Origin of the sequence: Sinorhizobium numidicum, from assembly GCF_029892045.1 — a bacterium.
GTDB classification, from domain to species: domain Bacteria; phylum Pseudomonadota; class Alphaproteobacteria; order Rhizobiales; family Rhizobiaceae; genus Sinorhizobium; species Sinorhizobium numidicum.
On the sequence record NZ_CP120368.1, the window covers coordinates 2,375,355 to 2,431,358 of the forward strand.

The window sequence follows — 56,004 nt, forward strand, 5'->3', positions numbered from 1 at the left end:
CGCACGAAGAAGGGCCGCGCCAATCCGGACGCGGCGGTCGGCCTCGCCCAGCGCACGCGCGAGGGTTTCGCCGCGATTGCGGATGTCTCCGAAGCGGTGAAGATGGCGATGCGGGCGCTGCGCGCCAATCTCTTCCGCACGATCCTGACGCTGCTCGGCATCGTCATCGGCGTCGGCTCGGTCGTCGCCATGCTGGCGATCGGCACCGGTGCGCAGGATTTCGTGCTCAGCCGCATTTCCTCGATGGGCTCAGATCTTCTGCTGGTGCGCCCGAGCATGGCCAATTTCCGCGGCAGCGCGGGAGGAAGCAACGTGACGCTGGTGCCCGCCGATGCCGACGCAATTCTCGGAGTGCCGAATGTCGCCTTCGCCGTGCCGGAAATGACCACGACGGTGACGCTCCGGCGCGGCAATATCGACTATCAGACGACGGCCAACGGCACGGCGCCGCAATTCACCGAGGCGAAATCCTGGAGCATCGGCCGCGGCGAGTTCATTAACCGCAACGACATGGAAGGCTATGCGCCCGTCGCCGTTCTCGGCCAGACCGTGGTCAAAACCCTGTTTGCGGACGGCTCCGATCCGATCGGCCAATACGTCCTCGTCAACAAGATCCCCTTCCAGGTGATCGGCGTTATGAGCGAAAAGGGCGCGACCGCCGGCGGCAACGATCAGGACGACGTCGTGCTCGTGCCGCTCACCACAGGCAGCATGCGCATCTTCGGCCAGCGCAATATCCGCACCATCACCATCAAGGTCGAGGACGCCTCGGCGATCGACCTGACGCAGGAGCGGATACAGGCGTTGCTCAACGAACGCCACAAGAGGGAGGATACGCAGATCACCAACATGTCGTCGGTGCGCGAGGCCTTCACCGACACATCGAACACGTTGAAACTCTTCCTCGGCTCGGTCGCGGCGATTTCGCTGCTGGTCGGCGGCATCGGCGTCATGAACATCATGCTGGTGAGTGTCAGCGAGCGAACCCGCGAGATCGGCGTGCGCATGGCGACAGGAGCCCGCCAGCGCGACATCCTCGTTCAGTTCCTCGTGGAGGCGCTGGTCGTCTCTGCGATCGGCGGCGCGATCGGTGTCATTGCGGGCCTCGGAACCGGCGCTCTCGCAAAGTCCTTCGGCATGCCGGTGAGCTTCACTGGCGGGCCGGTGGCCCTCGCCTTTGCCTGCGCATTCCTCACGGGCTTGCTCTTCGGCTACCTGCCCGCCAGAAACGCGTCGCGGCTGCAGCCGGCGGTGGCGCTGAGCGCCGACTAGAGCGGGATGAGGAAAAGTGCGCGCGGCTTCCCGCCCGCGTCCCGCTCTATTTATTAGAAACGATCACGTGACGTGGGCGCGAACGCACGCTACAGCGCCGTCCGCTCGAGGCGGGACGGCGGCCCTCAGATTTCCAGCGCGCCCTCGATCAGTTCCCAGCGCTTGCCGTTCGACTGCGACTGGCGTGCGAAATAGTTATAGGGCGTGCGGGACCAGTCCCTGACGGAATTGGTCAGATTGTCCAGCACGAGGTCGCCTTCACTGGTGCGGACAGTGAGCACGGTGTGGCCCTCCCCACGATAGCGGGCAACCGTCAGCAACAGTGCGGAAGCCGGCCAGCCGCGCTTCAGGAGCTCGCGCTTTTTGAGAATCGCGAAATCCTCGCAGTCTCCATAGGCCGTCGGTACGCGCCAGTCGTCGTCTCTGCCGACGGTAACCAGGTCGCTGCGCTCCTTGATGCGCGCATTAACGGTGCTGTTGACCTGCTTGAGCTCGCTGATCTTCTCCGGACGCAGGGCGACCGTCTTCTTGCCACCGCCCGTGCTGCACAATGTTGGTTCGCGGACACAGAATGAAGCGAAAGCCGGCGGCGCGAACGCCTTGCCGGCAGTCTTCATGGTTGTACCCGCATGCGCGGCGCCAGGGGCCGCAATAAGCAACAAAAAGACTGTCCGCGCGATGAAGCGTTTCATGAGATTCCCCCGATGGTGGGCTTAAAGTCCCCGATCCGACGTAAAGACTAACTAGTACGGATTAATCCGGGGTTGATTAGCTCTAAATAGGGCATTGTTGTGGCGTTCTACTAATATTTCGTAAATTGACCACCTATAATTTTAAGTAGATCATCGAAATATTTCCTAAGTTTATATTCTTATGGAGTTGATCAATGAAAAGTATTAATAAATCAATCTTCAGAACCTTCTTCATTCTCTCGACGGCATCGATAGCAGCCGTGGTCGTTACGCCGGACGCAAAGGCAGTACAGCGTCAGCGCTTGACTGCGGCTCAATGCAGTCCCTTGACGCAAAACAACTTTGCAGCGTGCTGCGTTGCAATAAATCGTATGACAATTCTCACCCCTGCACAGATCAAAATGTGTCCGCCGCTGACAACGGCGACCATAGGCGTGACCGTTGGCATACGTGATCGCAGTGATTCCACCGCCACTCGAGGCGGCGGTCGCGGCGGCAACAACGGCAACAACAGCAACAACGGCGGCGGTGGCGGCGGTGGCGGCGGCGGCGGTGGTGGTGGCGGCGGTAGTGGCGGCGGCGGTGGCGGTGGCGGTGGCGGCGGCGGTGGCGGTGGTGGTGGCGGCGGCGGCGGTGGCGGCGGCGGTGGCGGCGGCGGCGGCGACAATGGCGGCGGTGGCGGCGGTGGCGGCGGCGGCGGTGACAATGGCGGCGGCGGCGACAATGGTGGTGGCGGCGGTGGCGGCGGCGGTGGCGACAATGGCGGTGGCGGCGGTGGCGGCGGTGACAATGGCGGCGGCGGCGGCGACAATGGTGGTGGCGGCGGTGGCGGCGGCGGTGGCGACAATGGCGGTGGCGGCGGTGGCGGCGGTGGCGGTGGCGGCGGTGGCGGCGGTGGCGGCGGCGACGATGGCAGCAGCGGTGGCGGCGACAGTGGCGGCGGCGGCGACAATGGCGGTGGCGGCGGCGACAGTGGCGGCGGCGGTGACAATGGCGGCGGCGGCGGCGACAGTGGCGGCGGCGGCGACAGTGGCGGCAGCGGTGGCAGCGACAGTGGCGGCAGCGGCGATGGCGATAGCGGCTCCAGGGGCGACGGCGGCAAGGGTGGCGATCGTCGTGATTGAAGCCAAAGCGGAATAGAAACTCAGAAACTACCAAGCTGCTTATTCAAGTCATGCACCGGAGCAGCAATCTGGAGGGCGGTCCCGCAGGCACCGCCCTCTCCTTTGTGGACGTTGCTCCGTAACCCCTCATGATTCCTTCGGAACCGTCTGAAAAGACGCACGGCGCTCGAGGAGCAACTCGGAACTATAGCGCCGTGCGTCTTTTCCGACGCACAAATGGTCGCTGTAGCACTTTGAATTGCTGCATGTTTTTACCCTTAAATCGGTTCCGGTTTAAGGAAGCATGCAGTAACGGCGCCGCTCGTCTCCGCTTCGGCGCCCTCGTTGGCGCGAGCGAAATACCCCGCAACGGACGAGATGGCAACGCTGACAACTTTTCAGCAACTCCTCGCCCCGATAATGCCCTCGCAATCGAGGACCGAATCGGATGGCCAAAGGCAGCACAAAGAGACGAAAGCGCAGCACGAGCCGGAAGGCTAGTCGGGGCGGCATGGCCCCGTGGTATCTGGCCGCCGCCGTCATTGTCGGCGGTATTGTCGCCTATGATCACCGGGGGCAAATCCACCATCTGCCCGGCGCGCCGGAAGTGATGGCGCTGCTTTCTCCGGCAGAGAAAGAGAAGAAGGTAAGAGCCGTGAGTGTGCCCGTCCGTCCGAGGGAACATACGGGCTCAATCGCGAGAAAGCCCGCCTTGGCTCCACCGGCACCCATCGAACGGCCGATGGACCAGCCGGCGGAGCAACCGGCCGCGCGGCTCGCCGACAGCAGCACCTTTTATTTCTGCGGCATTCGTCACGACAATTGCGTGATCGACGGCGACACTTTCCTCTTCAACGGCGAAAGAATCCTCATCGCCGATATCGACGCGCCCGAAACCAAGCGGGCGAAATGCGACGAGGAGCGCTCGCGCGGCTCCTACGCCAAGACCCGGCTTCGGGAACTGCTGAACGCCGGCAAGTTCACCCTCGTTGCATCAAAGGACAGAGCGGGTGACGACGAAGCCGGCAAACCGCGCCTCGTCGTGAGAGACGGACGATCGCTCGGCGATGTCCTCGTCGCAGAGGGTCTCGTGAGAAAACGGATCGGCCGGCCCTTCTCGTGGTGCGGTCGGTCCACTACGGCGCCACGCGTCTATTGAGACGCGCAAAGGCCGCTGTAAGTCGGTTCCGATCTACTGCATGGTTCCTTAAGTCGGAACCGATCTAAGGTAAAACCATGTAGCAGTTTACAGTGTTACAGCGACCTTTATGCGTCTGAAAAGACGCGCGGCACTGGAAGGAATTATGCAGGCCCGCGTCTCGGATTAACCCGTGTGGCAGGAATCGTTCTCAGCCGTGGCTCGCGTGATCGGCAAGCACCTCCCCGATCACCCGACGCGATTTTTCCACTTCGAGCGGATCGGTGCCCGGCATTTCGCCGGCGACGATCAGCGCCTTCCACAAAGTCCAGCCGCGGCCACGCGCCCAGCTTGCCCTGTCGAGAGGAAGCGATGCGCGAAATGCCTCCCGGCTCCCTCCCTTGAACATCGTCCAGGCGATCGACAGGTCGCAAGCCGGATCGCCGACAGCCGATGTGCCGAAGTCGATGACCGCATTCAGGCGGCCGTTTTCGACCAGAAGGTTGCCGGAGCTGACATCGCCGTGGAACCAGACGGGGGAGCCGGTCCATGTCGCGGCAAGCGCCGCCTCCCACACGGCACGCGCCGCATCGGTATCGATCTTGCCCTCGAGCGCCTCGAGAGCCCAGCGGGTCTCATGGTCGTAGACCGTCAACGATCCGCCGCGGAAGAAATTGTGCACGCCCGGCGGCGGCCCGCCATCCGCGTCGATCCGCTGCAGTGCGGCCAGGAATTCGGCAAGCGTCGTGGCAAACGCTGTCAGGTCGGCGACAGGCGCATGCGTCGCGATCTCGCCTTCGCGCCATTGGTAGACCGACCAATGCCAGGGATAATCCTCGTCCGGGCGGCCCATCGCCAGCGGAACGGGAATGGGAAGCGGCAGAAGTGGCGCGAGTTGCGGCAGCCAGCGCTGTTCCTTTTCCACCTGTAGCGCATAGGAGGCAGCGCTCGGCAGCCGCACGGTCATCCGTTCGCCGAGATGAAAGGTCCTGTTATCCCAGCCGCCGAACTTGACCGGCTTCACGGGCAGCTCCGCCCATTGCGGAAACTGCGCGGCAATCAACCGCCTAACGAGAGGCGTGTCGATATCGAGCTTGGTGGAGGATAGCGGGGGCATCACAACAATCGCTTTTCCAGTGCGGATCGCGCCGAGCTTGCACCAGAAACCTCAATTCGTGCAACCGCACCGATTATTTACGAGAGCAATCGTCTCTATCCTTCGACGCGCATCGTCTCCTTCTGCGTGATCAGGCGGGCGCTGTGCTGGCCGCTCAAATAGGTCCAAAGCCAGCTCCAGGCGACCGCGAAACGGCTGCGGGTGCCGATCAGGAAGTAGATATGGGCGATGCCCCAGATCCACCAGGCAAGCCCGCCCTTGAGCTTCACCCTGCCGAAATCGATGATTGCCGCACGCTTGCCGATGGTCGCAAGGCTTCCCTGGTGGCGATAGCGGAATGCTCCCGGTGCCGGCCTGCCCGCAAGCCGCGCGCGGATCACCCGGGCGACGAAGGCGCCCTGCTGCTTGGCGGCGGGGGCGATGCCGGGGACCGGTTTGCCGTCCTCCTGTTTGACCGAGGCGGTGTCGCCGATGACGAAGGTTTCCGGATGGCCCGGCGCCGTCAGGTCTTTCTCCACCAGCGCGCGGCCGGCACGATCCGCCTCGATGCCGAGCCATCTGGCGGCGGGCGAAGCCTGGACGCCGGCCGCCCAGACGAGCGTGCAACTTGGCAAGAAAGCGTCGCCGATTGCCACGCCCGCCTCGGTGCAATCGGTGACGGGCGTTCCCGTCAGCACTTCGACGCCAAGCTTTTCCAGCTCGCGGTGGGCATAGGCGGAAAGCGCTTCGGTGAAGGCGGGAAGGATGCGCGGTCCCGCCTCGACGAGCACGACCCGCGCCTTGCGTGTGTCGATCCGGCGGAACTCGTCCGGCAGCGTGCGATGCGCCATTTCGGCGATGATGCCGGCAAGCTCGACCCCGGTCGGCCCCGCCCCGATCACCGTGAACGTCAGCAGCGCGTCACGCTTGGCCGGGTCTTCTTCCAGCTCCGCCTGCTCGAAGGCGAGCAGCACGCGGCGGCGAATGGTCGTCGCATCCTCCAGCGTCTTTAGCCCCGGCGCCACTGGCGCCCATTCGTCATGGCCGAAATAGGCATGCGTTGCGCCGGTCGCCAGCACCAGCGTGTCATAAGCAATCGCTCGGCCGTTCGTCAGCGTCACGGTCTTAATGGCCGTGTCGACGCCCATGACTTCGCCAAGCAGCGTCGTCACCTCCGGCCGGTCGCGATAGAGATTGCGAATCGGCCAGGCGATTTCGGAGGTCGCGAGGATCGTGGTGGCGACCTGATAGAGCAGCGGCTGGAAAAGATGGTGGTTGCGCCGGTCGATCAGCGTCACCCGGACCGGTGCACCCTTGAGATCGTTGACGAGCTGCAGCCCGCCAAATCCGCCACCGACAACGACGACATGATGTTTTTCCTGCATCGCTTTCCGCCTTGTTCGTTGAGGAGAACTGTCTGCTTCGACCGCGCCGTGGGCAAGCGCTCCTTCGGCATGGCTGCGTTGCGTTTGCGCAGACTTCTACGGATCGCGCTTTACTCCGCGTAGCCGACCGGCACCGCCGTGCCGCTTTTCAAGACCTCCATCGAGATCGAGGCGGAAACGTCGAAAAGCTCCACCTTGCGCACGATCTGCTTATAGACCACGTCATAATGCTCGACCCGCGGCAGAACGACCTTGACGATATAGTCGTAATTGCCGGTCAGCCGATGCGCTTCGACGATCTCCGGAATGTCGCTGATCGCGCGGCGGAATTTTTCGATCCACTCATCAGAGTGGTGCGCGGTCTTGATGAGCGCGAAGACCGTTGTCGGCACCCCCATCTTCTCCCGGTCGAGCACGACGATGCGCCGCGCGACGTAACCCGCCTCCTCCAGCCGCTGAATGCGCCGTGAACAGGCCGAAAGCGACAGGTTCACACGCTCGGCCAGATCGCTCATCGCCACGCTCGCATCCTCTTGAAGAAGCGTCAGCAGCTTCCGGTCTCTCTCATCCAGCACGCCCGTAACTCCCCGCTAGCTGCCTCACTCGCGCCTTAGGTTTGCATCATTCACCATAAACGTGCAAAACTTTGGCGCAAAGCGCTTCAAACTCACTCATCAAAGCAAACGAATCCGGCGGAAGCCGGGCCATAATCCTATCAATGGAACGGGATCAGAAGGTGGCAACGCGCCTTTCTTCCACAGCGCGCTGACACCTGATCCACAACAAGGGAACGAGACGATGGAAATGCGCAAGATCGGCCTTATCGGCGGCATGAGCTTCGAAAGCTCGGCGGTCTATTATCGGATGGTCAATGAAGCCGTGCGCGAGCGCCTGGGGGCGCTGCATTCGGCGGAAGTGCTGCTGCATTCCGTCGATTTCCAGAAGATCGTCGACCTGCAGAAGGCCGGCCGCTGGGATGAAGCGGCCCGGCGCCTTTCCGATGTCGCCCGCGGGCTCAAGGCCGGCGGAGCTGATTGCGTGCTGATCTGCACCAACACCATGCACCTGATCGCCGATGCGGTCGCGGCTTCGGTCGACGTGCCGCTGATCAACATCATCGACGAGACGGCTCTCCGCCTCAAGGCCGCCGGCCGCCGGCAGCCGCTGCTGCTCGCCACCCGCTATACGATGGAACATGGCTTCTATGCCGAGCGAATGAAGACGCACGGCATCGACCTGATGGTGCCGGACGCCGACGGCCGCACGCTGACCCACAACGTCATCTTCGACGAGCTCTGCGCCGGCAAGGTCTTGGATCGCTCGCGCGAGGCGCTGATCGCGCTGATCGAAAAGGCGAAGGCCGAGGGCGCGGACGCTGTCATTCTGGGCTGCACGGAAATCTGCCTGATCCTCGACCCGACGAATCTACCACTGCCGGGCTTCGATTCCACCGCCATCCACGCCAAGGCCGCGGTCGAGTTCGCGCTTGGCGGCGGGACGGTCAGTCGCGCGGCTTGACCGAACGATAACGCTGACCGCAGGCAAAATAGCGCCCGCGCCGCGGGCGTTCTCAAATGCAATGGCGCGACCGCGGTCGAAATCCCGCGCACGACGCCGGCAGGTCGATGCTGCGGCCGGCCGCGCCCTATCGGCGCTGATACATCAGCCCCATCGCAGCACCGAGAGCAATGCCGATAGTGATCCCGAGTGGAACGTTATCGAGCGCGGATCCTATGGCCGCGCCAACACCGATGCCGATTGCAATACCAATTGCCATGAGCGTCGCGATACCACAGGCATGTGGCGACAATCCGCCTATGGCACCTCGTCATACTCCGCCCGCGCTTTCTGAATCGCCTCGTGGTTTTCGAGCGACCAGTCGACGAAGAGCTTGAGCAGGGTGAGGAACGACCGGCCGAGATCGGTGAGGCTGTATTCGACGCTCGGCGGCTGCGTCGGATAGACGGTGCGGTTCAGATAGCCGTCGCGCTGCAGGTCGCGCAGCGTCTGCGTCAGCATGCGCTGGGAAATGTCGGGGATCAGCCGGCGCAACTGCGAGAAGCGCAAGGGCCCGTCGGCAAGCGACAGGATCATCAGCGAATTCCACTTGCCGCCGATATTGTCCATCACGTCGCGCACCGGACAATTGCCCATGTCCATCGGCACGCCGCAGACGATTGCCACCCGCTTGCCTTTCACAGCGCCCGTCGCCTTGTTCATGGCGGTACCCTTTCCGTAACCACAGCAGAAAAAACTGCCTCCTTTACAGCTCTTAGCAGATTACGGGATAAGAGCAACTCTCAAAAAGAGACCAGCATTCGACGTGAGCCCGCATACGGCGGACGAGGCTGGAAAGCGAAAGTGAAAGGAAAGATCATGTCCGAAACATTGCTCGTGACCGGCGCCGCAGGCCAGCTTGGCAGGCTGGTGCTCGATGCGCTTCTCGCCTCCGGCAAGACCAAGCCGGCCGATATCATCGCCACCAGCCGCGACACCTCAAAGCTCGCCGACTACGCCGCCAAGGGCGTCATCACCCGCGCCGCCGACTTCGACGATCCGGCCTCGCTCGAAAAGGCCTTCGCCGGCGCCGACCGTATCCTCATCATCTCGACCGATGCTCTGGACCAGCCGGGAAAACGCCTGAGGCAGCATCTCAACGCCGTCGCAGCCGCCAGGAAGGCGGGCGCCAAGCACATCCTCTACACCTCGATGCCGAGCCCGGAGACTTCCGTGATCCCCTTCGCTCCCGATCATCTCGAAACGGAGAACGCTATAAAGGCGACCGGCATTCCTTACACGATCCTGAGGAACGGCTGGTACATGGAAAATCTCTTCATGGCGCTACCGCATGCGCTTCACACCGGGCAATGGTTCTCCTCCTCCGGCCAGGGCCGCCTCGCCCACCTCGCCCGCAGCGATGCCGCCGCGGCGGCTGCCGCAGCGCTGCAGTCCGGCTCGACGGAAAGCCGCACCTATACGCTGACCGGTGCTGAACTGCGCTCGACCGAGGAGATCGCTACGCTCGTCGCCGAGGCGACCGGCAAGAAACTCGATGTCGTGCACATCTCCGACGAAGCGCTTGCCGGCGGTCTCGAGGGCGCTGGCCTGCCCGAGTTCCTGATCCCGATCGTCGTCTCCTTCGACAGCAACACCCGCGACGGCCATATCGGCATGGTGACCGCCCACGTAACGGCCTTGACCGGCAAGACCCCCGTCGGTCTCCCCGCCTTCCTCGAGGCGAACAAGGCCGCCCTCATCCAATAATCTGAAGCGAAACAGCGATCGCAAAACGAAGGGCCTGGCGGTGAATGCCGGGCCCTTCTGCTTGTATCGGCTCCTTTGAAGCGTATCATCAATCGGTCCGACGCCCGCATGTTTCCCTAAATCGGCGCCGATTTAAGGATAAAAACATGCAGCAATTCCAAGTGCTACAGCGGCCTTTGTGCGTCTGAAAGAGGCACGGCGGCGCCGGCCGCCCTGTCGCCTCAGGGCACCGCCATCATGGAGATGCACAAGCTCGCTTGGAGGAAAGACGATGATGCCGCCGATCGACTTTTGGTTCTCGATAGGAACCGCCTACACGTATTTTGCCGTCATGCGGCTGCCCGAGATTGCCGCAGAAGCCGAGGTGGAATTTCGCTGGCGTCCCTTCGACATACGCGCAATCATGATCGAGATGAACGATGTCCCATTCGCCAGCCAGCCGGTGAAGGCCGCCTATATGTGGCGCGACCTCGAGCGGCGCGCCGCGAAGGTCGGCTTGCCGCTGAGATTGCCGATCCCTTACCCCCTTGCCGAGTTCGAACAGGCAAACCGCGTCGCGGTGATCGCCGCCAGGGAAGGCTGGTGCCAGCCCTATGCTATAGCCACCTACCGCCGCTGGTTCGTCGACCGGGAACCTGCCGGCAGCGAGCCGAATCTCTCGGCCAGTATCCGGGAAGCGGGGCAGGAGCCCGCCCGTGTCCTGGAACTGGCGAACTCCGAAGGTGGCATTCAGGCCCTTGATGCTGCAACCCGCGAAGCGAAGGAACTCGGCATCTTCGGCTCACCGTCCTTCGTCATCGATGGAGAGCTGTTCTGGGGGTATGATCGCCTGCAGGACGCGATCGACTGGCAGCGCAACCTCGATCACGCGACCCCAGGTTGAGCTTCGGCCCTACAGCGCCGTGCGTCTTGTTTTACCCTTAAGCCGGCGCCGATTGAGGAACATGCAGCAGGGCGCCGCGCTCAAGATTTTGCGATCGTTTTCGGCCCCTCCGGTGCTGGCGCAGCCGACCTTCGGACAACCCTGCCCTCCTCGGCCTTGTAGAAGAACTGGCTTGCGACCAGCCAGCCCTTCAGCGGCCTGAGCGGCGGAATACAGGTTAGCAGCATGAAGGGACCGGTGATGAGCAGATGCACCCAGAGGGGCGCGTTGTATTGCACCTCCAGCCAGACGCCGAGAAGCACGCTTGGCACGCAGGCGAAACAGATGACGAAGAAGGCGGGACCATCGGCGGGGTCGGCGAAGGAATAATCCAATCCGCAGACCTGGCACTCCCGTCGCAATTTCAGGAATCCTTCGAACAGATGTCCCTGGCCGCAACGGGGGCAGCGACCGCGTAACCCCGTCTGTAACGGCGAAAGGGGCGGCCAATCCTGATGTGAAGACATCGTTTTTCCTTTCAGAGGCGTTCGGACACGCATATCCGCAACAATTCGGAACATGCTCTCTTGAGCGCCGCACCTTTTCTCCAAACAGAGGAAAACATACAAAACATACAGCGTCAAATAATTGTATGCATATTCGCCTGCGACAATTGCGCCCGAAGACAGGCCCTGAAAGGCTGAGACCCTGAAAAGCTGGGACTGGCCCTGACGGACAAACCGCCTGCAGTCCTCTCGCCTTAAATTACAAGGTTCAACGCAGCCGGCGACTGAGCGAGCAGGTCGGCAATGACACGGAGGCTGCGCTGCAGCTCGGTCCGCGTCTCCGCGGCGCCGAGACCTAGCCGCACCGCCTCGGGCGGAGCAGAAAGCGCGAAGGCATCGCTTGCGACGACGGCGATTCCGGCTGTCCACAGCCGGGCCGTGAACTCGCCGCGCGCCCACTCAAGCGGCAGCTTGAGCCAGAGGTGAAAGCCCTCGCGATCAGCAAGGAGGTGAGTTGCGGGCAGGCTCTCGGCCGCGATCTGCTGGCGCACGCCGGTTTCGGTGCGAATGGCGGCGAGCACCGCCTCCGCCGTACCATTCTCGATCCAGCACGTGGCAATTGCCGCCGAAAGCGGCGAGGCCATTCCGGCGGTGGCGCGAACCGCGCTCTCGAGGCGAACGGACCTCGTGGAGTCCGGCACGACGAGATAGGCGATCCGAAGCGCCGGCGACAGGCACTTGGCAAGGCCGGCTACGTGATAGACGAGATCGGGGGCAAGCGCGGCGAGCGGCGGCAGCGGGCTCGCCGGCAGCGCGCCATAGGCATCGTCCTCGATGATCGCGACGCCGTGCCTGCGGGCGATTGCCACGATCGCCTCCCGGCGCTCCAGCGGCAGCGTCGCAGAGGTCGGATTGTGAAGCGTCGGATTGCAGTAAAGCGCCTTTGGCCGACGCGCGAGGCAGACCGCCTCGAACGCGTCGGGCAGGAGGCCCTTCTCGTCCATCGCAACGCCGAGGACTTCAATGCCGAGATGGGCGGCAAGTGACCGGAGACCCGGATAGGTCAGCGCCTCGGCGCAGATGCTGCCGCCCCCCGCCGCAAGCACGCTAAGGGTCGCAAGCAGCGCCCCTTGCGCTCCCGGACAGACCAGCACCCGGTCGGCCGGGATATCGCCGAGCCGCGGCTTTAGCCAGTTGGCGCCCGCAACCCTGTCCCGCCGGGCGCCGCCAGCCGCCTGATAGCGCATCAGCAGGCCTAAGCCCTGTTCGTCCTGCAAGGCGCCGATGTCGTCCCACATCCTCGTTGCAAGCGCCGGATCATCGAAAAGCGGCGGCAGGTTCATGCTCATGTCGACGAGCCCGCCCGAGGATGATCCGCCGGCGCTCCCGCGGCGCGCCCTCACATAGGTGCCCTGCCCGACCCGGCCCTCGATCAACCCGCGGCGGCGCGCTTCGTTATAGGCACGGCTGATGGTGGTGAAATCGATGCTGAGTGCAGCCGCAAGCGCCCGCTGCGGCGGCAGGCGTGCTCCATCCTGTAGCCGTCCGGCCGCAATGTCTGCGGCGATCTCGTCGGCGATCGCCAGATAGAGCGGTCCGCTCGCCTTGCGAAGCGCGGGCACCCAGGAAAGGCTCGCGCCATTCTTCTTCATCGACGAATCCCATTTAGGTAATGTATGGATATTGCATGGATGAAGGGGCATCGCAAGCAGCGACGCGCAACGAGTCGGAAGTGCGGGAGCCCGGCCTCTTTCAGCGTTCGCGTGAAATCAAGCCGCGATGTCTCTCATCCGGCCGGGAGGCCTCTTTTCGTTGTTGCCACTTTTGCCCCTACACCGCCTCGCCGCAGGCACGGCGGAAGCGGCGTACCGTTTCGGCCATGCCGTATTCGAGCGCATCGGCCGTCAGGCCATGGCCGATCGAGACTTCGGCAAGCGCCGGGATGTGGCTGGCCAAGAGCGGCAGATTGGCAACCGTCAAGTCATGGCCGGCATTCACGGCAAGGCCGAGCCCGATCGCGATCTCCGCCGTACGTCCGAGTTCGGCGGCGATCCGCTCGGCCTTTTCCTGATCGTCGTAGCAGCCGCCATAGGGCCCGGTGTAAAGCTCGATCCGGTCCGCACCGGTCTCCCTCGCAATCTTGAGCGCTTCCGGGTTCGGATCGCCATCGGCGAAGAGCGATACACGAAAACCCTTTTTCTTGAGCCGTCCGACCACATTGCCGAGCAGATTGTGGTTCTTGCGGAAGTCCCAGCCGTGATCGGAAGTCGCCTGCGCCGGATCGTCCGGCACCAGCGTCACCTGCTCCGGCTCGTGCCGCTCGACAAGCTCCAGAAACGCCTCGTTCGGAAAACCCTCCATATTGAATTCCGCTTCGGGAAATTCATCGTCGATGAGGTCGCGGATCGGCTGGAGGTCGGAAAAGCGGATGTGGCGCTGGTCGGGGCGCGGGTGGACGGTCAGCCCGCTCGCCCCCGCCTGAAGCGCGATGCGGCCGAGACCGGTTACGGACGGCCAGGGAAGGTCGCGCCGGTTGCGCAGCATTGCGACAGCATTGAGATTCACGGACAGTTTTGCCGGCATATCGGAACTTTCGGAGAGGCGGCCCAAGGTTGTACCAAGGAGCGTATCATGACGTTGCCGCAGTTCTACCGCAGATTTTGCAAAACCGGAATCACCCTTGCCGGGTTTTGCTCGGTCGTTTTGACACCGCCGATTTATGTTGATATCAACGTTAATAGTTCACCGAAACAGGATGAGGCGCCAAGCGCCGAAACCGAGAGGAGAGCCATCATGACAACGCAAGCCACACTCACGCCCGCAAAGGAACTGGCGGCAAAGAATCGCGCCCGCTTTCCCAATGAGAGCGCCGAGTATCGACAGGCGCGCAACGCGCTTCTTGCCGAGGAGATCGAACTCAGACGCCACATCGAGCGGGTGGCGGAACGGCGCCGGCAATTGCCGCCGGGCGGTGAAGTGACGAAAGATTACCGGTTCGAAGGCGAAAACGGGCCGGTTGCCCTTGCCGATCTCTTCGGCGACAAGGACACGCTGATCATCTACAGCTACATGTTCGGCCCTGAGCGCGAGAAGCCCTGCCCCATGTGCACCTCACTGATGGCATCCTGGGAAGGCAAGGTGCCGGACATCGAGCAACGCGTGGCGCTTGCCATGGTCGCCCGCTCGCCGATCGAGCGGCTGGTCGCGGCCAAGAAGGCGCGAGGCTGGAGGCAGTTGAAGGTCTACTCCGACAGCGACGGCAGCTTTACGCGCGACTATGTCAGCGCCGACGATGCCGACGTTCCCGCCTACACGGTCTTTACCCGCCGGGACGGCACGATCCGGCATTTCTGGAGCGCCGAAATGAGCAGCGAGATGGCCGATCCCGGACAAGACCCCCGCGACGCGCCGGATCCGGACCCGCTATGGACCCTGCTCGACACCACGCCCGAAGGCCGCGGCGCCAACTGGTATCCAAAACTCGAATATCCCAGCGCCGGCTAGCCTACAGCGCCGTGCGGGTTCCGGTTTAAGGAACCATGCAGTGGCTGGATGGGATCGCGGCAAAGCATTCGCGGTCTGTGGCAAAGCGGTCAATCTCATCAAAGCTTTGTGCTTTAGCGCCTGCCGCCAATCCCCTCTCCTCGCCTGCGGCGAGAGCGGGTTGGCGGCAAGCCGCGCCCCCACCTGCGACGGCGAATGGCGACCCCTCGCCGAATCGATCCAATTTCGCATCTTCTTTAGGAAAAGCTGACATTTTTTGTCTTCAAACCTGACAACCACCATTATTGGGCCTAAGTTTCGAATCAGGTTAAAGTTGCTTATTTTCGAAAACCGTCATTTGTTCCGGCACGCTGCCGCATCTTTCGGAGCCACATCGATGACGCCAGCCGAAAGGCCCTGTGAGGAGACGATCCGGCTTGCGCTCGGCCGGATTCTTGACAGCAAGGACTTTCAACGCTCGGAGCGTCTGCGCGGTTTCCTCGCCTATGTGGTCGAAAAGGAATTGGCCGGCGAAGGCTCCCAGTTGAAGGGATACACGATCGCCGTCGATGTTTTCGGGCGCAGTCCGACCTTCAACGCCGACAGCGATCCACTCGTGCGTGTCCATGCCGGAAAGCTGCGCAAGCTGCTAAAGGCCTTTTACGAGGCAGAAGGTGTAGACGAGGAATGGCAGATCACCATTCCGAAGGGAACTTACGTCCCGGAATACCGACGATTGAGCCCGCGGACCTCCGGCAATATGGGTCCCTCGGCCGACCAGACCGGCGGGAGCCGTCGCGGGCGCCGGCCTTCATGGCAACCCGCCCCCCTCTCCTCGCCCTGGGCCGTGCTGAGTGTTCTGCCGCTTCTCCTTTTTGCGCCTCTGCCATCGCCGGAAATGACGCTCCATATCGACGCGGAGGCCAAGCTGGTCAACGGGTCGATGGCCGCCCTCCGGGAGCTTCCATCCGTCAGCGTGAGGGTGATCGGCCCGGAGCACGAAGACACCAAGCGTTTCGCAGCGATGCTGCGCGAGGCCGCGCTCGGCCACAAGACACTTGCCCGGGCAAGCGCGGCCAACGACAGGCACACACCGGCCGCCAGTCAGGCACTGACATTTTCGATCACGCTCGCCTGGCATGACGCGCCGGCGCCCGGCATCCGCATCACCCTTTGGCACGAGGGCGAAGGCATCCCCTTACGGCATGATTTCATCGCGGCGGACCGGCTCGCGAGCGAACCCGACATTCTTTACGAGAGCACTTCGCTTGCCGCACAGCTTTTTGCGCTCGACGGCGAGATCTACGCCCATGCTGCCCTCGAAGGCGTCCAAAGCGCGCTGATGCAATGCATGTCGGCAACCGCGCGCTACCGAAAGCTGCTGACACGCGGCAGCTTCCAAGAGGCCCTCGAGTGCCAGCAGAAGCTCGGACCTCTTAACGGCGACGAACCATTCTTCATCATATCCGCCGACAGTCCGCTCAAGGTCATCGGTCACTGAGGTGGAGCAAGTAGAAATGTCTTTCCGCCCGCAATAACTATTTTCCGCCCTACCCAGCTTCGCCCATCCAGCGCGGACCAGAGCAGGACCCGCAGTGGTCTGCCCCCGTCCGCATCGCTTCAAACAACGACTGAGGAGAGAATGATGACCACTCGCAGATCGGTACTCAAGGGAACGCTGTCCCTCATGCTGGCCGCCACGGCCATGACGACGCTCGCGCCGCTCGGCGCGGTCGCGAAGGCGCCGCAAATCAAGTCGCAGGCTCCGGGCTACTATCGCATCATGCTGGGCGACTTCGAGATCACCGCGCTTTCCGACGGAACGGTCAAGTTCCCAGTCGAATCGTTTTATGTCGGCCCCAAGGACGAGATTGCTGCGCTGCTCAACAAGGCATTCCTCGAGTCGCCGGTCGAGCTGTCGATCAATGCCTTTCTGGTCAACACGAATGACCGGCTGGTGCTTATCGATTCCGGCAGCGGTGGCTTCTTCGGCCCGACACTCGGCAAGCTCGTTCCCAACCTCGTCGCCGCCGGCTACCAGCCGGAGCAGATCGACGACGTCATCCTCACCCATGCCCATGTGGATCACCTGGGCGGCCTCGTTGCCGGGGAAAAGATCGTCTTTCCCAACGCGACGGTTCACCTGAACCAGCGCGATGCCGATTTCTGGCTGAGCTCTGCCAACCGCGACGCCGCACCGGAGGCGAAAAAGGACTTCTTCTCGATGGCCGTGCAGGCGCTTGCGCCTTACCGCGACGCCGGCCGGCTGAAAACCTTTGCCGACGGGACCGAGCCGGTGCCGGGCTTCAAGACGATCCTGCGTGCCGGCCATACTCCCGGCCATAGCGCGGTCGCCATCGAGAGCAAGGGCCAGAAGCTCGTATTCTGGGGCGACATCACCCACGGCGATGTCGTGCAGTTTGACGAGCCGGACGTGACGATCGGCTTCGACGAGGACCCGGCCGCGGCTGCAAGCGCGCGCGATGCTGCCTTCGCTGAGGCGGTCAAGGAGGGATACCTCGTTGCCGGCGCGCATACGCGTTTCCCCGGCATCGGCCATGTCGGCACGGACAGCGACAACTTCGATTGGGTACCGCTGAACTATAGCGCGACGCTCTGATCCGCGGTTCTCAGCGCCGCGCCCCTTCCGGACGCGGCGCCGAAACGCATTTGCCCGCGACATTGAGGGGTGTTCATTTCGGTGATTCGCGCTTACCGTGAACATGTGCGTTGGATTTTATGCCTGGTTGCTCAAGGGAGCACCGCACGTTCACGCGAACGCGCAAACAAGCTCCGGCTCGTCGACGTTGCACCCGCTTAAGGCTGCGATGATCGCTTAAGGGCCAGCACATTGGTCTGCAGTATCCGTGCCTTGCGCATGGTGTGCCTCACGGACAACAGGTATCGGCGGTTGCGGTCTGATGGATCGCAGTACGTCTAATCGTGCGAACGGGGGGCTTTGAATGTCGCAGGATTCAAGGAAGCACGCCGGCCTCGGGGAAGCGCCTGACCCTGTCGGCTTTCTGCCGAGGCTGTCGATTCCTTACCATGGCTCGCAGGACCGGCTCGCGATTGCCGAGATGGCGGAGGCCTTCGGCGTGACCCACCGCACGCTTCATTTCTACGAGGAGAAGGGGTTGCTGCGGGCAGCGCGCCTCGGGCCGATGCGCGTCTACGGCGAGGCACATATCCGCCGCATGGCGGTGATCAATGCCTGCCGGGAAATCGACATGCCGATCGCCGCGATCCAGGAACTGATGGCGGCCCTTAACGAGGCGGAAAGCCAGGCGGAGGCCGACCGCCTGTTTCTTGCCGCGCTGCAGTCGCGCCGCCGCGAGCTCGCCGCGCAACAATCCATCCTGCGCCGGCAGATGCAGCGGATCGCCGAGCTCCTGGAATCCGGATCGGCCGATGACGACGATGATCCGATCGCTGCCGCCGGGAATGTTCACCTCTCGCCGATCGAAGCCGAATGCCTCGGCTTCATGGCCGAAGGCTACCCCGCCGCGCGCATCGCTCGACTGATGGACATGGAACTGACCGCCGCGCTGACGCTCGAATCCGGCATCATCCGCAAATTCGATGCCCACAACCGCTTCCAGGCCGTCGCCAAGGCCGGGCTGGCGGGCATGATCGCATCGGAATAGATGCCGAGCGGGAACGTGAGGCCGCCGCTCTGAGGTCCGCAGCCTTGGATCACGGCTGACACGACTTGTTGCCATTGGTGATCAGTGATTGTACGGCCGGAGAGTTGTCTTCATCCATAGGCAGCAGTAGTATTTACTGGCAGCTGTGAACGTCTTCGTCGACAGGCTGCATGTTTTGCCATTGAGCTGCTTCTGACCGAACAGAAGAACCTCTCGTATTTCGAGGGGCCATACTCAGAAGCTTATTTTCGTCCGACGCCGCTCAGTGGCGCCTCCGCCGATCTGTATTGAATACGAACGGATATATTGGGAGGAAAAAATGAGCAATCGCACGATAACTCTGATTCTCGCAGGCGGTCTCGCCCTGTCCGGCTGTGCCGGGACACCCCAGAGAGTAGCGGGAACCAATCCCGAATTCGGCTGCATCGCCGGAAGTGTCGGCGGCGCAGTCCTTGGCGGCTTAGTCGGCGCTACCATCGGCTCCGGAACCGGCCAGCTCGTGGCGGTAGGCACCGGCGTCGCGCTCGGCGGTGCAGCCGGCACCGTCTTGACCTGCAGGTGATTTGAGAAGGAACCCGGATGATGGAAAGATTGGTTTTGGCTGCGGCATTCGCGCTCAGCCAGGTTGCTTTCGCCCTTGCGCAGGATCAATCCGCTGCAATGTACCAGGGGCAGATGGACCACCTCGACAGCAACAAGAACGGCGCGGTCGACCGATCCGAATACCAGGCCTTCATGACGACGGCCTTCGCGAACCTGGACAAGAACAAGGACGGCAGCCTGCGCTCCGACGAGGTGGCGCAGGTTCTGAACACGCAGCAATTTGCAGCCACCGACGCCAACCGCGACCGCAAGATCAGCCAGAACGAGTTCATGAACAGAGTGATGGCAGACTTCAGGACGGCCGACCGCAGCGGCGACGGCAGCCTGCAATAGCAATAGCTCACGCGGGTCCTTGCTCGCGTCTGATCCTTTAGCCGGCCTACCGCCTGACTTTTCTGCCGGATGGAGCAGAAGCATGGGCGCGGCAAAGCCCGAGCGCCAATACCTCTGGCGCCTGCGGACGCGCAGTCGAGGTGGGGGTAGTGCATGCAATTGCGCGCCCCTTTTTCGCTTAATGCTAAATCGGAGCGTGGGGCGATGAGCATCCCTTCTCGCTCTCACCTAAGACGTTGCAACCATTCTCCGAAGAAAATCTTCGAAGCTCTCCCCGGTCCGGCCCGACACGACCTCGAAATCGGGGGAGACACCGGTGTAGCGCCCCTCGGAAATGGATTTGCACAGGCTCGAAAAGGCATGCGGCCATGGATCCGCCATTTCCGCCCAGGCCCGCTGCAGGTAGTCCGCCGGCGAACAGGAAACGTAGTGCAACGGCATGTCGAAAACGCTGCTCGCGATCTCGGCGATCTCCTCGAACGAATATGCTTTCGGCCCGGTCAGCGTATAGATTTTGCTGCCGCTGCTGTTTGAAGCGACGAGTGTTGCGAGCGCCTCCGCCACGTCGTCGCGCGAGATCGGGGCGACACGCGCGGTCCCCACCGGCAGCGACAGTTCCCCGCTTGCGAATGCCGGCTGGAGCCAATTCGCAAGAATGAGATCGGCATAAAGGCCGCACCGCACTATCGTCCACTCCACTCCGGAGCCGAGCAGCCGGCGTTCGGCGTCCCTATAGACCGGCGTGAAATAGAAGTTCGACGCTTCGTCGATATCGGTAATACTCGTGAAGACCACGTGCCGGACGCCGGCGGACGCCGCCGCCTCGATGACATTGGCGTGGTGGCGCATCACGGCGCGTGCATCGCCATCGCTGGCGACGAAGACAAGCCGGTCAACGCCTTGAAAGGCCCGTTCGAGCTTCGCCCGGTCGTCGTAATTGGCGATCCGTATAGTAAAGCCGGCGGTTTGGACCTGCGTTGCCCTGGCGAGACTGCGCACCATCCCTGAGACGGCATGGCCCCGCTCGGAAAGCCGCCGCAACACGGCGCCGCCGACATAACCCGAGGCTCCCGTTACAAGGATCATGGCCGCTCTCTCGACGAGATCATCTTCTCACGGCGCTACTGCATGTTCTTAATCGGACCGATTTAAGAACATGCAGCGTTCAGAGTGTTACAGCGACCCTTGTGAGTCTGAAAAGACGCAAGGAGCTGCGTCGCCGCCGGCACCGACATTATCGCCGCATGAGGCCGCGTTGCAAACATACTCCCTCAGTCGCGATACCGCTGCGGCGCCAGCGCCATCGTTTGCGCATAGGTCAGCGGCGAACGGTTACCTGGCATGTTCTCGTCCAGCACCAATGTCTTGATGTCGTCGGAGCGGACGTCAACGGCTATGACAGACTTGAGCTTGTCGATCTGCCAGACGGCGTAGCCAAGTTCAGGGACATATCCGCAATCACACCCGCACTCGCCGCCGAGAATTTCTCGCGGCTCTGTGGGCAAAAACATAATCTGCGGCTTAGGTAATTTGTAGCAATGGCCTTCGTAGGCGTAGCCGTATATTACTCCAATACTCTTCAGATACTCTCCATCATCTCCGCAGCAACTATCTTTAATATTGACATGCACAGGCAATGAACAAACTTCGGAACCTATAAATAAAGCTAACGTAACTTTTTCCCCTTTGGCGCCAATAATTGTGTCAGACAGGTATTCGGCAAAGACTTTCTTGACAGCCATTGCTGCTTCTTTATTATCAGTCCCCGTAGCGGTCTTGTTTGATAGCGCGGCTTCTAGCCGCTCATCGATTTCCCTCTCACTAATCGTGAATATCGGCCGGCAAGCAGCCGGCCGGCCATATAATCGCACCTCGCCAGGACGATACGAGGCGTATTCTGGGTCAGGCAATGTGCCTGGAGGTATACCGGCGCCGACGCCGGGATTTCGACAACAATCGCTCATTTCTCCCTCCTTTATGACTCACCTTGAACCGATGATCTCACGCCACACAAAATTGGTTTCCAGTCGTTCGGCCGCCGCGCCGTCCGCCTTGGCGATGATGGCACTCGCTGCCTGCGCCAGGGTCAACGTGTTTGGGTCAAGCGTCCGCAGCGAGAGGGCAAGCGCCTGCCCGATCGCATCACGCGCTTCCGTCAGTGCCCGCTTAAAAATGAGCGGCTTGACCCTGAAAGCCTCCGCCGTCGCCTGACGAAACCGGTCGAATTCGTCCCGGGCCAGGTCTCGAAGATCGAAATCCAGAAGGCTACTGTCCGCGCAGCCATTCGCGACCAGATCGCGATGATAAAGATCGACGATACTGTCAAAAATGGCTCCAACGAAGGGAAGCGCACGATCGTGCACTTCGCGAGTCACAGCGGACATTTGCCGGAAATTGGTAGCAACGCGGATCTGGGTCTCGGGACTCGTTTCAGCAAACCGGTTCAGTTCGTTATAGAGCAGCAGATTGCCTTTCGTTCGCCGAAGAAGCCGATCGATCGCGGAATCGAAATGCAGGAACGAAATGAGCGACACAGCGTCCGAAAAGGCCTCGGAGAACGAGAAGAAATCGTCGTCGCGCGATATCCCACTTGGAACACCTGTCTCGGACAGCATTATGAGGTGCCCAACTTCGTGAGCGATCGTATCAAAATTCAGTGCGTAAGGCCGTTTGATGCCACCGATGCCGGAACAGCCCAGTTCCAGAAAACCGTAGCCCGCCTGTGCGTTGTCCCAATCTACGAAAGCGACGATTTCGAGCCTTGGAAACGTCTGATCGAAGAACCACCGGATCGGTCGGCCGAGATAACTCCGCCAGATGTCGAGAACGAAACGCACGCAGGCGTAGGCGTGAACGGCTAGAAATGGCCGTGAGGCTGGATCCAGGTTGTCGAAATGGCGGTCCGGGCCCGGCCTTGCCGGCGGGCGCCTTGCCCCGTCGAACGGCGGAAACCGGTTGAAACCATATGGCTGCTTATCGTAAACAGCATCCACCACATACATCGTCGGGTCACTGGGGCCCGCACCGATTTCATCGCGTGCTATCGACAGCCAGACCCGATCCGGCTGTTCATATCCGGGAATGAAGGGAGGTTGCGGGAATATCCAGAAGCGCGTGCCTAGGCGCACGTCGCCGGATTCGAGGGCATCGTCCCGAAGCAGACGCATCGAACAATTGCCTCCCCCGATTAGAAATCCGGCAATTACGGATTCAATTTATAAGTGTTCACTAAATTTGAGTCAATGCCGCTCGCCTCCAAGTCCCTGAGGAAGGTGTTCGTTGCGATCCAGCGATCGGGCACGCACCCGCTGCCCCGGTCCAAAAGCCCCGGCGCGCCCCTTAGCGCAAGAAGCGCATCACGCCTTTTCTGCCCTATGATTTCCTTCCGTAAGTCCTCTGAACTGTCTTCCCGCCACCCAGCAGCCCGCAAGACGGCATCGATAGTGCGCTCGCGAAAATTCATATTTCGCGCCATTGTTGTGAGTTGGTCACGCTCGCCGGGCGTGATGATGTTGCGCCGCATCAGGGCCGAAAACGTCCGCTGCAGATCGATGTGCGAATCCGTCAACGGAAGAAAGCCGAGTTGCGGCGGTCCCGAATGGACGGCCACCGCATCGTCCGGAGCCAGGGCGGGATGAGGAAAAGTGTGCAACGGTTTTCCGCCCGCATCCCGCCCCAGAGCAAGCCGCCAGCGACGGTACCATCTGTAGATCAGGCCGACACCGATCATGCCGAACCCATCGAGTTCCGCCGCCCGGAGAGCGCCCATGCTGGCAGCCCCGATCACGACGATCCCTTGCGCCATCGCCCAGAGGATTTCCTTGTGCCGGACGGCGGGCCTGTCTTCGAATTGGCCGTCGATCAGCACCATCGCACGTGGCCGGAAAGCATGGGCAGCAAGCAGTATGTCGCCCTGCGCAGCCGGCTGCAGATAAATGGCATCGAGAACCGCCTCTGCCTCGGCGAGACGCAGTGTCGGGCCAAGAAACACCAGGATCGGAGCTTGTTTGTTCGTATCGGTCATCGGCTCACCGCAGTACGAAAAAGGGAGACGCGCCAGGAAGGATGGTTCTCACGCATTGCACGCCGGTTTCGCGATCAGCTCCCACCGGCACGGCCAGTATCGGCCCGAGCCGCGCGGATATCACCCTGTCCATCAGTGCGCCGAGATCGGCGACGGCTGCCGATTGAGCTGCTGTCGCGGGCCTTGCCGACGCATTATCGAGAATAAGTCGGCGGGCGTTGGTAACCACGGCATCCGTGCTCCTTCTGTAATGCAGCCTGGTCTGATCGTCACGAGCGCCCGAGATCGCGCCTGCCCGCGCCGAGAGCGCTTCCAGCATTGCGCTCGATGCTGCAGCGGCAAGGCTCGGGCCTGCCGCATAGCCCTCCGTCGGCAGGGCCAGGATCGGCTCACCTGGACCTGTCTCTATCGTCTGACACCAGACCACGCGGACATTTGCTGGCGAAGGGGCCAGCCACAGGGCAAAGGATATCCCGCAGGCACTGGCAACGGAGAGGATGTAATCAACCCGGTCGCCCAAGCCGGTGGGGGCAATCCGCATTCGGTCGAAGAAGCCGTGGGTGGCAAAAGCGCGCGCGAGGGCATCGCGTTCCAAGCATTCCAACAGGCCATGTAGGAACGCGCCATAGCCATTCATGTGGCAGGCGAGCCCCGTGGTCGTACGCATGAACAAGCCATCACCAGCCGGCGGCGGATCGGTGTAACAGGTATGCACCAGTTCCAGGGGAACCGGTTGCGTGCAGCCCGTCGCAACGTCGACACCGGTAATCCAGGGTATCCTCCTTGCCCGCCATCGCGCCCGGCGATCCGGCAGCAGGAAATTTTCAAATAGGCCCTCGGCGATTTCGAGTTCATCGGCCGTGGCAAGAAACGTCCGCTCCGGCGGAATGGCTTCGGCATAGTAGCGCTCGAGCGACTCCATGATCGCCCCTATCGCCGCCTCCGCTTTCGTCAGGCCTCGCCCCAAAGACGTGACTTCGGAAAATGCGTCGGGTCGAACGGCCTGGACGACCGGCAGGCCGATCCGGTCAAGCCCCGTCAGGTCACCGAGGCGGGTTATCAGCGCACGGCGACAGAGTGGCAGAGTCGCGGAGAGAGCGCGTTCGATATCTTCGGCGCCAGGATGATGTGAGAGCGACGCGTACAGACCCGAGAGAATGGAGGCATGAAGATCGGCGAGAGCGCTGCCAGCCGCTCCCGGAGCGTTCGTCTTCCTGCCTTCGGCTTCACCGGTCGAGGACAACACCAAGCTCCTGCATCGAATGCCTGGCTCGCGTCAGCAGGGCCGTTGCGCCCTGGCCTTCGGCGATCTCGATAGCAGAGCGCAAGTCTGCAGCAACCGCGTCCTCGTTCGCCCCGGCCTGCGCATGAAGGATGGCGCGACAGCGATGCAACTCCGCCAGCCAGTAGGCGTGGCCGGTCTCCTCGGCTTTTTCGATCGCTTCGTTCGCAACATCGATCGCAGACTCCAACTTGCCGGCACGCCCTAGCAACGCGGCATGCATGCAAAGATAGATCGGCAGGTCGGCGACGGCCCCGAGGTCTCGCAGGAGCAGCAGCCCATCTTGGAACCTCTTATGTCCGCTCGCGAGACTGCCGCGATGCGCCTCCGCCCAGCCTCCAAAGAGAAGCGACAGCCCGGACAGGGATTGCATTTCGTGCTTCTTGGCAAAACTCGCCATTCGCTCCGAAACGTTGATAAGCCGTTCAAAGTCCTCGCGATAAAAGGCCGAGACAGCTTCCGTATCGAGCGAATGCGCCTTGCTGGGCGCATGCGATATTCGGTCAACAAAAGTGATCATTTTGGAAAGCGCCGCGTCCGATGCTTTCGTCTGCCCCGTCAACCACAAGGAAAGCGACAGTTGACCGAGAGCGCAGACCTTCGCGTCGTGTCCGCCGAACTCCGTCCGGCTTTTCTTCGCCGCCTGCTCGTTATAGAGCGCCAGGCCGGCTTCAATGGCGTCCTTGGTCTCCCGGTGCCGGCCGAGGTTGAAATCGATGGCCCAGATGCAATGATTGACCTGAAGTTGAATTTCCGGATCATCGGCCTTCGCCAGCATGGCCTGCACTTCCAGGGCACGGTCGTGCATGACGTGAAAGTCCGACCCCGTGAGCCACCAGCCCCAATAGATCGGAAACCATTTGGACTGATCCTCCATCGGCTGCCGGCGGGCAATTTCCACGCCGTCTTCATAGAGCTTGCGGGCGGGCGGCGAGTTCAGCCCGACCAGTCCGGTCAGGATTGGTCCCAGTGCCGTAAGCGCCGAAAGCTGCAACGGCTCGACCGTATGCCCATCGCCCACTTGGTCGCAAAGTGCCAGGGCATGTTCGAGGTAGTGTCGCGCTTCGATCATCGCCGACCGGCTCGAATTCTCCTTTCCGGCCAGTATGAACAACTCGATCGCCTCTTTCAGAAGCCCTGCCCGCTCCGCGTGCTCGGCGAGCGCGCCGACATCGATCCAGGGAGCGATCCCGCGATTTTCGCGCACTGCAGCAAAGAGCCGCCGGTGCAACATCTGCCGCTGTTTCCGCAACAGGGCCTTGTAGATCGTCTCCTGGATCAGCACATGCCGAAAACCATAGGCGACGCGCCCGGGCGCCCTGATCCGCATCAGGAATCCCGTCTCGCAGAGCATAACCGCAGCACTCGCGAGCGCCTTCTTTCCGAAATCGGGTAACAGGGCCCGTAGCACCGGCAAATTGACATGCGTGCCGGCGACCGCCGCCGCTCGCGCCACCTCCCTTGCGGAGCCTAGGTGCTGGAGGCGGGCGTTCAATATGGCCTCGAACGCCGAAATCTGAGTAGGTTTGATGCTTTCCGACAGGCTTGTGGCGTCGGATCCGACATTTTCCGACACCCACTGGCAGATTTCCTCGATGAAGAGCGGAACGCCGCCGGATATTCTCTCCGTCACGTCGAAGAGCTCGGGAAGCATGGCCCGGCGATGCTCCGGCCACCTCGCCTCGATCGCCAATCTCGTCTCGTCGCGATCGAGGGGACGCAGCGACAGGCGCGTCGGATCGACAGCGTCCAGCCAATCCGAGCGAAAGCCGAGGCGCGAGGTTACGACGAGCAGAACGGGAAATTGGTGGATGACCCGCGCGGCCTCGCCAAGCAGGTCCTCGGACGTGGGATCGATCCAGTGTATGTCCTCGACCGCCACCACTACCGGGCCGTTTCGACAGACGGCTTCGAGAGCGCGAAATACGGCGCCGCGGGCCTTCTCGCGGATCATCTTCGGATCGTCGTGCGACAGGCGCTCATTTCGCCCTTGCGCCCCAAGGAGATAGGTGAAGAGGTCGATGACCTCCGGGTCGCTGATGCCGTTGCGCTGGAACACTGTCGCCACCGTGGCAGCCGTCAGGCCCAGTTGCCCGCCGCCCCTCGACATTGCGCCGGGAAAACTGTGCATCAAAGGGTGAAGCGTCGAGCGAAAGCCGCCGGGCAGGCATTGGAAAAAAAACAGCTTCGATCGCCTGTCACGCGTCTTTCTGCGGATTTCCCGCAGCAGGCGCGACTTGCCGATCCCTGCCTGTCCTTCGATCAGGAGCAGCGCTCCACGACCGTCGAGAACGCCGTCCCAGCATTGGGCAATCGAATTGAGCTCGCGTTCGCGATCGATGAGCGGACCGCCGAGTCTTCCGAAGGCATAGAACCGGTCAACCTCCATCCGGTGGCCGAGCGCGCGCCAAACCTTTTCGGGCTCGGAGAAACCTTTGAGCACCTTGCTGCCTTGAAACACGAAGGCATGCGAGCGGCCCGCCAGATTTCGCGTGTCCTCGGACACCAGAACGCTGTTCGGCGCGGCGATCCCCTCGATCCGAGTGGCCATCGCGAGGGCGGCCCCGGTGACCGGCTCCTGAGTCCCGTTCTCTTCCGGTGCCTCGCGGACGAGAGCGATGGATGTCGCGATCCCGACGCGAACACACAAATCGTCGCGTCCCGCTTCTCGACCGACGCGCTTGCAGCCCTCGATGATCTTCAGCCCCGCCCGGATCGCGAGCGAGGCCGCGTCCTTCGCATCGAGTTCGATCGGAAAGAGCGCGACCCCGCCGTCGCCGGCCTCGTGCTGCATGACGCCCGAATGCGAGGTTATCGATTGTTTCGCAGCTCGCTGGAAGGCGGACATCAGGTCCTGATAATCCTCGATATCCATCACCTGCATGAGATCGGTCGACCCGACCAGATCGTAGCAAAGGGCGGTTACGATACGCCGCTCGCCGCCAGGCACGGATGAGCGGCCGGGGCGCTGTGCACGCTTGCCCGCTCCTCGTGGTGTGTTGATCCGGCTTTCGCGCAGCATGCACCACTCCCGCCGTCAGTGCGGTCCTCTTCTGACGCGCAAATTCAGTCTAAGTAATTCCTCTTCCGCCTAATTGTTAAAACCGATGTTAGAAGAGGCATGCAGGGGAATATCGTGACCGCACCGCGCCCGTTCAGAAAGTTCTAACATAGGTGGGAAGCTGACCGTCGGATGAGCGAATGTCAATCGGCAGCAAGTTGCAACGCCCGCAGCCGTTCGACCTCCGCTTCCACTACAATAGATCGCAGAGTGCGCCCCGCTTCTTCTCCGCGCCCGCGGCGGCGGGCTGCGGTGTCAACACGCCTGGGCACTGGATTGTTGCACGAATTGAGCGCAACCTTGAATGAGGGCGACGCAGTTCCCGGAATTGGGTCAGCCAGCGCTTCGGTCGAATGAACGCTCGGCATCCAGCTTGGGTCAGGAGGGGTCCATGGCAGGCGCTCCCACGAAATATTGCGATCTGGTCATGAAAGGCGGCATTACCAGCGGCATCGTCTATCCGCATGCCGCTCTGGCGATTTCGAAAGACTATCGTTTCAAGAATATCGGCGGCACGTCTGCAGGGGCGATTGCGGCCGCCGCCTGCGCTGCGTCGGCGGTAGGCGACCGGCGTAAGCATGCGAAGGCGGCAATCGCCTATCCCGAAAGCCGCGTCGGTTTCGAGGGTTTGCGGGAGGTTGCAAAGGACCTTGCCTCGCCCGGTTTCATCTACGGCCTCTTCCAGCCCGCCGCCGGCGCGAGTCGGGCTTATCGGCTGATCGTCACCCTGGCAGGCAATACGGGCACGATGCGCAAGATGCTGGCGCTTCTCTCCGCCGTGGTGCTGATCGCGCCCATCGAAATGCTCCTGCTGCTGGCCGCGCTGCTGAGCCTCGGCTACGCCGTCGGAGGCCAGACGGGCGTGGCGGCCGCCGCCCTTCCGGCGATGATCTGCGCCTATCTCGGCGGCACCATCTTCGGGTTGTTCCGCGTTGCCCACGTGATGCGACGCAATTTTCTCGGATTGTGCACCGGTATGCCGCGCAAACGCCTGTTCCGGCGGCGGAAGGCGGCCTTGACCGATTCGCTGCACGAGACGTTGCAGACGCTTTCCGGCCAAGACGCCGACCAGCCGCTGACCTTCGGGGACCTCTGGAACGCCGAGCGCTACCCGAACGAGCCCGATTCCGAGCACGCTATCACCCTGAAAATGATCACGACGGGCGTTTCCCATCAGGAACCGCGCAGTCTGCCGTTCGAAAGCGGGCTCTTCTGGTTTCGGCGCGAGGAATTCGAAGCGCTGTTCCCGAAAGCTCTCGTCGACTGGATGGTGGCGAAGGCCGGAGAGCCGGTCACCGTCGATGGCAGCGACTACTACCGCCTGCCGCACGGGCCGGACATGCCGGTTCTGGTCGCCACCCGCATGAGCCTCAGCTTTCCCCTCCTGATCAGTGCCGTGCCGCTGTACGAGCCGTCCTGGCCACAGCGACCGGCGGGCGTAGCTCCCCAACCGCCCGCCGATGAAAACGCTGCGCCGGAAGAACCCGAGCAGCAGACCGTGATCGAAAGCACCGAGGCTTTGACGACAGGCGGCAGAAGGCAAAGGGCGAGACCCACGGGCTTTCGCATTTGCTGGTTCTCCGACGGCGGCATCAGCAGCAACTTCCCGATCCACCTCTTCGACCGCGCGCTGCCGCGCTGGCCCACCTTTGCCATCAACCTCGTCTACCCCGGCACCGCCGATGCCGGTACACGGCCGGATGTCTTCCTGCCGGAGGACAACAATCAGGGCTGGCAGCGGCACTACCAGCCGATCGCGCATCCTTCCGCGCTCCGCGAACTCTCCGGCTTCCTCTTCGGCATCGTCGCAACCATGCAGAACTGGCGCGATCTCCTGCAGTCGCGTGCACCAGGCCATCGCGAACGCATCGTGCATGTATCTCTGACGCCTCAGGAAGGCGGCATGAACCTCGACATGCCGAAGGAAATGCTTGCCGCCGTATCGCGCAAAGGCATAGAGGCCGGCGAGGCCTTCGCGCGCTTCTCCTTCGAGAACCACTACTGGATCCGCTGGCGCAATCTCGCCTCCGCGCTCCAGCGGTATACGGTCGATATCGCTGAAAGCGACGCCTACCAGCCGAAGATTTCGGACTACGCAGAGGCGTATGACCTCCCCCGGGACGCAACGGCGACGCCACCATCCTACCGCTTCAGGAGCAAGGCGGAGCGCGACGAGGCGGAAAGGCTTTTCGAGAAGCTCGCCGCCGAGGGCGGGACCTGGAGCGATCAAGGGCCGGACCTGACGAAGACGGCGCCGAAACCGCTGCCGCAAATGCAGATCATGCCGATCTATTAGAGCAGATGAGACAGGCGAGTGGCCCTCATCCGGCCTGCCGGCCGCCTTCTCCCGGCAGGCGGGGCGAAGGTGACCCGCAGCAAGCGCCGGTGTTCAAAGCTCCCTCTCCCAGCCTGCGGAGAGAGGGGTGGGTAGGGCCTCAACTACAGCGCCGTGCGTTTTTTCAGACGCACAAAGGTCGCTGTAGAACTTTGAATTGCTGTATGTTTTCATCCTTAAATCGGTTCCGATTTAAGGAAAGATGCAGGAGGCAGCCCGGCGCATCAATAGAGCCCGTCGCGCGTGCCCGTGTCGACGATCGCTTGCATCTCCTCGACCGTCTCCGCCAGCTTTGCATGGGCAATCAGCATCTCCGCAAAGGATGGCAGGCGGCTGATATCGGGCCAGGCCTGCGGTTGCCACATGTTCGAGCGGACCATGCATTTCGGACAATGGGAAAGTACGTGAGAAATTTCGACGACCAGTGTTCCGGGCGCTTGCCGTTGACGATCGTCGCCTCATGCAATTCGGCATCGCGAACGATGAGCGCTTTACCGGCCATCCGAAGCGTATGGGTAACGCCCGGGATGAGGAAAATCAGTCCGACGTTGGGATTGCCAAGAACATTGCGCAAAGTATCCAGCCGGCGATTGCCGGGCCGGTCCGGAATTGCGACGGTCTTCTCGTCCAACACCTTGACGAAGCCGGCGGGATCACCCTTCGGAGAAACGTCGAGCAGGCCATCGGCGCCGACCGATGCGACGAAGACAAAAGGCGAATGGGCGATGAAATGGCGAGCCTGTTCGTCAATCGTGCGCAAGACCTTGGCAATCGACCGTTCCGACGGCGGACCCAGCACCGTCCGCAACTGCTCCTCGCTCGTGACGATGTCTCGAAAACGATGCCGGAGACCGCTCCCGTCGTGCTGCATGGTACCCGCTCCTCTCGCGTCGCCTCACTATGCCGCAACGCGTTGTGCCACCGCAATCCCGGGGAACGGCAACTTTTCCTTGTGGACGCGGCACCTGCCTCCGCTATAGTCGATCGCCGTCACAGCGACCGTTGCGCATTTGGAAAGACGCGCGGTGCTCCTCAAGAGGAACGAAAACAATGCCGTCGACCGGGTTGCTGATCACCTTTCTCATCACCACCGCCATTTTCGCCTATATTCCGGGGCCGGCCATGCTCTATGCAGCGGCCCAGACAATGGCGCGCGGCCGCTGGTCCGGCCTGATGGCCACCCTCGGTATTCATATCGGCGGCTATGCGCACGTCGCCGCTTCCGCTGCGGGACTTTCCGTCCTCTTTCACGCTGTGCCCACACTCTATCTCGCCGTCAAATTGACCGGTGCCGCCTATCTCATCTGGCTCGGCATTTCCGTGTTCCGCGCCAAGGCGCAAGGACACATCGCTCTGCCCGAAGTCCAGGCGAAATCCGGCCAGCGCGCCTTGCTCGAAAGCATCATCGTCGAGGTTTTAAATCCCAAGACTGCGATCTTCTTCGTCGCCTTCCTGCCGCAGTTCATCGACGCCTCCGCGGCGCTTCCGGTCTGGGCCCAGTTCGTGGTTCTCGGAACGATCGTCAACCTGATGTTCTCGTCGGCGGACATTCTCTGCGTCGTGCTTGCAGGCGCGCTGATATCGAAGCTGAAGCGCTCAACGCGCGCCCAACGCCTCGTTCAGCGCGCCGGCGGCGCGGCCCTCGTCGGCTTGGGCGCCCATCTCGCCTTGCAGAAGGGCTAAGGCGGCGAATTTTAACCCGACAATCGTCAATCGCTCAGTTGCGCACCTCGCGACGATGTAGCGGAAATGACGCCGGAGAGAATGCTGCCGTTGTGCTGCGTGCTACCACTGACCCTTCTCGCGTAGGCGCAATATGCCGCACCGAGCCGCGCCGCAATGCCGTCGATGAGCGAGGCACGCGAAACCGTCACTCGGGCGGCAGCGGAATGAGTGGCCAGTTCGTGGTGATACCGGCTTGCACCGGGCGTTCCAGATAGGTCGAGAGAACCACAAAGCTTCGCGTACCCCTGACGCCCGGCAGAACGTAAAGCTGCGACAGAAATTGCTCCATTGCCTGCGCGTTCGCCGTCCGCACCTTCAACACGACGCAGGTATCGCCGGCGACTGAGTGTATCTCTTCCACTTCCGGAAAGGCCTTTAGCTTCATCATGCGCTGGCTCTTCCCCCAGCCATCGGCATCAACGTGGACGAAGGCCAGAAAGGGTTTTCCGACCGACGTCGCGTCGATGCGGGCCGCCGTCCCGATCAGCGCGCCCGCGGCCTTGAGGCGCTTGACGCGCTCATGCACTGCCGGGGCGGAGAGCCCGACGGCCTGCCCGATTTCCGCGTAGGTCAAGCGTGCATCCTCGGTCAGCGCTCCTAATATCTTTCGGTCGAAAGCATCCAGCGACCGGGCAGGCCTGTCGTTTAGCTGAACATCCTCTGTTTTTGAATTCATTCGGCAAATCCCCCCTTTTTCTAATTTTCATATCATGATTTTAGAACATTACGAAAGGATGTTCACCATGAACGCTATCCCGAAAAACCCTACCGACGGAATCTATGCCGCCACGGCAGACTACGTGCATGCGATGGAAGTGACCGATCTCCGACGGCTGCTCTTCCTCAGCGGCACGATGGGGCTCGACGAGAATGGAAATGCTCCCGAGCGGCTCGAAGATCAGCTCGCTTTGATCTGGTCGAATATCCGGCGAATACTGGCCGAAGCGGATATGACCGCCGACAACATCGTTCGAGTGACGAGCTACCTTCGAGACCGAAGTTTTGCGGAGGCCAACCAGAACGCACGTCTGGAAGCGCTTGGGATAAGGCGTGTCCCGACCACTGCCCTGGTCGTCGAAACTCTGGAGGCCGATTGGCTTGTGGAGATTGAAGTCATCGCCGCCGCCTGACAAGGCCGGCAGCGTCACGGCAGCCCACTAGAGCGCCGCGCGTCTTATCAGACGCGCAAAGGACGCTGTAGCACCTTGAATTTCTGCACGTTTTTATCCTTAAGTCGGCTACGATTTAAGGAACACGCTTTAGGCGCGAAGATCACCGCACGATTGTCAGCCGCTCGGCCGCGCGGGTGATGCCGGTGTAAAGCCAGCGTTCGCGCGTGTCGCGGAAGGCCCAGCTCTCGTCGAAGAGGACGACGTTGTTCCATTGCGAGCCCTGCGCCTTGTGTACCGTCAGCGCATAGCCATAGTCGAACTCGTCGTAGCGCTTGCGGGTGGACCAGGGGATTTCGCCCTCGACATCCTCGAAGGCCGCCTTCAACAGCTTGATCTTCGCCGCACCGCGATCCATGTCGTCGTCTTCCGGACGGATCATCAGGTTGATCCCCGGCTTCACCGTTTCTTTCGACGAGCTCATCACCTGCCAGAGCGAGCCGTTCAGGAGCCCCTTGGCAGGATCGTTGCGCAGGCAGACGAGCTTGTCGCCGGACTGCGGATATTCGCTGCTAAAACCTTTCAGCTCGCGCAGACGCTGGTTGTAGCGCCGCCGCGTCCGGTTGGTGCCGACGAGCACCTGATCGGCTTCCAGAACCAGCGGCTGCGTCACCTCGTTCTTGGAAATGACCTGCGCCGTGCCGTAGTCGCCCTGCATGATTTCCTTGCCCTCGCGCACATGCATGGCGAGCTGGATGATCGGGTTGTCCCGTGCCTGGCGATGGATATCGGTCAGGAGATAGTCCGGCTCCTGATTGGTAAAATAGCCGCCACCAGAAACCGGCGGCAATTGGCCGGGGTCGCCGAGCACGAGGATCGGCGTGCCGAAGCTCATCAGGTCCTTGCCGAGCGCCTCGTCCACCATCGAGCATTCGTCGACGATGATTAGCGCCGCCTTGGCGACCGGGCTCTGGCGATTGATCGAAAACATCGGCGCGATCGAGGTCTTGCCGGTTTGCTCGTCGGAAACCTCCTCCTCGCCGCGCGGCCGATAGATCAAGGAATGGATCGTCTTGGCGTTGCTGGCTCCTTTGGAGCGCAGCACCTGCGCCGCCTTGCCGGTGAAGGCGGCAAAGAGCACCTCGCCGTCCACATGCTCGGCGAAATGCCGGGCAAGCGTCGTCTTGCCCGTTCCGGCGTAGCCGAACAGGCGGAAGAGCGGCGATCGGCCTTCCTTCAACCAGCGTGATACGGCCCTCAGGGCCTCGTCCTGTTGCGGAGCGAATTGCATGACCCGCAGTGTCAGGATTCGGGCGCGCCGCGCAAGTCCGGATTTCCTTGTTCAAGCAACACTCCCGGGATACATGGCCCAAAGCCCATTTTTGTTCCGAGCGACAGCGGTTGCGCAAAATCTTCTACCGCTCCGAGGCCATCAATCGGTCTCAAGCGCTGTGTCTTGAGGTCCATTCTCTCGGCGAAGCAGCTCGATCATTTTTTTGCACTGCACCTTGAACCGGCACGGCCAGTGCTGGTAACCAGACTGTGGCTGCATACAGTGTGCACGCGCGCCGATGCTGCCATGCCTTCCTTGCCGGAAAATGCCTCCGGAGAATGCCCCGGGAGAATGTCCTTGAAACCGGAACAGCCCGCAACGCCGACGCCGCTGGAGCATGCCGGTTTGGGGCGCCTGTCGCCGGTGTGGCAATGGTGCCTGCTCGCCGCCCTCTCCGTGGTTTTCGCCGCCGTCCTGGAAGCGGCGGGAATTCCTGCGGGCCTGCTGATGGGGCCGATGCTCGCCGGCGCGGTGATTGGCATGAACGGCGGCACCATCCGGCTGCCGCGGCAATTGGTCTTCTGCGTGCAGTTCGTCCTGGCGATGATGATCGCGGCGTCGATGAGCCCGGCCCTGCTCGTGACGTTTTCCGGAAACTGGCCGCTTTTCCTCGCCGTCATTCTCTCCGTCATCGGCGTCAGCACACTTAGCGGCTGGATCATCACCCGGATGCGTATCCTGCCCGGCACCACCGCGATCTGGGGCTCCTCGGCCGGCGCCGCCTCCACCATGCTCTTGATGGCCGATGCCTACGGCGCCGATGCGCGGCTCGTCGCCTTCATGCAATATCTGCGCGTCGTCTTCGTCGCCAGCGCCGCGACGATGATCGCTCATCTCTGGGTAAGCGGCGCAGAGGCCGAGACCCCGACCCGCTGGTTTGCGCCGATCGCCGGCCTTCCCTTCCTGGCGACGCTCGCGGTCGGCATCCTCGGTGGCTTCCTCGGCAAGGTGCTGCGCGTGCCCGCCGGCGCCTTCCTCGTACCCTTTGCCATCGGCTCGGCGCTCAATATCACCGGCGCGCTGACGATCGAACTGCCGCAATGGCTACTGGCGCTTTCCTTCGCCATGCTTGGCTGGAATATCGGCCTCGGCTTTACACGAACGATCCTGACGCATGCGCGCCGCGCGCTGGTGCCGACGGTGATCTCAATTCTCGTGCTGATGTCCTTTTCCGGGCTCCTGGCGCTGCTCCTGATCAAGGCGGCCGGCATCGATCCGCTGACAGCCTATCTCGCCACCAGCCCCGGCGGCCTCGACTCGATCGCCGTCATCGCCGCCTCCAGCAATGTCGACCTCTCCTTCGTCATGGCGCTGCAGACCGCCCGGCTGCTGATCATTACCCTGATCGGCCCGGCGCTCGCCCGTTTCGTCGCCGACCGAGTTTAAGGCCATTCCACCCTAACCCTGGAAGATCGGCGTTCCCGCGGCGCGTCCGCCCGTGAATGAACTGCGCAGCACACAAACGATCGAAGAATCCTACAGCGCCGTGCGTCTTTTCAGACGCACAAAGTTCGCTGTAGCACTTTGAATTGCTGCATGTTTTTATCCTTAAATCCGGCTGCGATTTAAGGAAACATGCAGTAAGCGAAGTCGGCGCCCTCGTTCCTGCCGCAACCAGCACGAGCGGGGCGGGGAATAAATCCTCCCCCTCCCGTGTCTCATCCGAAGACGCTGAAATCCTGAGGAGGAATGTCCCATGAGAATGCTTCCATTAGCCATTGCCGTCTCCTTTGCCGCAACGGCCACGGCGTTCGCCGCGCCGCCGGTCAAGACCGTCGAGAGCGAAAAAGGCCCCGTTCTCGCCGCCGCGAACGGCATGACGCTTTACACCTACAGGGACGACCAGAAGGGCGTTTCCAGCTGCTATGATGCCTGCGCAAAGAACTGGCCGCCCTTCATGGTCGAAGGCAATGCTACCGCCGAAGGCGCCTATTCGATCGTCGAGCGAAAGGACGGCAGCAAACAATGGGCAAAGGACGGCATGCCGCTTTATTTCTGGGTGAAGGACAAGAAGATGGGCGACATTACCGGTGACGGTGTGAAGGGCGAATGGGATGTCGCACGGCCGTAACGGTCCGGACATGAGCGCGGGGGCTGAGGCGCCCGCGCCCGATGCTTTTGAAGAAGACGTCCTGGCCCTGGTGCCGGCGCTGCGGCGCTACTCGCGCAGCCTCGTGCGCTCCGATCCCGACGGCGAGGATCTGCTGCAGGATTGCGTCGAGAAGGTGCTGGCGCGCCGCGCGCAATGGCGCGGAGTGAACCTGCGCGCCTGGGCCTTCACCATCATGATCAATCTCTATCGCAACCGCCACCGCCACAGCGCGCAGCACCCTGAAGTGGAGTTCGACGATGCACTCGGTCTCGTTGCCGAGGAAGCGGACACGGACCCGTTGGAGCGGCTGCGCCTCGAGCGAGCGCTTGCAAGGCTTTCGGCCGACAATCGCGCTGTGCTGATGCTCGTGGTGATCGAGGGCTACCGCTATCAGGACGTGGCCGAGATGATGGCGATCCCGATCGGCACGGTGATGTCGCGCCTGTCGCGGGCGCGTCGCCAGCTTGCCGAAGCGATGAAGGATGACAATGTAATCGCGTTGCGGAGACCGAAATGACGGATGAATTCAACACCGTCTCCGAAGATGAGCTCCACGCCTATGTCGATGGCCATCTGAGCCAGCCGGAACGGGGGCGCATCGAAGCCTGGCTGGAGAGGCATCCGGCCCGGGCGGAGGAGGTGCGTCAGTGGCAGGCGCAGACGGCGGCGCTGAAGCAGCACTTTGCGCCCTATGCCCGCAGCGACGAGGGCGATCGCTCGCTGATTTCGGCACGCCGGGCGACGGTCGCAGGCGCCGCGCCCTCCTCCCTCATGCTTCGCCGTATTGTCGCCGGCCTTCTGATCTTTGCTGCAGGCGCTCTTGCCGGCTTCTACGGGCCGCGCCTCGTCGCGCCGGAACCTGCCGTCGTGGCAGACGGCGCCAGCGACTCCCTGCCCCGCCAGGCGCAATCGGCCTTCCTCGTCTACGCAAGCGAGGTGCGCCACCCGGTCGAAGTCGGCGCCGACCAGCAGGCGCATCTGGCAACCTGGCTCGGCAAGCGGCTCGACTATGCATTTAAGATCCCCGATCTCTCCCGGCTCGGCTTCTCGCTCGTCGGCGGCAGGCTGGTGCCGGTCAGCGGCAAGGCCGGCGCCATGCTGATGTATCAGGACGAGAGCGGCCAGCGCCTGACCGTGCTCCTCGGCCGCAACCCGGGAAACCGCGAGACGAGCTTCCGCGTCGACAGTCGTAGCGGCATCGAGACCTTCTACTGGATCGATGAGGAACTCGGCTATGCCGTCACCGGCGAGGTGCCGCGTGACCTGCTGCAGAAGATCGCCAACGAATGCTACCGCCAATTCGAGGGGCCGACAGCCTCGTAGGCGTGTGCCACCGTCCCCTCCCTCACCGCATCGGATCGTTCTCGATGACGATCGGCTTGCCGTGGGGCGTGGCCTCCGCTGCGCGCTGCCAGCTTTGGGTGAGCGCTTCGAGCGCCGGCCCGGAGGTGATGGAAAGCTCCGTCACCAGGCGGCTGAGTGCCGCCAGCCAGCAGTCGTAATAGTCGCTGCCGTCCGCCTTGCGGCCGGGCTTGTAGAGTTCGGCCGAAAGCGCTTCGGCCCATTCGCTCCAGGAAAACACGCCCTGCTCATGGAGCCGGACCGTCATCGCGAAGGCGGCCGCCTGCCAGGGTTCGGCAAAGACGGGATCGCGTTCCGGCGATTTCGGCAGGTCGGCCGACGCGACAAGCGGCGATCTCGTCTTAGACGCGCTCAAGATAGCTCTCCCAGGCATCGATCGAGACGGTCAGTGTCGGATCCGCACTCTCGCCCCAGATCTCGCTGGCGCTAAACACCACCGTATAGAGCCATTGCGGATTCTCGCCCTCACCGTGAGCGTTATCGTCCGGAAAGACGAAGCTGCCCTGCACCGCTTCCACCACGCCCACCTTGGCGCGCGCATAGCGCGGCAGGCGCGTATGGGTTTCCGGATGGAAATTCCTGGTGCGGACGGTTTCGCCGGCGACAAAACGCGGCGGCGCGTCGACCGCCCGGTCGCAAGGCCCGCCTCTTGCAAGCGCGCCCGCCACCATATCGGCCTTGAGCACGCGCTTCGGCTCACGCCCTTTTTCGAGCATCTGGCCGCCGTCGAGCTCGGCTTGCGTCACGAAGCCGTGCCGCTTCAGAAGCTTTTCCAGCGCCCGGATCCAGATCTCATAGTAGCTTGCCGCAAGATAGGTCGCCGGCGGCAGGGTTTCGCGCGCATGCCGGCTCTCGTCGATCGTCCAGGCACCGAAGGCGCCGCAAGAGAGCGTGATACCGAGCGCCCGCTTCTCCCATTCGGCGTGGAAACAGGGCTCGTCCTTTTCCGGCGCGACCGGCCCAAGGCCGTGCTGGCCGCCGAGATCATGCGGCCCGTTCATCGTGCGCCCACCGGCGAGAGAGCAAGCCCGGTGCCGATCATCGCGTCGCGGGTAACGAGATTGGCAAGAGCGTTCTCGTCGAAACCGTCCGTGCCTTCAGGCCGCTCCGGCACGACGAGATAGCGCAGCTCCGCCGTTGAATCCCACACGCGGATCTTCTTCTCGGCCGGCAGCTCGAGCCCGAACTCGGCAAGCACGCCGCGCGGATCGATGACGGCGCGCGAGCGGTAAGCCGGCGCCTTGTACCAGACCGGCGGCAGGCCGAGCACCGCCCAGGGATAGCAGGAGCACAGCGTGCAGACGATGAGGTTATGCGTATCGGGCGTGTTGAACACCGCTCGCATGTGCTCGCCCTGCCGCCCGGTGAAGCCGAGGCTTGCGATCGCCGCGGTCGCGTCGCGCTTCAGCCAGTCGGCGAACTCCGGATCGCTCCAGGCCTTGGCAACGACGCGCGCGCCGTTCCTTGGGCCCACCTTCGTCTCGTAGGTCTCGACGATCGCGTCGATCGCCGCCGGATCGATCAGCCCCTTTTCCGTCAGCACCGTCTCCAGCGCCTTCACTCGCGCTTCCATATCGGTGAAGTGGTTGTCGTGATGGTGATGATCGTGACCTTCGCCATGGCCATGATGATGCTCTGACATTCCGTGGCTCCTCTGCCGGAAAGGCGACCATTCTTAAGCACTACTGCATGTATCCTTAAATCGTAGCCGATTTAAGGATAAAAACATGCAGCAATTCAAAGTGCTACAGCGACCTTTGTGCGTCTGAAAAGACGCACGGCGCTGTAAAGCGCTATTGCGTCTTTTCGACCATGCCGCGCCGCTTACTTGAGCATCGGCCAGAGGCTGACGACGAGCAGCACCGCCATGGTGATGTTGAACCATTTGAGCCGTGAAGGCTCTGAGAGCCACAGCCTGAGAGCCGAGCCGAAGCCCGCCCAGGTGGAGACGCTCGGCAGGTTGACGAGCGCGAAGACAAGACCGACGACAAGGACACTCAGCAGATAGCTGTCGCTGCTCGTGTAGGTGGCCATGGCCGAAACCGCCATCACCCAAGCTTTCGGGTTGACCCATTGGAATGCAGCCGCCTGCAGAAACGTCATCGGCGCAGCGCTCGCTCTGCCTTCGGCGAGCGAGCGCGAGGTGCCGATCTTCCAGGCGATCCAGACGAGATAGGCACCGCCGGCAAATTTCAGCGTCGTGTAGATGAGCGGCACGGAGTGAAGCAGCGCGCCGAGCCCGAGACCGACGGCAATGAGAAGAACGAAGAAACCGCCGCCGATGCCGAGCATGTGCGGGATGGTGCGCACGAAGCCGAAATTCACGCCGGAGGCGAAAAGCATCATATTATTCGGCCCCGGCGTGATTGAGGTCGTGAAGGCAAACAGGAACAGCGCCGAAAGCGTATCCAGTTGCATGGATTCCTCCGAAAGCCGCGCCGCCGGATGCGGAGCGCGATAAGTTTCTTTTTGTCCTATGCTACAGCGACCTTTGTGCGTCTGAAAAGACACACGGTGTGGCAGGACAGATAGGTCAACGTAGCTGACCCATATCCGATGACCAGCCAATTCTTGTCATGGTGACAAAACGAGTTTGGCAGCGGGCGCCTCGGCGGGATCTACTGCATGTTTCCTTAAATCGTAGCCGATTTAAGGATAAAAACATGCAGCAATTCAAGGCGCTACAGCGTCCTTTGCGCGTCTGATAAGACGCGCGGCGCTGTAGGTCACCGTAACAATGTGAATTGCTGCATGGTTTCCTCAAAATCGGTTCCGAACCATGCAGTAGACCCGCAGCTCCCAGAAGACGAACATGGCCAATATTCGCGAGGGCTTTCCCGAGGCGCATTCCGGACGGCGACCTGGAGAACGGCAGCAGCGTACTTGAGGTATGTCGACCAGTCATTCACGACGCAGACGCGCCGTGGCTGGATTCCTGTGACGAGCACAGGAATGAGGGTGATGGGGCGGCACCCCACTGCATGGTTTTTTAAATCGGAACCGATTGGGACAAAACCATGCCGCAAGTCAAAGTGCTACAGCGACTTTATGCGTCTGAAAAGACTCACTGCGGTGTAGTCATTTGCGCTTTCGGGCAGCCTTCTTCTTTTCCGGCGCAGCCTCGGCGTTTGCCGCCTCGGCAGCTTCCTTTTCCAGCCTCAACTGTTTGAGACGTGCGGTCTTTTTCAAGCGCGCGGCCGCCTCCTGTTCGATGATCGCGCGCGACGCCAGCGTCGCCTGGTCGGCGCGATCAGTCGGATTCTTCTTTTCAGGCTTGAACAGGCGATTGCCTCCAGTATCCCGCATGCCGAGTTCTCCTTTCCTGCAGCGCGCGCCAGTTAGGAGCGCGAAAAACCCTACTGCATGGTTCCTAAAATCGGAACTGATCTAAGGATGAATCATACAGCAATTCAAAGCGTTACGGCGACTTTTGTGCGTCTTGGAGGACGCACGGCGTTGTAACCATCGGCCGAAGCGCAAAATAAAAAAGGCCGGGCGAACCCGACCTTCCTCATCACCTCAACCTGCCAGTGCCAGTACATCCGTGGTCAAAGGCTGGGAGATGACAATCTCGTTGCATACGAGCTTGAGCATTACGCTCAGAGCGCGCGCAGGTTTTCCGCGGACGTCTTGCCCGAGCGGCGGTCCTGGGTGACCTCGTAGCTTACCTTCTGGCCGTCCTTGAGTGTGGACAGGCCGGCGCGCTCAACCGCCGAGATATGGACGAACACGTCATTCGTGCCGTCGTCCGGCTGGATAAAGCCGAAGCCCTTGGTGCTATTGAACCATTTTACCGTTCCAGAAGCCACACTGATATCCTTTCAATCGCTCATGGAAAAACAACACCGCGTTTCCACGATGTATTACAACCGATTTTGTCAGGATTTTCGTGACGATGCGCCGAAGCGCAGAAACAAATATCGTCGATCAATATCGATAAACCCCTATTTAGTCCAGGATTGTGGTTCTTACAAGGCATCATCTATTTTTCTTTTTCCCCTTGGGTATCTGACGAGGCGATCGGAGGAACTCACGCGCAGCAGAGGTCCGCCCTCTTCCGCGCAATGGACATTTTGCGAGGAAATTTTAAATCTTTGAATATCGATCAACCGCAGGACCAATCCCAATGCATGACCAGATCCCGACCATCACCTTTCCGGACGGACGCAAGATTCCCGCGCTCGGCCAGGGCACCTGGCGGATGGGCGAAAACCGGACGAAGGCGGCGGAGGAAGTCCGCAGCCTGCAGTCCGGCCTCGACCTCGGCATGACCCTGATCGATACTGCGGAAATGTACGGCAGCGGCGCTTCCGAGCGTATCGTCGGAGAAGCGATCAAGGGCCGCCGCGATGAGGCCTTCGTCGTCAGCAAAGTGCTCCCCTCCAACGCCAGCCGTTCAGGCACCATCGCCGCCTGCGAGCGCAGTCTCAAAAATCTCGGCACCGACGATCTCGATCTCTACCTCCTGCACTGGCGCGGCGGTTATCCGCTTGCCGACACCGTCGCCGCCTTCGAGGAGTTAAAAAAGGCCGGCAAGATCCGCGCCTGGGGCGTCTCGAACTTCGATGTCGATGACATGGAGGAACTGGAAACGGTGGCGGACGGCGGAAACGCCGCGACCAACCAGGTACTTTATAATCTTGCCCGCCGCGGCATCGAATATGACCTTCTGCCCTGGTGCCGCGACCGCGGCATGCCGATTATGGCCTATTCGCCTCTCGACGAGGGCCGTCTGCTCCACAATGCCGACCTGATTCACATCGCCAAGGCGCATCAGGCAACGCCTGCGCAGATAGCGCTTGCCTTCCTCAAGAGCCGGTCGGGTGTCATTTCCATTCCGAAGACCGGCTCCGCCGAGCGCGCCCGGGAAAACCGCGACGCCATGGACATCCATCTGACGGCGGAAAATTTGGCCGAACTCGACCGCCTCTTCCCGCCGCCTCGACGCAAGACTCGGCTGGAGGTTATCTAGAGCATCCCGCTTTCAAGCGGAACCGCTGGAAGCGGACAAGATGCTCTAGAATCTAGAGTGCTAGAGCGTCCTTTGTGCGTTCACTTGAACGCACGGCGCTCTAGAACGGAAACGCTGCCGTATCAGGGCGCTCATCCGCCTGCCGGCACCTTCTCCCGCACACGGGGCGCTACTGCATGTTTCCTTAAATCGGAGCCGATTTAAGGAAAAAACATGCGGCAATTCAAAGTGCTACAGCGACCTTTGTGCGTCTGAAGAGACGCACGGCGCTATAGGGTGAGAGTAAACGCCCACCTCCCCGGTCAGCTACCCACCCGTTCACATCCCCTGCGGGCCACGGTTCATCGCGGCGATGCCGGTGCGGCAGACCTCGATCAATCCGAGCGGCTTCATGATGGCGATGAACTGCTCGATCTTAGAGGGCTTGCCGGTGATCTCGAAGACGAAGTGCTCGATATTGGCGTCGATCACCGCAGCACGGAACGCATCCGCCAACCGCAATGCCTCCACCCGGTGATCGCCGGAGCCATGCACCTTGACGAGCGCCAGTTCGCGCTCGATCGGCCGGTCATGGCCGAGGCCTGCGGCGCGCACCGTAAGGTCAACGACACGATGCACCGGCACCAGCCGTTCGAGCTGGTTCTTGATCTGCTCGAGCACATGCGGCGTGCCACGCGTGACGATGGTGATGCGCGACAGATGCGCCTCATGCTCGGTCTCGGAAACCGTCAGGCTCTCGATGTTATAGCCGCGGCCGGAAAAGAGCCCGATGACGCGGGCGAGCACGCCCGGCTCGTTGTCGACGAGAACGGAGAGCGTATGCGTTTCCGCAAGCTCCGTCTCCTTGGCGATGAAATAGGCGGAGCCGGTCGGCTGAAGATGTGCGCTCATTCTATTGTTCCTACCTTTTCATCAAACGAGCTGGCGGCCCTTGGCATCGATCGCGTTGGCGACCGCCTCGTCCGTCGCTTCGTCGGGCAACAGCATTTCGTTATGCGCCTTGCCGGACGGGATCATCGGGAAGCAGTTGGCGAGATTGGCAACGCGGCAATCGAAGATGACCGGCGCCGGCGTGTCGATCATCCGACGGATCGCATCGTCCAGTTCGCCAGGCTTTTCGCAGCGGATGCCGACGCCGCCATAGGCTTCGGCAAGTTTGACGAAATCCGGCATTGCTTCCGTATAGGAATGCGACAGGCGATTGCCGTGGAGAAGCTGCTGCCACTGCCGGACCATGCCCATATACTGGTTGTTCAGGATGAAGATCTTGACCGGCAAACCGTGTTGAACCGCGCAGGACATTTCCTGAATGCACATCTGGATCGAGGCATCACCGGCAATGTCGATGACCAGGCTCTCCGGATGCGCGACCTGGACGCCAATGGCGGCCGGGAAGCCGTAGCCCATCGTACCGAGGCCGCCCGAGGTCATCCAGCGGTTCGGCTGCTCGAAACCGTAGAACTGCGCCGCCCACATCTGGTGCTGGCCGACCTCCGTGGTGATGTAGGTGTCGCGCTCCCTGGTAAGTTCGTAGAGCCGCTGGATCGCATATTGCGGCATGATGACGTCGTCGCTCGGCAAATAGGCGAGCGAATTGCGGCCCCGCCATTTGGCAATATTGGCCCACCAATCGTCAAGACGCGTCTTGTCGACGGTTTTTGCAGCCGCGCGCCACAGGCGAACCATGTCTTCGAGAACGGTCGCGACATCGCCAAGGATCGGAACATCGGCGCGGACGTTCTTGTTGATCGAGGACGGGTCGATATCGATGTGGATCTTCTTCGAGTTCGGCGAGAAGGCGTTGAGCCGACCGGTGATGCGGTCGTCGAAGCGTGCGCCGATGCAGACCATGACGTCGCAGTCATGCATCGCCATATTCGCCTCGTAGGTGCCGTGCATGCCGAGCATGCCGAGCCAGTTCTTGCCCGAGGCCGGATAGGCGCCGAGGCCCATCAGCGTCGAGGTGATCGGAAAGCCCGTGAGTTCGACCAGTTCGCGCAGGAAATGCGAAGCCTGCGGTCCGGAATTGACGACGCCGCCGCCGGAATAGATGACCGGCTGGCGCGCCGCCTTCATCAGTGCGACTGCTTCCTCGATCTTCTTCAAGTCGCCCTGCGTCTTCGGCTGATAGCTCTTTTGGGTCGGAACGGCGGAAGGCGGCGTATAGGTGCCGGTCGCGAACTGGATGTCCTTCGGAACATCGACGACGACCGGGCCGGGACGGCCGGACTGCGCGACGCGGAAGGCCTCATGGATGATGCGCGCGAGGTCGTTGACGTCCTTAACCAGCCAATTGTGCTTGGTGCAGGGCCGCGTGATACCGACCGTGTCGCACTCCTGGAAAGCGTCCGAGCCGATCAGCGCCGTTGGGACCTGGCCGGAGATGCAGACGAGCGGGATCGAGTCCATCAGCGCGTCCTGCAGCGGCGTAACCGCGTTGGTCGCTCCCGGCCCGGAGGTGACGAGCATGACGCCGACCTTGCCGGTGGAGCGGGCATAGCCTTCGGCCATATGGCCGGCGCCCTGTTCATGGCGGACGAGGATGTGCTGTATGTCTTCCTGCTGAAAGATCTCGTCATAGATCGGAAGCACGGCGCCACCCGGATAGCCGAAGATATGCTCGACGCCATTGTCTTTCAGTGCCTGGAGAACGATCTCCGCGCCTGTCATCTGGTTTTCAGTTCCGCTCATTGGCCTGCTTCCGTCCCTTTTCAAGGTTTGGGTGAATAGCTTGTTTGGGGGCATAAAAAAAGGCCCCGTCAGGAGCCTCGTTCAGCGCATGGGTGGCTACCGCCGGATGGTTACACCATCCTGCCCATGCGCCGTCCCACCACAAGAATAACCGCGAAATTTTTCATGGGGCGATTTGATAAACAGAAATCCGTGGCCCGTCAACGCCGATTTGGCAGCGCAACGCCTTCGCTTACCGCTGGAATTTGCCGTTTGGCGCCAGGGCCGTGCGATTCGCCTCCTCTTTGACGGCGTGTTAGAGTTGCAATGTCCATTAGGGGAGATAAAAAATGGCGACAAGCGTGAAAGAGCTGATGGCTGCCGCGAACGCAGCCGTGCCAAAGATTACGCCTGCGGAGGCCCGCAAAATGGCCGCCCAACAGAACGCCCTTATTGTTGATGTCCGCGACACCACCGAACTTCAGGCGACTGGAAAGATAAGCGGCGCCCTCCATGTCCCACGTGGCATGCTGGAGTTCCGCGCGGATTCAGAAACGCCATACCACGACAAGTCCTTCGCGAAGGATCGACCGATCATCCTATACTGCGCATCTGGTGGCCGGTCGGCACTCAGTGGCAAAACCCTTAAGGATCTCGGATACGAGAAGGTATACAATCTCGGAGCCTTCAAGGACTGGACCGAAGCCGGTGGCGAGGTCCAATCCATTTGATACGGTCGACGCTGGCCCGTAAATCGGCGGCAACACGGGCCAGCTTGTCGTGGCGTCTCAATGCGTGGGTTTGATTCAATCGACAATCATCGTAATCCATGAACCAAGGCAAAACACGAGCTACACCACACCCTGCAACCAGTTATTAAGTTCCGTTCGATACCCTGCGGCGCTATTCGCCGAGGTGCTGCGTTGCTCAACAATGAACTTCATTCCGCGAGCCGTGCCGGGGAGCAGGATCGCCGCGACGGCATGAAGCCGGGTAACCGCTTCCTCGGCCGGGTCGTTGCCTGCGGCGGCTCGGGCGCGACCATCGCTGCGGTCGCCGAGCATGGCGAGACCTCGCTCACCGAGCTCTGGTCGGTCGGCCGGCTGATCTCGATCTCCGTCGGGAGAAACCGCGTCGTCGCCCTCGTCCAATCCATGCAGACCGCCTCCAATGAATGGGGCGAGGAGGCGGACAATACCTTCCGCATCGAAGTCGAGCTGATGGGCGAGGTCCATGTCGGCCCGGACGGGCGGGAGGAATTTTCCGCCGGCATCAGCCAATATCCCTATCTCGGCGCCATCGCCCACCGTATCCGCGCCACCGACCTCGCCCGCATCTATGATTCCGGACAGTTGGACAGTTGCGTCATCGGCAAGCTGACCCAGGACGAAAGCCTCGACGCCACCATTCATGTGCCCTCGATGCTCGCCAAGCACTTCGCCATCGTCGGCACGACCGGCGTCGGCAAGTCGACCGCGGTCACGCTGCTCCTGAACAAGGCGATCGCCGCCGATCCGAAGCTGCGCGTCCTGATCCTCGACCCGCACAACGAATTCGCCGCCGCCTTTCCGGACCATGCGGTGGTCATCGAGACGGATACGCTCGACCTGCCCTTCTGGTTCTTCCGCCTGGAAGAACTGGCCGAGGTCATCTTCCGCGGCCGGCCGGCCGTACCGGAGGAAATCGACATTCTGCGCGACGTCATTCCGGATGCGAAGAAGGCCTTCAAGGGCGGCGAATCCGGGCTGATGCGCCGCCAGACCGAGAAGAGCTCTATCACCGCGGATACGCCCGTGCCCTATCGCATCGCCGACCTGCTGGCGATGATCGACGAACGGATCGGCCGGCTGGAAGGCCGCCATGAAAAGCCGCACCTGCGCTCGCTCAAGGTCAGGATCGTGTCCGCGATCAACGACCCGCGTTACCATTTCATGTTCTCCTCGAACACCATCACCGACACGATCCAGGATACGATCGCCCGGATCTTCCGCATTCCCGGCGAAGGCCGGCCGATCGCCACTTTCGAGCTCGCAGGCATTCCCTCGGAAGTCGTCAATTCGGTCGCCTCGGTGCTTTGCCGCATGGCTTTCGAAATAGGCCTCTGGAGCAATGGCGGCATCCATATGCTGGTCGTCTGCGAGGAGGCCCACCGCTACGTGCCCGCCGACCCGGCGCTCGGCTTCCTTCCGACGCGCCAGGCAATCGCCCGCATCGCCAAGGAAGGGCGCAAATACGGAGTGTCGCTCGGCATCATCACCCAGCGCCCCGGCGAACTTGATCCGACGATCCTGTCCCAATGCTCGACCGTCTTCGCCATGCGGCTCGCCAACGACCGGGACCAGGAAATTATCCGCTCGGCCATCTCCAATTCGTCGATTTCGACCACGAGCTTTCTCTCCTCGATCGGCAACGGCGAGGCGATCGCCTTCGGCGAAGCCGTAGCTGTGCCGATGCGCATGCGTTTCACAAGGATCGAGGAGGCACGCCTGCCCCGCGCCCACGGCATCACCGATCGGGTCGACGAGGACGCCCCGCCCACCGTCGATCTCCGCTCGATCGTCAGCCGCATGCGCGCCATGAACGGACCGGACATCTCCAACTTCCAGCAAAGCTACCTGGCTGCGCAGAGTGCCCAGCCGGCCGGCCCTGACGACGGCGGCTGGAGCGAGCCGAACTCCGATGCCGAACCGGCGGAAGCTGCGGGCTTTCAGGAGCCGCCCTTCGAGCCCTATCGTCCCGATATGCTTCCGCGCCCGCTCGAGGCCGTCAATCCGCAACTCGAACGCTTCAACCAGATCCGCGAGCAGATCCTCTCCGGCAAGCCGGAAAGGGAAATCCAGGCACAGCCGAATCCGGATTTCGCGAAGCCCGCCGGCGAGCCGCGCCGCGGGGAATCGCTGCGCGAAAGCCTGCTCAAGCGCCCGCTCGGCAGCCTCATCCGCAAGTAGGGGTACGGACTGCCGAGACGTTCGCTCCCGCGGCCCAGTCATCTCTTGCGCCAAGGCGTGCTCGCGCTCATGGCCTCGGCGCGCTCATTCCTGTGCCTGTCATAGGAATCCAGCCACGGCGCATCCGCGCCGCGAATGACTCCCGTTCGAAACATCATCGCCCGAACGGAACTCCGCTGTGCAATCGTGAGTTGACATTGCCGTCACACAGGCGAATCCTTCCTATTGTAACCTCGAGGAATAGTGAGCAGCGGAGCACGTCGAAGGTGCATCGACCCAGGGACTAGCGGCGACAGATTCGGGAGGAACATATGTCCGTCTTGTCGACCATGCCTCCACGCAAGCTCAGAATTTTTGCCTTCGATCCGAGCATGGGACGGCGCCATCAGACGCTGCCGCTCAACGAGGTGATCGTTGCCATCCCCTGGGAAATGGACAAGCTCGAACCCGGCGTGCCTTTTGTCGGCCCGGTCGGAGAATATGTCGAGGTGATCGATTACGATCCGTCACTCGATCTCGTCTACGCGCCGATCAATCTCCACGATCCACGCCTGCTCGCCGACAACGGTTTGAGGCCGGCCGCGTGGAACCCGCAGTTCCACCAGCAGATGACCTATGCCGTGGCGATGAACACGATCGTCAACTTCGAGAGCGCGCTCGGCCGTGTCGCGCTCTGGGCGCCGCGCGACCACGACGAGGACGGCCGGTGGATCAACCCGCAATATGTGCAGCGCCTGCGCATCTACCCGCATGCGCTGCGCGATGCCAATGCCTATTACAGCCCCGAAAAGAAGGCGCTGCTCTTCGGCTATTTCGAGGCCGGCGAAGGCCAGTCGGGAGCGCCGGCCGGCACCGTCATTTTCACCTGCCTCTCGCATGACATCATCGCCCACGAGACCTCGCACGCCCTGCTTGACGGCATGCATCCCCGCTTCAGCGAGGCGACCAATCCGGACGTGCTCGCACTACATGAGGCCTTCGCCGATATCGTCGCGATCTTTCAGCATTTCTCCTTCGCGGACGTGCTGAAGGACCAGATCGCCCGCACGCGCGGCGATCTCGAGAGCCAGAATCTGCTCGGCCAGCTCGCCCAGGAATTCGGTAAGGTGCTCGGGCGCGGAGCGGCACTGCGCGATGCGCTCGGCGGCGAGAAGGACGGCATCTGGCGCGCCCATGAACCGGATCCGAAGGTGCTGCGCGAAACGCAAGAGGTGCATGCTCGCGGTGCCATTCTGGTCGCCGCCGTCTTCCGGGCGTTTCTGTCGATCTACCGCTCGCGCATTGCCGATCTTCTGCGGATCGCATCGAGCGGCACTGGCATTCTACCCGAAGGGGAACTCCATCCCGATCTTGTGAACCGGCTGGCCCAGGAGGCGTCGAAATCGGCCCGGCATATCCTGCAGATGTGCATTCGTGCGCTCGATTATTGCCCGCCGGTCGACGTCACCTTCGGAGACTATCTGCGCGCCATCATCACGGCCGACCACGATCTCTATCCGGAGGATGAGCACCATTATCGGGTCGCCTTGATGGAGGCCTTTCTCGCCTGGGGCATCGTTCCGCGCGAAATGCCGATCGTCTCCGTCGAGACGTTGCTCTGGCCGACGATGCGCGACGCCGCTGCCGACTACAAGGCCGGCGCTCCCGACCTCGCCGGCCTCAAAAGCGATCTCGGCTATCTGCTCTCCCGCCCGCTGGAGATGATCGACGAGTTGAAGACGCGCGGCGATTTCCACGATCGTGAGGGACAGAAGTTTCTGGACGGTCTGGACCGGACGGCGCGGGAAATCTTCGAGGAAATGAACAAGGCCATGGGCAACCGTCTGCCGGAGAAGGCCAATCGATCGAAACCCTCCCTCCGCGAAATTCTCGCGCGCAACCTTCTCGAACTCGGGCTGGAGGCAGACCGCAAGGTGGAGTGGCTGGCACGCGACCTCTACGGCCGGCTGTTCTGGGGGCTCATCACCGAACCCAAGAATGCTCCCCTTCGGGACATCATCCGCATTCGCACGGATGCCGATGCACCGGCGACGGTCCGGCGCAGCAGGATCGTGACGGGTCCGGCCATCGAGGTCCATAGCGTGCGGATGGCCGCCCGCCGCGGCAACCGCGATCAGATGGAGCGCGAATATGTTGTCGAGCTGACGCAGACCCGCGACGGCTATCTGGACCCGAAAAAGCAGGAGGCGGCGGACAAGGGAAACCCGCCCGGCGGCCCTCATGATTTCTATTTTCGCCGCGGCTGCACGCTGCTGATCGATGCCGATACCTTCGAGATCAGGCGCGTGATTCGGACGGCGGGCGATATTTGCGATGATGCCGAACTGGAGCGCATGCGCGCATTTCTGACGCGACAGGCAAAGACCCGCCAAAATGCCTTTACGGCAAGCGGTGCCAGGCCCGTCCGACCGGAAGTGTTCGCTCATCTCCACCGGCATGGGAGCTAGCTCGAACGTGAGCTGAGGAGACGGCAATGCCCAGAATGCAGGCACCCGAGTCCGGCATAACGGTGCGCATGTACCGCCAGGGCCACGGCGATTGCTTTCTGCTGGCGATGCGCAAGACGGACGGCAGCGCGTTTTACACGCTGATTGATTGCGGTCTCTGGACCAATTCCGAGATCAAGCCGGGCCAGACGATGGACAAGATCATCGCGGACATCGCCGAGGCCACCGGCAACCGACTGGACATCGTACTCGTGACGCACGAGCATATGGACCACGTCAACGGCTTTGCGGAAAAGGATCCCGCAACGCGCAGGCCGTGCTTCGACGCGATCGAGATCGGCGAGCTCTGGCTCTCCTGGACCGAGGATGAGGAGGACGAATTCGCCAACGGCCTTCGCGAGCACTTCCACGACACGCTTCTTGCCCTGATGGGCGCAGACGAGCGGCTGGAGCGCGCCGGGCTCGCCATCGACTCGCCGAAGCGCGCCATGCTGCGTGATCTTCTCTCGTTCGAAACCGGGGAGGACGCCGCCGACGGGCTGCGCGAGCGCCTAAAAGAGATCAGGCGGCGCCATCCGGCGCTGTCGGCACGCGAGCAGGCTGTGCTCGCGATCGAGGGGATCACCAACAAACGGGCGATCAAGTATTTGCGCGACAGGATCGATGGCGATCCCGTCTTCCTGCGGCCTGAGCACGAACCCTATCCGCTGAAGGGCGTCGAAGGTGTCCGTGTCTATGCCCTCGGGCCGCCCCGGGACGCCGAACTGCTGCTTTCGCTCGAACCGCGTGGCGAGGAGGCGTTCGGCCTATCGGCCGATGACCCGACGCGCAGCCTGCTTGCGGCGACCACGGACGATCCGGAAAATTCCGGTCGCAGCTTCGATCCGCGCTTCGGCATCCCCAGAAAGGAGATCGAGAAGGGCCGCGACCGGTTTTTGAAGACGTTCTTTGCCGAGCATTACGGGCCCAAGGGCAAGCGCGGCGCTGCGGAGACCTGGCGACAGATCGACACGGACTGGCTTGCCGGTTCAGAGTCCTTGGCGCTCAGATTGAACAACGAAGTCAACAACACCAGCCTCGTCGTTGCGATAGAGCTGACCGAGACCGGCAAGGTCCTGCTCTTCACCGGCGACGCGCAGCGGGGAAGCTGGATTTCCTGGTCGCCGCTGAAATGGACCGTTGCCGGCAGGCTTGTCACGGCTCGCGAGCTTCTCGGCCGCACCATATTCTACAAGGCCGGCCATCACGGCAGCCACAATGCGACGCTCGACGGCAGCGTCGATGCCGACTACGCCAACATATCCTGGCTGGCGAAGGACGCCTTTAGGAATGATTTCGTCGCCGTCATCCCAGCGAATACGCGCTGGGCGAACGAAAAGAAGGAGTGGGAGCACCCGCGAGCTTCCATCGAGGCCAGGCTGAAACAGAAGGCCCGTGGCCGCGTTTTCCGCAGCGACATCGACCACATTGAAAAGCCCGAGGATGTCAGCGACACCGAGTGGCAGAAATTCAATCGGGTCGAGACCGACCTCTTCTTCGAATACACCATCCCGGATACGCTCGCGTGACGATGCTCTGCGGTTCCTTAAATCGGCTCGGATTCAGCGATAACCATGCAGCCGCCGTTATGCGCCTGAAGAGACGCGTGGTGCTGCAGGAGAGAGATCATGGTGAAGAGCGTCAAACCTTTCCTCATGTTTACCGGCGAGGCCGAAGCGGCCATGAATATCTATCTCTCGCTCTTTCCGAAGGCCGAGATCATCAGCATCGACCGCTACGGCCGAGGAGAAGCAGGCGCCGAGGGCTCCGTCCGGCAGGCGCTTCTCTCGATTGCCGGCGAGACCATCATGTGCATCGACAGTCCGGTGAAGCATGACTTCGGCTTCACGCCCTCCTTCTCTCTCTTCGTCGAGTGCGACAGTGAGGAAGAGCTTGAACGCCTCGCTTCGGCGCTTGCGGAAGGCGGAAAAGAACTTATGCCACGCGGCAATTATGGTTTCAGCCGCGAGTTCGCCTGGGTCAGCGACCGGTACGGCATCTCTTGGCAGCTGAACCTGGCGTAAAGGGCCGCAGATGCCGATCAGTTGACGTCGCGGAACCGGCATCGGCGACAGACGTTTTGATCGGGGGTGTAATTCGGGAAGAGGATCATGGAAGAAACTCTGCGGCGCTTCTTCGAGCGATACGAAAGCATGGCCAATCGGGTGCTTGCCAACGAAATGGACGTCGGCGAGACGACCTTTGCCTTCGCCTCGGAGTTCATCGCCGCTTCGCCCGCCGGCGTCATGGCGGGAAAGAACGACGACAGCCTGAAAGTCTCCATGGCGAAGGGTTATGCCCGCTATCGTGAGATCGGCACGAAGGAACTGAGAATCCGCAAGATCGCGATCACGCCGATCGACGCGCTGCATTTCCTCGTTCGGGTCAACTGGCGCTCGCTCTATGATCTGCAGGACAGGCCCGATCTCACCATCGACTTCGAGGTCCATTATCTCCTTCAGGTCCGCGACGGCGAGCCGAAGATCTTCGGCTGGGTGAGCGGCGATGAAGAGGCGGTGCTGAAAGAGCACGGCATCGGTTGAGTACGCAGAACAACCGACTCCCGCCCTCGCCGTTCGAGTGAAGTATTGCGTCAGTGGCGCGCGCCTGTTCGGCTGCTGTGGGGCAGCGAACCGTCTGCGCGGACAGCGCCGTGCGTCTTTTCAGACGCACAAAGGTCGCTGTAGGACTTTGAATTGCTGCATGTTTTTTTCCTTAAATCGGCTCCGATTTAAGGAAACATGCAGTAGGAGAGCGGCGGGAGCGCAGCGTAGTGGCCATCATGTTGCGTTTTCGCGGTCCCGCCTAAGCGACCGCATCCGGGTTCTCCACGCGTTGCCAGCTTTCGTCGAGTTGGTTACGGAACCAGGTCATCTGGCGCTTGGCATATTGCCGGGTCGCCGCCGCACCGGCGGCGATCATCTCCGCCTCGCTCATCTCACCCTTCAGCATCGCCGCGATCTGCTGGACACCAATCGCCTTCATTACCGGCATGTCGGGCGAGAGATTGAGCGCCAGGAGCGCCCGCACCTCCTCGACCGCGCCGCTTGCGAGCATCGTCTCGAAACGCCGTTCGATGCGGCGGTGCAGCAGAGCGCGCTCCGGCTGGACGACGATTTTCTGCGCGCGCTCCGGATCCACAACTACTGGACCGCGGCTCTCCCGATAAAAACCAATAGGCTTGCCGGTCGCCTCGATCACCTCGAGCGCCCGGACGATCCGCTGCCCGTCGCCGGGCCGCAACTCTGCGGCGGTCTCTGGATCGCGCAAGGCAAGCTCCGCATGGAGCGGTTCGGGGCCCTCCTCCTTCAGCCGTGCGCGCAGGCGATCGCGGATAGCTGACGGAATCTCCGGCATGTTCGAAAGGCCTCCCGTCAGCGCCTTGAAATAAAGGCCGGTGCCGCCGACGAAGACCGGCAAACGCCCCTCTTCGCGCAATCTCGTCACGACGGCCTCCGCCTCTCGCAGCCATGCCCCGGTGGAATAGGGTGCTCCCGCCGGCACATGGCCGAAGAGCAGGTGCTCGATGCCGCCCATCTCCGCTTCATCCGGCCGGGCGGTCAGGACCTTCAGCGTGTCGTAAACCTGCATGCTGTCGGCATTGATCACCACGCCGCCGTGCTTCCGCGCCAACTTCACCGCGAGTGCGGACTTGCCGCTCGCGGTCGGCCCGGTTATCAGGATCGCGTCCATATCTTTTTCAAGGTTTCGCATCATGGCTTTCGTTGCCACGCTTATCGCCAATCCGTCAAATCCTGTCCTGACGCCAGCATTGGCGGAGGCGGCAGCGGCGGCCGTGAAGGCGTCCGGGCTCTACTGGCTGGCGGATGGGATTGCCTGCGACATCGCGCTCACGGAAGGCACCGATCCGGGCGCCGCCGAGGCGCGGCTGCGCGCCGAAGTGGACGGCGCCGCCATCGATGTCGCCGTGCAGGACGCCGAGAGCCGTCGCAAGAAGTTCCTGATCGCCGACATGGACTCGACCATGATCGGCCAGGAATGTATCGACGAGCTCGCCGCGGAAGTGGGCCTCAAGGAGAAGGTCGCGGCGATCACCGCGCGCGCAATGAATGGCGAGATCGCCTTCGAGCCGGCATTGGTCGAACGCGTCGCGCTGTTGAAGGGCCTGCCCGCGGCGGTTATCGACGAAGTGATCGCCAAGCGCATCACTTTGACGCCCGGCGGCCTCGTACTGATCGCTACGATGAAGGCGAAGGGCCACTACACGGCGCTCGTTTCCGGCGGCTTCACGGTGTTCACCAATCCGATCGCCGCAAGGCTCGGCTTTCACGAGAACCGCGCCAACATACTGATCGAAGAGGGCGGAATGCTGACCGGCGAAGTCGTGAGGCCGATCCTCGGCAAGCAGGCCAAGGTCGATGCGCTTATCGACATCTCCGAACGGCTTGGCATCTCGACGGCCGACACGATCGCGGTCGGCGACGGCGCCAACGATCTCGGCATGCTGCAGCTTGCCGGCAGTGGCGTGGCGCTGCACGCCAAGCCTGTCGTCGCCGAGCAGGCAAAGATCCGGATTGATCATGGCGACCTGACCGCCGTCCTGTACCTCCAGGGTTATCGCAAGACGGATTTCGTCACATGATCATTCGCGAAACCGGCAGGCTGCGCATCCGCGGCTGGAAGCACGGCGACCGCGATCTCTTTGCCGAGATCAACAGCGATCCGGAGGTGATGGAGTTCTTTCCGTTTCGCCGCAGCCGCGCCGAGGCCGATGCACTGCTTGATCGCATCGGCCGCGGCATCAGCGAAACCGGCCTTGGTTTCTTTGCCCTTGCTCTCAAAGACACCGACGCACCGATCGGCTTCTGTGGCCTCGCCCACACCGATCTCGAACCGCATCTGCCCGATGGCACCGTCGAGATCGGCTGGCGTCTCGCCGTGCCCTACTGGGGCAAGGGTTACGTGACAGAGGCGGCGCTGACGCTTCTCGATTACGGCTTCACGGAACGGAAGCTTTGCGAAATCATCTCTTTCGCCGTCCCGGCAAACACCCGCTCCACAGCGGTGATGAAGCGCATCGGCATGCGGCCGGACCCCGCCCGCGACTTCGACCACCCGCGCGTGCCCGACGCCCACCCGCACCTGAAACGCCACGTGCTCTATGCAATGACTGCTGACGAGTGGAAGCGTCAGAGGGCGAAGCAAGATTTCTCACGCCGCGGACACGGCGCGTCGGCGCCGCGAAGTGACTCTACGGTCT

Annotated in this window: 55 protein-coding genes (2 of these 55 running past the window's edge); 28 read left to right on the forward strand and 27 right to left on the reverse strand. The window is 62.1% G+C overall.

The features are described from left to right. Positions 1–1,272 carry the 3' portion of a MacB family efflux pump subunit gene (locus PYH37_RS22635; RefSeq protein ID WP_280733650.1) on the forward strand. 672 nt of this gene lie to the left of the window's left edge, so 1,272 of the gene's 1,944 nt are visible here — the last part of the coding sequence; its start codon lies beyond the left edge, outside the window; its stop codon occupies positions 1,270–1,272. A 125-nt stretch (positions 1,273–1,397) separates the two neighbouring features. On the opposite strand, the gene PYH37_RS22640 is transcribed toward PYH37_RS22635, so the two are convergent. Next, positions 1,398–1,964 (reverse strand): transglutaminase-like cysteine peptidase, encoded by a 567-nt coding sequence (locus PYH37_RS22640; protein ID WP_280733651.1) that lies wholly within the window; start codon positions 1,962–1,964, stop codon positions 1,398–1,400. Positions 1,965–2,398: 434 nt separating this feature from the next. Between PYH37_RS22640 and PYH37_RS22645 the strand changes: the two genes are divergently transcribed. After that, positions 2,399–3,088: a hypothetical protein gene (locus tag PYH37_RS22645; RefSeq protein WP_425336117.1), complete on the forward strand. Its 690-nt coding sequence runs from the start codon at positions 2,399–2,401 to the stop codon at positions 3,086–3,088. Positions 3,089–3,515: 427 nt separating this feature from the next. Beyond that, positions 3,516–4,226 (forward strand): thermonuclease family protein, encoded by a 711-nt coding sequence (locus PYH37_RS22650; RefSeq protein ID WP_280733653.1) that lies wholly within the window; start codon positions 3,516–3,518, stop codon positions 4,224–4,226. Between the two features lie 190 nt (positions 4,227–4,416). Here the strand turns inward: PYH37_RS22650 and PYH37_RS22655 are convergent, their stop codons facing one another. From PYH37_RS22655 to PYH37_RS22665, 3 genes are all read right to left on the reverse strand, one after another. Beyond that, positions 4,417–5,322 (reverse strand): aminoglycoside phosphotransferase family protein, encoded by a 906-nt coding sequence (locus tag PYH37_RS22655; protein ID WP_280733655.1) that lies wholly within the window; start codon positions 5,320–5,322, stop codon positions 4,417–4,419. Between the two features lie 95 nt (positions 5,323–5,417). After that, the gene (locus PYH37_RS22660) at positions 5,418–6,686 is read right to left on the reverse strand and encodes an NAD(P)/FAD-dependent oxidoreductase (protein ID WP_280733657.1); all 1,269 of its coding nucleotides are present in this window, start codon (positions 6,684–6,686) and stop codon (positions 5,418–5,420) included. Between the two features lie 110 nt (positions 6,687–6,796). Next, entirely contained in the window at positions 6,797–7,261 is a 465-nt protein-coding gene (locus tag PYH37_RS22665) for an Lrp/AsnC family transcriptional regulator (protein WP_280733658.1), read from the reverse strand. Between the two features lie 223 nt (positions 7,262–7,484). Here PYH37_RS22665 and PYH37_RS22670 point away from each other — a divergent pair, with 223 nt between their 5' ends. Continuing rightward, complete coding sequence (locus tag PYH37_RS22670; RefSeq protein ID WP_280733659.1) at positions 7,485–8,204, forward strand: aspartate/glutamate racemase family protein; 720 nt, start codon at positions 7,485–7,487, stop codon at positions 8,202–8,204. A 127-nt stretch (positions 8,205–8,331) separates the two neighbouring features. Here PYH37_RS22670 and PYH37_RS22675 read toward each other — a convergent pair whose 3' ends face one another. Together PYH37_RS22675 and PYH37_RS22680 are read right to left on the reverse strand one after the other, a co-directional pair. Further along, positions 8,332–8,463, reverse strand: a complete 132-nt coding sequence (locus PYH37_RS22675; RefSeq protein WP_280733660.1) for a glycine zipper domain-containing protein — start codon at positions 8,461–8,463, stop codon at positions 8,332–8,334. A gap of 38 nt (positions 8,464–8,501) precedes the next feature. Further along, positions 8,502–8,906, reverse strand: coding sequence for a winged helix-turn-helix transcriptional regulator (locus PYH37_RS22680; RefSeq protein WP_280733661.1), 405 nt, complete (start codon positions 8,904–8,906; stop codon positions 8,502–8,504). A gap of 156 nt (positions 8,907–9,062) precedes the next feature. Between PYH37_RS22680 and PYH37_RS22685 the strand changes: the two genes are divergently transcribed. Beyond that, positions 9,063–9,950, forward strand: a complete 888-nt coding sequence (locus tag PYH37_RS22685; RefSeq protein WP_280733662.1) for an SDR family oxidoreductase — start codon at positions 9,063–9,065, stop codon at positions 9,948–9,950. A gap of 271 nt (positions 9,951–10,221) precedes the next feature. Continuing rightward, entirely contained in the window at positions 10,222–10,833 is a 612-nt protein-coding gene (locus PYH37_RS22690; protein WP_280733663.1) for a 2-hydroxychromene-2-carboxylate isomerase, read from the forward strand. An 80-nt stretch (positions 10,834–10,913) separates the two neighbouring features. On the opposite strand, the gene PYH37_RS22695 is transcribed toward PYH37_RS22690, so the two are convergent. From PYH37_RS22695 to PYH37_RS22705, 3 genes are all read right to left on the reverse strand, one after another. Then, positions 10,914–11,339: a DUF983 domain-containing protein gene (locus PYH37_RS22695; RefSeq protein ID WP_280733664.1), complete on the reverse strand. Its 426-nt coding sequence runs from the start codon at positions 11,337–11,339 to the stop codon at positions 10,914–10,916. 233 nt (positions 11,340–11,572) lie between these two features. Further along, positions 11,573–12,970 carry an aminotransferase-like domain-containing protein gene (locus tag PYH37_RS22700; protein ID WP_280733665.1) on the reverse strand — a complete coding sequence of 466 codons (1,398 nt, stop codon included), beginning with the start codon at positions 12,968–12,970 and terminating at the stop codon, positions 11,573–11,575. 178 nt (positions 12,971–13,148) lie between these two features. After that, positions 13,149–13,901 (reverse strand): pyridoxine 5'-phosphate synthase, encoded by a 753-nt coding sequence (locus PYH37_RS22705; protein WP_280733666.1) that lies wholly within the window; start codon positions 13,899–13,901, stop codon positions 13,149–13,151. A gap of 210 nt (positions 13,902–14,111) precedes the next feature. Here PYH37_RS22705 and PYH37_RS22710 point away from each other — a divergent pair, with 210 nt between their 5' ends. The 6 genes from PYH37_RS22710 (at position 14,112) to PYH37_RS22735 (ending at position 19,384) form a co-directional block, all read left to right on the forward strand. Further along, a complete protein-coding gene (locus tag PYH37_RS22710; protein WP_280733668.1) occupies positions 14,112–14,822 on the forward strand; it encodes a DUF899 family protein in 711 nt (236 codons plus the stop codon). A gap of 376 nt (positions 14,823–15,198) precedes the next feature. Continuing rightward, the gene (locus PYH37_RS22715) at positions 15,199–16,302 is read left to right on the forward strand and encodes a hypothetical protein (RefSeq protein WP_280733669.1); all 1,104 of its coding nucleotides are present in this window, start codon (positions 15,199–15,201) and stop codon (positions 16,300–16,302) included. Between the two features lie 144 nt (positions 16,303–16,446). Then, positions 16,447–17,421 (forward strand): MBL fold metallo-hydrolase, encoded by a 975-nt coding sequence (locus PYH37_RS22720; protein WP_280733671.1) that lies wholly within the window; start codon positions 16,447–16,449, stop codon positions 17,419–17,421. A 343-nt stretch (positions 17,422–17,764) separates the two neighbouring features. After that, complete coding sequence (locus PYH37_RS22725; RefSeq protein WP_280733672.1) at positions 17,765–18,448, forward strand: MerR family transcriptional regulator; 684 nt, start codon at positions 17,765–17,767, stop codon at positions 18,446–18,448. Between the two features lie 319 nt (positions 18,449–18,767). After that, positions 18,768–19,010, forward strand: coding sequence for a hypothetical protein (locus PYH37_RS22730; RefSeq protein WP_280733673.1), 243 nt, complete (start codon positions 18,768–18,770; stop codon positions 19,008–19,010). A 20-nt stretch (positions 19,011–19,030) separates the two neighbouring features. Then, positions 19,031–19,384 (forward strand): EF-hand domain-containing protein, encoded by a 354-nt coding sequence (locus PYH37_RS22735; protein ID WP_280736140.1) that lies wholly within the window; start codon positions 19,031–19,033, stop codon positions 19,382–19,384. A 228-nt stretch (positions 19,385–19,612) separates the two neighbouring features. Here the strand turns inward: PYH37_RS22735 and PYH37_RS22740 are convergent, their stop codons facing one another. The 6 genes from PYH37_RS22740 to PYH37_RS22765 all read right to left on the reverse strand — a co-directional run bounded on the left by PYH37_RS22740 (position 19,613) and on the right by PYH37_RS22765 (position 27,712). Beyond that, positions 19,613–20,470 carry an NAD(P)H-binding protein gene (locus tag PYH37_RS22740; protein ID WP_280733674.1) on the reverse strand — a complete coding sequence of 286 codons (858 nt, stop codon included), beginning with the start codon at positions 20,468–20,470 and terminating at the stop codon, positions 19,613–19,615. A 185-nt stretch (positions 20,471–20,655) separates the two neighbouring features. Next, positions 20,656–21,348, reverse strand: coding sequence for a hypothetical protein (locus PYH37_RS22745; protein ID WP_280733675.1), 693 nt, complete (start codon positions 21,346–21,348; stop codon positions 20,656–20,658). An 18-nt stretch (positions 21,349–21,366) separates the two neighbouring features. Next, positions 21,367–22,551 (reverse strand): gluzincin family metallopeptidase, encoded by a 1,185-nt coding sequence (locus PYH37_RS22750; RefSeq protein WP_280733676.1) that lies wholly within the window; start codon positions 22,549–22,551, stop codon positions 21,367–21,369. 35 nt (positions 22,552–22,586) lie between these two features. Next, the gene (locus PYH37_RS22755; RefSeq protein WP_280733677.1) at positions 22,587–23,408 is read right to left on the reverse strand and encodes a TfuA-like protein; all 822 of its coding nucleotides are present in this window, start codon (positions 23,406–23,408) and stop codon (positions 22,587–22,589) included. A 4-nt stretch (positions 23,409–23,412) separates the two neighbouring features. Then, entirely contained in the window at positions 23,413–24,651 is a 1,239-nt protein-coding gene (locus tag PYH37_RS22760; protein WP_280733678.1) for a YcaO-like family protein, read from the reverse strand. Continuing rightward, positions 24,635–27,712 (reverse strand): ATP-binding protein, encoded by a 3,078-nt coding sequence (locus tag PYH37_RS22765; RefSeq protein ID WP_280733679.1) that lies wholly within the window; start codon positions 27,710–27,712, stop codon positions 24,635–24,637. Before PYH37_RS22765 ends, PYH37_RS22760 begins: the two co-directional genes overlap by 17 nt. 430 nt (positions 27,713–28,142) lie before the next feature. Here PYH37_RS22765 and PYH37_RS22770 point away from each other — a divergent pair, with 430 nt between their 5' ends. After that, entirely contained in the window at positions 28,143–30,047 is a 1,905-nt protein-coding gene (locus PYH37_RS22770; RefSeq protein WP_280733680.1) for a patatin-like phospholipase family protein, read from the forward strand. Positions 30,048–30,390: 343 nt separating this feature from the next. Here PYH37_RS22770 and PYH37_RS22775 read toward each other — a convergent pair whose 3' ends face one another. Continuing rightward, complete coding sequence (locus PYH37_RS22775) at positions 30,391–30,957, reverse strand: MSMEG_1061 family FMN-dependent PPOX-type flavoprotein (protein WP_280733681.1); 567 nt, start codon at positions 30,955–30,957, stop codon at positions 30,391–30,393. Between the two features lie 179 nt (positions 30,958–31,136). Here PYH37_RS22775 and PYH37_RS22780 point away from each other — a divergent pair, with 179 nt between their 5' ends. Continuing rightward, on the forward strand, positions 31,137–31,769 hold the full coding sequence (locus PYH37_RS22780; RefSeq protein WP_280733682.1) for a LysE family translocator: 633 nt from the start codon (positions 31,137–31,139) through the stop codon (positions 31,767–31,769). Between the two features lie 187 nt (positions 31,770–31,956). Here the strand turns inward: PYH37_RS22780 and PYH37_RS22785 are convergent, their stop codons facing one another. Beyond that, a complete protein-coding gene (locus PYH37_RS22785; RefSeq protein ID WP_280733684.1) occupies positions 31,957–32,487 on the reverse strand; it encodes an Lrp/AsnC family transcriptional regulator in 531 nt (176 codons plus the stop codon). Between the two features lie 67 nt (positions 32,488–32,554). Between PYH37_RS22785 and PYH37_RS22790 the strand changes: the two genes are divergently transcribed. Beyond that, positions 32,555–32,941: a RidA family protein gene (locus PYH37_RS22790; protein ID WP_280733685.1), complete on the forward strand. Its 387-nt coding sequence runs from the start codon at positions 32,555–32,557 to the stop codon at positions 32,939–32,941. Between the two features lie 142 nt (positions 32,942–33,083). Here PYH37_RS22790 and PYH37_RS22795 read toward each other — a convergent pair whose 3' ends face one another. Then, positions 33,084–34,211, reverse strand: coding sequence for an ATP-dependent DNA helicase (locus tag PYH37_RS22795; protein WP_280733686.1), 1,128 nt, complete (start codon positions 34,209–34,211; stop codon positions 33,084–33,086). A gap of 339 nt (positions 34,212–34,550) precedes the next feature. Between PYH37_RS22795 and PYH37_RS22800 the strand changes: the two genes are divergently transcribed. The 4 genes from PYH37_RS22800 (at position 34,551) to PYH37_RS22815 (ending at position 37,668) form a co-directional block, all read left to right on the forward strand. Continuing rightward, entirely contained in the window at positions 34,551–35,639 is a 1,089-nt protein-coding gene (locus PYH37_RS22800; RefSeq protein ID WP_280733687.1) for an AbrB family transcriptional regulator, read from the forward strand. 310 nt (positions 35,640–35,949) lie between these two features. Beyond that, positions 35,950–36,324: a COG4315 family predicted lipoprotein gene (locus PYH37_RS22805; protein WP_280733689.1), complete on the forward strand. Its 375-nt coding sequence runs from the start codon at positions 35,950–35,952 to the stop codon at positions 36,322–36,324. Next, on the forward strand, positions 36,308–36,862 hold the full coding sequence (locus PYH37_RS22810) for an RNA polymerase sigma factor (RefSeq protein WP_280733691.1): 555 nt from the start codon (positions 36,308–36,310) through the stop codon (positions 36,860–36,862). The genes PYH37_RS22805 and PYH37_RS22810 overlap by 17 nt, the downstream gene beginning before the upstream one ends. Next, positions 36,859–37,668: an anti-sigma factor family protein gene (locus tag PYH37_RS22815; RefSeq protein WP_280733692.1), complete on the forward strand. Its 810-nt coding sequence runs from the start codon at positions 36,859–36,861 to the stop codon at positions 37,666–37,668. Before PYH37_RS22810 ends, PYH37_RS22815 begins: the two co-directional genes overlap by 4 nt. Positions 37,669–37,690: 22 nt before the next feature. On the opposite strand, the gene PYH37_RS22820 is transcribed toward PYH37_RS22815, so the two are convergent. The 6 genes from PYH37_RS22820 to PYH37_RS22845 form a co-directional block, all read right to left on the reverse strand. Further along, positions 37,691–38,080, reverse strand: coding sequence for a nitrile hydratase accessory protein (locus PYH37_RS22820; RefSeq protein WP_280733693.1), 390 nt, complete (start codon positions 38,078–38,080; stop codon positions 37,691–37,693). Next, positions 38,049–38,708, reverse strand: a complete 660-nt coding sequence (nthB, locus tag PYH37_RS22825; RefSeq protein ID WP_280733695.1) for a nitrile hydratase subunit beta — start codon at positions 38,706–38,708, stop codon at positions 38,049–38,051. Before nthB ends, PYH37_RS22820 begins: the two co-directional genes overlap by 32 nt. Next, on the reverse strand, positions 38,705–39,349 hold the full coding sequence (nthA, locus tag PYH37_RS22830; protein ID WP_280733696.1) for a nitrile hydratase subunit alpha: 645 nt from the start codon (positions 39,347–39,349) through the stop codon (positions 38,705–38,707). The genes nthB and nthA overlap by 4 nt, the downstream gene beginning before the upstream one ends. Positions 39,350–39,531: 182 nt before the next feature. Continuing rightward, positions 39,532–40,125, reverse strand: coding sequence for a LysE family translocator (locus tag PYH37_RS22835; protein ID WP_280733697.1), 594 nt, complete (start codon positions 40,123–40,125; stop codon positions 39,532–39,534). 660 nt (positions 40,126–40,785) lie between these two features. Beyond that, positions 40,786–41,013, reverse strand: coding sequence for a hypothetical protein (locus PYH37_RS22840; RefSeq protein WP_280733698.1), 228 nt, complete (start codon positions 41,011–41,013; stop codon positions 40,786–40,788). A 293-nt stretch (positions 41,014–41,306) separates the two neighbouring features. Beyond that, positions 41,307–41,516 carry a cold-shock protein gene (locus tag PYH37_RS22845; protein ID WP_280733699.1) on the reverse strand — a complete coding sequence of 70 codons (210 nt, stop codon included), beginning with the start codon at positions 41,514–41,516 and terminating at the stop codon, positions 41,307–41,309. Positions 41,517–41,833: 317 nt separating this feature from the next. On the opposite strand from PYH37_RS22845, the gene PYH37_RS22850 reads away from it, so the two are divergent. Next, a complete protein-coding gene (locus PYH37_RS22850; protein ID WP_280733700.1) occupies positions 41,834–42,679 on the forward strand; it encodes an aldo/keto reductase in 846 nt (281 codons plus the stop codon). 318 nt (positions 42,680–42,997) lie between these two features. Here PYH37_RS22850 and ilvN read toward each other — a convergent pair whose 3' ends face one another. Both ilvN and PYH37_RS22860 read right to left on the reverse strand, forming a co-directional pair. After that, positions 42,998–43,570, reverse strand: a complete 573-nt coding sequence (gene ilvN, locus PYH37_RS22855; RefSeq protein ID WP_280733701.1) for an acetolactate synthase small subunit — start codon at positions 43,568–43,570, stop codon at positions 42,998–43,000. Between the two features lie 21 nt (positions 43,571–43,591). Next, positions 43,592–45,370 (reverse strand): acetolactate synthase 3 large subunit, encoded by a 1,779-nt coding sequence (locus PYH37_RS22860; protein ID WP_280733703.1) that lies wholly within the window; start codon positions 45,368–45,370, stop codon positions 43,592–43,594. A 329-nt stretch (positions 45,371–45,699) separates the two neighbouring features. On the opposite strand from PYH37_RS22860, the gene PYH37_RS22865 reads away from it, so the two are divergent. The 6 genes from PYH37_RS22865 to PYH37_RS22890 all read left to right on the forward strand — a co-directional run bounded on the left by PYH37_RS22865 (position 45,700) and on the right by PYH37_RS22890 (position 53,326). Beyond that, positions 45,700–46,080 carry a rhodanese-like domain-containing protein gene (locus tag PYH37_RS22865; RefSeq protein ID WP_280733704.1) on the forward strand — a complete coding sequence of 127 codons (381 nt, stop codon included), beginning with the start codon at positions 45,700–45,702 and terminating at the stop codon, positions 46,078–46,080. Positions 46,081–46,332: 252 nt separating this feature from the next. Beyond that, on the forward strand, positions 46,333–48,297 hold the full coding sequence (locus PYH37_RS22870; RefSeq protein WP_280736141.1) for an ATP-binding protein: 1,965 nt from the start codon (positions 46,333–46,335) through the stop codon (positions 48,295–48,297). 311 nt (positions 48,298–48,608) lie between these two features. After that, positions 48,609–50,744 (forward strand): gluzincin family metallopeptidase, encoded by a 2,136-nt coding sequence (locus PYH37_RS22875; protein ID WP_280733705.1) that lies wholly within the window; start codon positions 48,609–48,611, stop codon positions 50,742–50,744. Positions 50,745–50,770: 26 nt separating this feature from the next. Beyond that, the gene (locus PYH37_RS22880) at positions 50,771–52,312 is read left to right on the forward strand and encodes an MBL fold metallo-hydrolase (RefSeq protein WP_280733706.1); all 1,542 of its coding nucleotides are present in this window, start codon (positions 50,771–50,773) and stop codon (positions 52,310–52,312) included. A 99-nt stretch (positions 52,313–52,411) separates the two neighbouring features. Beyond that, a complete protein-coding gene (locus PYH37_RS22885; RefSeq protein ID WP_280733707.1) occupies positions 52,412–52,807 on the forward strand; it encodes a VOC family protein in 396 nt (131 codons plus the stop codon). Positions 52,808–52,894: 87 nt separating this feature from the next. Further along, a complete protein-coding gene (locus PYH37_RS22890) occupies positions 52,895–53,326 on the forward strand; it encodes a nuclear transport factor 2 family protein (protein WP_280733708.1) in 432 nt (143 codons plus the stop codon). A gap of 262 nt (positions 53,327–53,588) precedes the next feature. Here PYH37_RS22890 and miaA read toward each other — a convergent pair whose 3' ends face one another. After that, positions 53,589–54,500: a tRNA (adenosine(37)-N6)-dimethylallyltransferase MiaA gene (gene miaA, locus PYH37_RS22895; protein ID WP_280736142.1), complete on the reverse strand. Its 912-nt coding sequence runs from the start codon at positions 54,498–54,500 to the stop codon at positions 53,589–53,591. On the opposite strand from miaA, the gene serB reads away from it, so the two are divergent. Then, complete coding sequence (gene serB, locus PYH37_RS22900; RefSeq protein ID WP_280733709.1) at positions 54,499–55,386, forward strand: phosphoserine phosphatase SerB; 888 nt, start codon at positions 54,499–54,501, stop codon at positions 55,384–55,386. The genes miaA and serB overlap by 2 nt on opposite strands. Next, positions 55,383–56,004 carry the 5' portion of a GNAT family N-acetyltransferase gene (locus PYH37_RS22905; RefSeq protein ID WP_280733710.1) on the forward strand. 8 nt of this gene lie beyond the right edge of the window, so only the first 622 of its 630 coding nucleotides appear in the window; it begins with the start codon at positions 55,383–55,385; the stop codon falls past the right edge of the window. Before serB ends, PYH37_RS22905 begins: the two co-directional genes overlap by 4 nt.

What these genes read in the sequence shown, in the direction of transcription:
- PYH37_RS22640 (WP_280733651.1), bottom strand. Translation starts at nt 1,964, where the DNA reads ATGAAACGCTTCATCGCGCGGACAGTCTTTTTGTTGCTTATTGCGGCC.
- PYH37_RS22650 (WP_280733653.1), top strand. Translation starts at nt 3,516, where the DNA reads ATGGCCAAAGGCAGCACAAAGAGACGAAAGCGCAGCACGAGCCGGAAG.
- PYH37_RS22655 (WP_280733655.1), bottom strand. Translation starts at nt 5,322, where the DNA reads ATGCCCCCGCTATCCTCCACCAAGCTCGATATCGACACGCCTCTCGTT.
- PYH37_RS22660 (WP_280733657.1), bottom strand. Translation starts at nt 6,686, where the DNA reads ATGCAGGAAAAACATCATGTCGTCGTTGTCGGTGGCGGATTTGGCGGG.
- PYH37_RS22670 (WP_280733659.1), top strand. Translation starts at nt 7,485, where the DNA reads ATGGAAATGCGCAAGATCGGCCTTATCGGCGGCATGAGCTTCGAAAGC.
- PYH37_RS22675 (WP_280733660.1), bottom strand. Translation starts at nt 8,463, where the DNA reads ATGGCAATTGGTATTGCAATCGGCATCGGTGTTGGCGCGGCCATAGGA.
- PYH37_RS22680 (WP_280733661.1), bottom strand. Translation starts at nt 8,906, where the DNA reads ATGAACAAGGCGACGGGCGCTGTGAAAGGCAAGCGGGTGGCAATCGTC.
- PYH37_RS22685 (WP_280733662.1), top strand. Translation starts at nt 9,063, where the DNA reads ATGTCCGAAACATTGCTCGTGACCGGCGCCGCAGGCCAGCTTGGCAGG.
- PYH37_RS22690 (WP_280733663.1), top strand. Translation starts at nt 10,222, where the DNA reads ATGATGCCGCCGATCGACTTTTGGTTCTCGATAGGAACCGCCTACACG.
- PYH37_RS22695 (WP_280733664.1), bottom strand. Translation starts at nt 11,339, where the DNA reads ATGTCTTCACATCAGGATTGGCCGCCCCTTTCGCCGTTACAGACGGGG.
- PYH37_RS22700 (WP_280733665.1), bottom strand. Translation starts at nt 12,970, where the DNA reads ATGAAGAAGAATGGCGCGAGCCTTTCCTGGGTGCCCGCGCTTCGCAAG.
- PYH37_RS22705 (WP_280733666.1), bottom strand. Translation starts at nt 13,901, where the DNA reads ATGCCGGCAAAACTGTCCGTGAATCTCAATGCTGTCGCAATGCTGCGC.
- PYH37_RS22710 (WP_280733668.1), top strand. Translation starts at nt 14,112, where the DNA reads ATGACAACGCAAGCCACACTCACGCCCGCAAAGGAACTGGCGGCAAAG.
- PYH37_RS22715 (WP_280733669.1), top strand. Translation starts at nt 15,199, where the DNA reads ATGACGCCAGCCGAAAGGCCCTGTGAGGAGACGATCCGGCTTGCGCTC.
- PYH37_RS22720 (WP_280733671.1), top strand. Translation starts at nt 16,447, where the DNA reads ATGACCACTCGCAGATCGGTACTCAAGGGAACGCTGTCCCTCATGCTG.
- PYH37_RS22725 (WP_280733672.1), top strand. Translation starts at nt 17,765, where the DNA reads ATGTCGCAGGATTCAAGGAAGCACGCCGGCCTCGGGGAAGCGCCTGAC.
- PYH37_RS22730 (WP_280733673.1), top strand. Translation starts at nt 18,768, where the DNA reads ATGAGCAATCGCACGATAACTCTGATTCTCGCAGGCGGTCTCGCCCTG.
- PYH37_RS22735 (WP_280736140.1), top strand. Translation starts at nt 19,031, where the DNA reads ATGGAAAGATTGGTTTTGGCTGCGGCATTCGCGCTCAGCCAGGTTGCT.
- PYH37_RS22740 (WP_280733674.1), bottom strand. Translation starts at nt 20,470, where the DNA reads ATGATCCTTGTAACGGGAGCCTCGGGTTATGTCGGCGGCGCCGTGTTG.
- PYH37_RS22745 (WP_280733675.1), bottom strand. Translation starts at nt 21,348, where the DNA reads ATGAGCGATTGTTGTCGAAATCCCGGCGTCGGCGCCGGTATACCTCCA.
- PYH37_RS22750 (WP_280733676.1), bottom strand. Translation starts at nt 22,551, where the DNA reads ATGCGTCTGCTTCGGGACGATGCCCTCGAATCCGGCGACGTGCGCCTA.
- PYH37_RS22755 (WP_280733677.1), bottom strand. Translation starts at nt 23,408, where the DNA reads ATGACCGATACGAACAAACAAGCTCCGATCCTGGTGTTTCTTGGCCCG.
- PYH37_RS22765 (WP_280733679.1), bottom strand. Translation starts at nt 27,712, where the DNA reads ATGCTGCGCGAAAGCCGGATCAACACACCACGAGGAGCGGGCAAGCGT.
- PYH37_RS22770 (WP_280733680.1), top strand. Translation starts at nt 28,143, where the DNA reads ATGGCAGGCGCTCCCACGAAATATTGCGATCTGGTCATGAAAGGCGGC.
- PYH37_RS22775 (WP_280733681.1), bottom strand. Translation starts at nt 30,957, where the DNA reads ATGCAGCACGACGGGAGCGGTCTCCGGCATCGTTTTCGAGACATCGTC.
- PYH37_RS22780 (WP_280733682.1), top strand. Translation starts at nt 31,137, where the DNA reads ATGCCGTCGACCGGGTTGCTGATCACCTTTCTCATCACCACCGCCATT.
- PYH37_RS22785 (WP_280733684.1), bottom strand. Translation starts at nt 32,487, where the DNA reads ATGAATTCAAAAACAGAGGATGTTCAGCTAAACGACAGGCCTGCCCGG.
- PYH37_RS22790 (WP_280733685.1), top strand. Translation starts at nt 32,555, where the DNA reads ATGAACGCTATCCCGAAAAACCCTACCGACGGAATCTATGCCGCCACG.
- PYH37_RS22795 (WP_280733686.1), bottom strand. Translation starts at nt 34,211, where the DNA reads ATGCAATTCGCTCCGCAACAGGACGAGGCCCTGAGGGCCGTATCACGC.
- PYH37_RS22805 (WP_280733689.1), top strand. Translation starts at nt 35,950, where the DNA reads ATGAGAATGCTTCCATTAGCCATTGCCGTCTCCTTTGCCGCAACGGCC.
- PYH37_RS22810 (WP_280733691.1), top strand. Translation starts at nt 36,308, where the DNA reads ATGTCGCACGGCCGTAACGGTCCGGACATGAGCGCGGGGGCTGAGGCG.
- PYH37_RS22815 (WP_280733692.1), top strand. Translation starts at nt 36,859, where the DNA reads ATGACGGATGAATTCAACACCGTCTCCGAAGATGAGCTCCACGCCTAT.
- PYH37_RS22820 (WP_280733693.1), bottom strand. Translation starts at nt 38,080, where the DNA reads ATGCCTGGGAGAGCTATCTTGAGCGCGTCTAAGACGAGATCGCCGCTT.
- nthB (WP_280733695.1), bottom strand. Translation starts at nt 38,708, where the DNA reads ATGAACGGGCCGCATGATCTCGGCGGCCAGCACGGCCTTGGGCCGGTC.
- nthA (WP_280733696.1), bottom strand. Translation starts at nt 39,349, where the DNA reads ATGTCAGAGCATCATCATGGCCATGGCGAAGGTCACGATCATCACCAT.
- PYH37_RS22835 (WP_280733697.1), bottom strand. Translation starts at nt 40,125, where the DNA reads ATGCAACTGGATACGCTTTCGGCGCTGTTCCTGTTTGCCTTCACGACC.
- PYH37_RS22840 (WP_280733698.1), bottom strand. Translation starts at nt 41,013, where the DNA reads ATGCGGGATACTGGAGGCAATCGCCTGTTCAAGCCTGAAAAGAAGAAT.
- PYH37_RS22850 (WP_280733700.1), top strand. Translation starts at nt 41,834, where the DNA reads ATGCATGACCAGATCCCGACCATCACCTTTCCGGACGGACGCAAGATT.
- ilvN (WP_280733701.1), bottom strand. Translation starts at nt 43,570, where the DNA reads ATGAGCGCACATCTTCAGCCGACCGGCTCCGCCTATTTCATCGCCAAG.
- PYH37_RS22860 (WP_280733703.1), bottom strand. Translation starts at nt 45,370, where the DNA reads ATGAGCGGAACTGAAAACCAGATGACAGGCGCGGAGATCGTTCTCCAG.
- PYH37_RS22865 (WP_280733704.1), top strand. Translation starts at nt 45,700, where the DNA reads ATGGCGACAAGCGTGAAAGAGCTGATGGCTGCCGCGAACGCAGCCGTG.
- PYH37_RS22870 (WP_280736141.1), top strand. Translation starts at nt 46,333, where the DNA reads ATGAAGCCGGGTAACCGCTTCCTCGGCCGGGTCGTTGCCTGCGGCGGC.
- PYH37_RS22875 (WP_280733705.1), top strand. Translation starts at nt 48,609, where the DNA reads ATGTCCGTCTTGTCGACCATGCCTCCACGCAAGCTCAGAATTTTTGCC.
- PYH37_RS22880 (WP_280733706.1), top strand. Translation starts at nt 50,771, where the DNA reads ATGCCCAGAATGCAGGCACCCGAGTCCGGCATAACGGTGCGCATGTAC.
- PYH37_RS22885 (WP_280733707.1), top strand. Translation starts at nt 52,412, where the DNA reads ATGGTGAAGAGCGTCAAACCTTTCCTCATGTTTACCGGCGAGGCCGAA.
- PYH37_RS22890 (WP_280733708.1), top strand. Translation starts at nt 52,895, where the DNA reads ATGGAAGAAACTCTGCGGCGCTTCTTCGAGCGATACGAAAGCATGGCC.
- serB (WP_280733709.1), top strand. Translation starts at nt 54,499, where the DNA reads ATGGCTTTCGTTGCCACGCTTATCGCCAATCCGTCAAATCCTGTCCTG.
- miaA (WP_280736142.1), bottom strand. Translation starts at nt 54,500, where the DNA reads ATGATGCGAAACCTTGAAAAAGATATGGACGCGATCCTGATAACCGGG.